At 69.3% G+C, this 57671-nt stretch carries 43 protein-coding genes and 1 tRNA gene (2 of these 44 only partly in view); 33 read left to right on the top strand and 11 right to left on the bottom strand.

The window, feature by feature from the left end:
* Nucleotides 1-708, bottom strand: the 5' portion of a protein-coding gene (murQ, locus tag UA75_RS01310; protein WP_075738157.1) for an N-acetylmuramic acid 6-phosphate etherase. It extends 231 nt beyond the left edge of the window; the window shows 708 of its 939 coding nt (coding positions 1-708); the start codon lies at nt 706-708; its stop codon lies off the left edge, out of view.
* Nucleotides 705-1637: a MurR/RpiR family transcriptional regulator gene (locus UA75_RS01315; RefSeq protein WP_075738159.1), complete on the bottom strand. Its 933-nt coding sequence runs from the start codon at nt 1635-1637 to the stop codon at nt 705-707. Before UA75_RS01315 ends, murQ begins: the two co-directional genes overlap by 4 nt.
* A 920-nt stretch (nt 1638-2557) precedes the next feature.
* Between UA75_RS01315 and UA75_RS01320 the strand changes: the two genes are divergently transcribed.
* The 4 genes from UA75_RS01320 to UA75_RS01335 are packed head-to-tail and all read left to right on the top strand — an operon-like array spanning nt 2558 to nt 5841.
* A complete protein-coding gene (locus UA75_RS01320) occupies nt 2558-2974 on the top strand; it encodes a hypothetical protein (protein WP_075738161.1) in 417 nt (138 codons plus the stop codon).
* Entirely contained in the window at nt 2967-3629 is a 663-nt protein-coding gene (locus tag UA75_RS01325) for a DUF3558 domain-containing protein (protein ID WP_157433932.1), read from the top strand. Before UA75_RS01320 ends, UA75_RS01325 begins: the two co-directional genes overlap by 8 nt.
* 15 nt (nt 3630-3644) lie before the next feature.
* Nucleotides 3645-5018, top strand: coding sequence for a hypothetical protein (locus UA75_RS32410; protein WP_157433933.1), 1374 nt, complete (start codon nt 3645-3647; stop codon nt 5016-5018).
* Between the two features lie 7 nt (nt 5019-5025).
* Nucleotides 5026-5841 (top strand): ESX secretion-associated protein EspG, encoded by an 816-nt coding sequence (locus UA75_RS01335; RefSeq protein WP_075738167.1) that lies wholly within the window; start codon nt 5026-5028, stop codon nt 5839-5841.
* Between the two features lie 165 nt (nt 5842-6006).
* Here UA75_RS01335 and UA75_RS01340 read toward each other — a convergent pair whose 3' ends face one another.
* The 4 genes from UA75_RS01340 to UA75_RS01355 form a co-directional block, all read right to left on the bottom strand.
* Nucleotides 6007-7284: a serine hydrolase domain-containing protein gene (locus UA75_RS01340; protein WP_075743280.1), complete on the bottom strand. Its 1278-nt coding sequence runs from the start codon at nt 7282-7284 to the stop codon at nt 6007-6009.
* 7 nt (nt 7285-7291) lie between these two features.
* A complete protein-coding gene (locus UA75_RS01345; protein WP_075738169.1) occupies nt 7292-8602 on the bottom strand; it encodes an exo-beta-N-acetylmuramidase NamZ domain-containing protein in 1311 nt (436 codons plus the stop codon).
* A complete protein-coding gene (locus tag UA75_RS01350) occupies nt 8599-10446 on the bottom strand; it encodes a glycoside hydrolase family 3 protein (RefSeq protein ID WP_232237591.1) in 1848 nt (615 codons plus the stop codon). The genes UA75_RS01345 and UA75_RS01350 overlap by 4 nt, the downstream gene beginning before the upstream one ends.
* Nucleotides 10447-11162: 716 nt before the next feature.
* Nucleotides 11163-11996: an HAD-IB family hydrolase gene (locus UA75_RS01355; protein WP_075738171.1), complete on the bottom strand. Its 834-nt coding sequence runs from the start codon at nt 11994-11996 to the stop codon at nt 11163-11165.
* A 589-nt stretch (nt 11997-12585) separates the two neighbouring features.
* On the opposite strand from UA75_RS01355, the gene ssd reads away from it, so the two are divergent.
* The 8 genes from ssd (at nt 12586) to UA75_RS01395 (ending at nt 19001) form a co-directional block, all read left to right on the top strand.
* On the top strand, nt 12586-13668 hold the full coding sequence (gene ssd / locus UA75_RS01360; RefSeq protein WP_075738173.1) for a septum site-determining protein Ssd: 1083 nt from the start codon (nt 12586-12588) through the stop codon (nt 13666-13668).
* 104 nt (nt 13669-13772) lie between these two features.
* Nucleotides 13773-14942 (top strand): TadA family conjugal transfer-associated ATPase, encoded by a 1170-nt coding sequence (locus UA75_RS01365; RefSeq protein WP_083683892.1) that lies wholly within the window; start codon nt 13773-13775, stop codon nt 14940-14942.
* Nucleotides 14936-15757 (top strand): type II secretion system F family protein, encoded by an 822-nt coding sequence (locus UA75_RS01370; RefSeq protein ID WP_075738177.1) that lies wholly within the window; start codon nt 14936-14938, stop codon nt 15755-15757. The genes UA75_RS01365 and UA75_RS01370 overlap by 7 nt, the downstream gene beginning before the upstream one ends.
* Entirely contained in the window at nt 15754-16473 is a 720-nt protein-coding gene (locus UA75_RS01375; protein ID WP_232237592.1) for a type II secretion system F family protein, read from the top strand. The genes UA75_RS01370 and UA75_RS01375 overlap by 4 nt, the downstream gene beginning before the upstream one ends.
* 105 nt (nt 16474-16578) lie before the next feature.
* A complete protein-coding gene (locus UA75_RS35055) occupies nt 16579-16905 on the top strand; it encodes a DUF4244 domain-containing protein (RefSeq protein WP_083682842.1) in 327 nt (108 codons plus the stop codon).
* Complete coding sequence (locus UA75_RS35060) at nt 16905-17723, top strand: TadE family type IV pilus minor pilin (RefSeq protein WP_075738179.1); 819 nt, start codon at nt 16905-16907, stop codon at nt 17721-17723. The genes UA75_RS35055 and UA75_RS35060 overlap by 1 nt, the downstream gene beginning before the upstream one ends.
* Complete coding sequence (locus UA75_RS01390; RefSeq protein WP_075738181.1) at nt 17689-18057, top strand: Rv3654c family TadE-like protein; 369 nt, start codon at nt 17689-17691, stop codon at nt 18055-18057. The genes UA75_RS35060 and UA75_RS01390 overlap by 35 nt, the downstream gene beginning before the upstream one ends.
* A 302-nt stretch (nt 18058-18359) precedes the next feature.
* Entirely contained in the window at nt 18360-19001 is a 642-nt protein-coding gene (locus UA75_RS01395; protein ID WP_075738183.1) for a bifunctional DNA primase/polymerase, read from the top strand.
* Here UA75_RS01395 and UA75_RS01400 read toward each other — a convergent pair whose 3' ends face one another.
* Complete coding sequence (locus UA75_RS01400; RefSeq protein WP_075738185.1) at nt 19002-21344, bottom strand: DEAD/DEAH box helicase; 2343 nt, start codon at nt 21342-21344, stop codon at nt 19002-19004.
* 293 nt (nt 21345-21637) lie between these two features.
* On the opposite strand from UA75_RS01400, the gene UA75_RS01405 reads away from it, so the two are divergent.
* From UA75_RS01405 to UA75_RS01435, 7 genes are all read left to right on the top strand, one after another.
* On the top strand, nt 21638-23950 hold the full coding sequence (locus UA75_RS01405; RefSeq protein WP_075738187.1) for a sodium-translocating pyrophosphatase: 2313 nt from the start codon (nt 21638-21640) through the stop codon (nt 23948-23950).
* A 104-nt stretch (nt 23951-24054) separates the two neighbouring features.
* Nucleotides 24055-24714: a hypothetical protein gene (locus tag UA75_RS01410; RefSeq protein ID WP_232237593.1), complete on the top strand. Its 660-nt coding sequence runs from the start codon at nt 24055-24057 to the stop codon at nt 24712-24714.
* Between the two features lie 262 nt (nt 24715-24976).
* Nucleotides 24977-27742, top strand: a complete 2766-nt coding sequence (gene topA, locus UA75_RS01415) for a type I DNA topoisomerase (RefSeq protein WP_075738189.1) — start codon at nt 24977-24979, stop codon at nt 27740-27742.
* A gap of 71 nt (nt 27743-27813) precedes the next feature.
* Nucleotides 27814-28242, top strand: a complete 429-nt coding sequence (locus tag UA75_RS01420; protein WP_157433934.1) for a hypothetical protein — start codon at nt 27814-27816, stop codon at nt 28240-28242.
* A 356-nt stretch (nt 28243-28598) separates the two neighbouring features.
* Nucleotides 28599-30833: a bifunctional MFS transporter/dTMP kinase gene (locus UA75_RS01425; protein ID WP_083682843.1), complete on the top strand. Its 2235-nt coding sequence runs from the start codon at nt 28599-28601 to the stop codon at nt 30831-30833.
* A 107-nt stretch (nt 30834-30940) separates the two neighbouring features.
* Nucleotides 30941-32173 carry a DNA polymerase III subunit delta' gene (locus UA75_RS01430; RefSeq protein ID WP_075738193.1) on the top strand — a complete coding sequence of 411 codons (1233 nt, stop codon included), beginning with the start codon at nt 30941-30943 and terminating at the stop codon, nt 32171-32173.
* Between the two features lie 61 nt (nt 32174-32234).
* Nucleotides 32235-32311 (top strand) — tRNA-Thr (locus UA75_RS01435).
* 415 nt (nt 32312-32726) lie between these two features.
* Here UA75_RS01435 and UA75_RS01440 read toward each other — a convergent pair.
* Nucleotides 32727-33338: a GNAT family N-acetyltransferase gene (locus UA75_RS01440; RefSeq protein ID WP_198042898.1), complete on the bottom strand. Its 612-nt coding sequence runs from the start codon at nt 33336-33338 to the stop codon at nt 32727-32729.
* A gap of 369 nt (nt 33339-33707) precedes the next feature.
* Between UA75_RS01440 and UA75_RS01445 the strand changes: the two genes are divergently transcribed.
* Together UA75_RS01445 and dnaE are read left to right on the top strand one after the other, a co-directional pair.
* Nucleotides 33708-35483: an NPCBM/NEW2 domain-containing protein gene (locus tag UA75_RS01445; protein ID WP_075738197.1), complete on the top strand. Its 1776-nt coding sequence runs from the start codon at nt 33708-33710 to the stop codon at nt 35481-35483.
* 467 nt (nt 35484-35950) lie between these two features.
* Complete coding sequence (dnaE, locus tag UA75_RS01450) at nt 35951-39469, top strand: DNA polymerase III subunit alpha (RefSeq protein WP_075743286.1); 3519 nt, start codon at nt 35951-35953, stop codon at nt 39467-39469.
* A gap of 102 nt (nt 39470-39571) precedes the next feature.
* On the opposite strand, the gene helR is transcribed toward dnaE, so the two are convergent.
* Nucleotides 39572-41782 carry an RNA polymerase recycling motor ATPase HelR gene (helR, locus tag UA75_RS01455; RefSeq protein ID WP_198042899.1) on the bottom strand — a complete coding sequence of 737 codons (2211 nt, stop codon included), beginning with the start codon at nt 41780-41782 and terminating at the stop codon, nt 39572-39574.
* Nucleotides 41783-42460: 678 nt separating this feature from the next.
* Here helR and UA75_RS01460 point away from each other — a divergent pair.
* From UA75_RS01460 to UA75_RS01470, 3 genes are all read left to right on the top strand, one after another.
* Complete coding sequence (locus tag UA75_RS01460; protein ID WP_083682844.1) at nt 42461-43243, top strand: S1 family peptidase; 783 nt, start codon at nt 42461-42463, stop codon at nt 43241-43243.
* Nucleotides 43244-43404: 161 nt separating this feature from the next.
* Nucleotides 43405-43947, top strand: coding sequence for a MarR family winged helix-turn-helix transcriptional regulator (locus UA75_RS01465; protein ID WP_075738199.1), 543 nt, complete (start codon nt 43405-43407; stop codon nt 43945-43947).
* On the top strand, nt 43947-45749 hold the full coding sequence (locus UA75_RS01470; protein WP_075738201.1) for an MDR family MFS transporter: 1803 nt from the start codon (nt 43947-43949) through the stop codon (nt 45747-45749). Before UA75_RS01465 ends, UA75_RS01470 begins: the two co-directional genes overlap by 1 nt.
* Nucleotides 45750-45842: 93 nt before the next feature.
* Here UA75_RS01470 and UA75_RS01475 read toward each other — a convergent pair whose 3' ends face one another.
* Nucleotides 45843-46361 (bottom strand): inorganic diphosphatase, encoded by a 519-nt coding sequence (locus tag UA75_RS01475; RefSeq protein ID WP_075738203.1) that lies wholly within the window; start codon nt 46359-46361, stop codon nt 45843-45845.
* A 677-nt stretch (nt 46362-47038) separates the two neighbouring features.
* On the opposite strand from UA75_RS01475, the gene dacB reads away from it, so the two are divergent.
* Together dacB and UA75_RS01490 are read left to right on the top strand one after the other, a co-directional pair.
* Entirely contained in the window at nt 47039-49045 is a 2007-nt protein-coding gene (dacB, locus tag UA75_RS01485) for a D-alanyl-D-alanine carboxypeptidase/D-alanyl-D-alanine-endopeptidase (RefSeq protein WP_083690606.1), read from the top strand.
* A 42-nt stretch (nt 49046-49087) separates the two neighbouring features.
* Nucleotides 49088-50149, top strand: a complete 1062-nt coding sequence (locus UA75_RS01490) for a zinc-dependent metalloprotease (protein WP_075743289.1) — start codon at nt 49088-49090, stop codon at nt 50147-50149.
* Between the two features lie 149 nt (nt 50150-50298).
* On the opposite strand, the gene UA75_RS01495 is transcribed toward UA75_RS01490, so the two are convergent.
* Nucleotides 50299-50592 carry a hypothetical protein gene (locus tag UA75_RS01495; RefSeq protein WP_075738209.1) on the bottom strand — a complete coding sequence of 98 codons (294 nt, stop codon included), beginning with the start codon at nt 50590-50592 and terminating at the stop codon, nt 50299-50301.
* 210 nt (nt 50593-50802) lie between these two features.
* Between UA75_RS01495 and UA75_RS01500 the strand changes: the two genes are divergently transcribed.
* The 7 genes from UA75_RS01500 to folP form a co-directional block, all read left to right on the top strand.
* Nucleotides 50803-51672, top strand: coding sequence for a helix-turn-helix domain-containing protein (locus tag UA75_RS01500; RefSeq protein WP_075738211.1), 870 nt, complete (start codon nt 50803-50805; stop codon nt 51670-51672).
* On the top strand, nt 51669-51854 hold the full coding sequence (locus UA75_RS01505) for a DUF397 domain-containing protein (RefSeq protein ID WP_075738213.1): 186 nt from the start codon (nt 51669-51671) through the stop codon (nt 51852-51854). The genes UA75_RS01500 and UA75_RS01505 overlap by 4 nt, the downstream gene beginning before the upstream one ends.
* A 55-nt stretch (nt 51855-51909) precedes the next feature.
* The gene (tilS, locus tag UA75_RS01510; RefSeq protein ID WP_083682848.1) at nt 51910-53070 is read left to right on the top strand and encodes a tRNA lysidine(34) synthetase TilS; all 1161 of its coding nucleotides are present in this window, start codon (nt 51910-51912) and stop codon (nt 53068-53070) included.
* Nucleotides 53071-53087: 17 nt separating this feature from the next.
* Nucleotides 53088-53642, top strand: coding sequence for a hypoxanthine phosphoribosyltransferase (gene hpt, locus UA75_RS01515; protein WP_075738215.1), 555 nt, complete (start codon nt 53088-53090; stop codon nt 53640-53642).
* Between the two features lie 312 nt (nt 53643-53954).
* A complete protein-coding gene (gene ftsH / locus UA75_RS01520; RefSeq protein ID WP_075738217.1) occupies nt 53955-56384 on the top strand; it encodes an ATP-dependent zinc metalloprotease FtsH in 2430 nt (809 codons plus the stop codon).
* A 22-nt stretch (nt 56385-56406) separates the two neighbouring features.
* Complete coding sequence (gene folE / locus UA75_RS01525) at nt 56407-57036, top strand: GTP cyclohydrolase I FolE (protein ID WP_075743291.1); 630 nt, start codon at nt 56407-56409, stop codon at nt 57034-57036.
* Nucleotides 57037-57077: 41 nt separating this feature from the next.
* Nucleotides 57078-57671: the 5' portion of a dihydropteroate synthase gene (folP, locus tag UA75_RS01530; protein ID WP_075743292.1), read on the top strand. 210 nt of this gene lie beyond the right edge of the window; the window shows 594 of its 804 coding nt (coding positions 1-594); its start codon is at nt 57078-57080; its stop codon lies beyond the right edge, outside the window.

Below are 57671 nucleotides of genomic sequence, written 5' to 3' on the forward strand. Positions count from 1 at the left end.
CATGCTGATCATCAGGTTCGAGTAGGTCCGGCCGAGCCGCACCATCACGGCGGTGGAGAACGCGGTGAGGATCAGCTTCTGCGCCGTGCCCGCCTTCATCCGGGTGGAGCCCGCGATCGCCTCCGGCCCGGTGTTCACCGCGATCACCACGTCTGCGGCGATCCCGACGGCGGCGGCGTTCGCCGGGTTCGCCGAGACCAGGCCGGTGGATGCTCCGAGGGATCTGGCCGCGCTGAGCGCACCGAGCACGAAGGGGGTGCGGCCGGACGCGGTCAGACCGAGCACGAAGTCGTTCTCGCCGACCTGACGGCGGATCTGCGCCGCCCCCTCGTTGACGTCGTCCTCCGCACCTTCCACTGCGTGGACGAAGGCGGAGGGGCCGCCTGCCTGGTGCGCGACGAACCAGCCCGAGGGCATGTTGTACGTCGGGATCAGCTCGGCCGCGTCGAGCACGGCGAGCCGCCCCGACGTCCCCGCGCCGACGTAGTGCACCCGGCCGCCCGCGCGAAGAGCCTGGACGGCGAGGTCCACCGCGTCGGCGAGCTGCGGAAGGACCTCGGCGACCGCGGCCGGCACCAGCCGGTCCTCGTCATTGATCAGCCGGAGGACCTCCAGCGAGGAGACTCGGTCGATGTCCAGCGTGTTCGGGTTGCGCGACTCCGTGGGGGAGTCCACTCGGATGCAGCTCAGATGCGCTCGTGTCCTCATCGGTTACCGTCCCTCGGTCGGCGCCTGCCATCGGGTCGAGCTCCCAGTCGTTGACCTGCGACTGCTGCGTAGGTCACCTCCAGGGCTTCCTGCGCGGTCTCGTAGTGCTGCTGGGCCACCCCGATGAACAGGTAGTCGATCACTGTCAGCTGGGCGATCCGGCTGGACATCGCGCCGGAGCGAAACGTCGTCTCACGGGCGGCCGTCGTCAGCACGTGGTCGGCTGCCTCCGCGATGGGGGACCGCGGGTAGTTGGTGACCGCGACCGTCTTCGCGCCTCTGGCGCTGGCGACCCGCAGCGAATCGACGACGTCGATGGTCGATCCCGTGTGGGAGATGCCGATCGCGACGTCGTCCGGGCCGAGGACGGCTGCCGAGGTCAGCGCGATGTGCTTGTCACTCCACGCGAAGCAGGTCCGTCCGATGCGGTGCAGCTTCTGCTGGAGGTCGAGCGCGACGAAGGCACTTGCGCCGACGCCGTAGACGTCGACCCTGGAGGCGCGGGCGACCGCGTTCACCACCTCCTGCAAGGTGGCCACGTCGATCTGCTCTGCGGTCTCCTTGACCGCTCTGGCGTCCGCGTAGGAGACCTTGTCGATCACGTCCCGCAGGCTGTCCTCCGGCCCGATCTCGCCGCCGAGCTGCTGTTCGTCGCGGCTCGCGGTGCGTGCGGTCTCCGCGGCTAAGGCCAGCCTGAGCTCGGGGTAGCCACGGATGCCGATGGCCTTGCAGAACCTGGTCACCGTGGTCTCGCTGGTCCCGGCTGCCTCGGCGACCTCGGTGATGCTGCGGTGCGTCACGTCGGCCGGGTTGTCCAGGACCACCTGGGCCACCCGTTGCTCGGCGCGGGCGAGGCCGGGCAGAAGAGATCTGATGCGAACCAGTGGGCTGCCCTCTGCTGCCGCGCCCTCGGCATAACGCTTAGTCACGGTGGGAAACTTACTAACAGCACGTTGCCCAGGTCAACGCATGTGTCCATGTCGTCACCTGTCAGTTACCGCGAAGCGCGTGAATTCCCCACATCCCCAGGTCGGCCGCCCCGAGAGGCTGATCCGACGCCATGGGTATCGAGGGTGGGTCCGGTGTCGTTATCAGCCGTTTCCATTTGGTTATCCAGTCGTATGCAGGGCCTTCGCGGAGATCGTTGATCGACTCCGGGCGTGTGGGTCGAGGAACCGCCAGGCGGAGCGGCAAGCCGGTCGTTCGACCGGTCGGTTCGCATTCGGGTCCACTCGGGTGAATTTCGTGTGAGAGTTCCCAACGTCGACCAAGCGGGCCGGGTAGAGATCGGTTCGCGGAGTCGCGGGTGCGCCCGATCTCTGCGGCATGTCCGGTGATCTCTCGTGTGCGGCCGGTGGAGAACGCGCGGACGATCGAGTGGCCGGTGGATCGACGGTCCCGCGAACTCTCGGGCGGCACTCGCCTCCGAACGCTCTTCGGTGGTCGTGACGGAGGTGGCGGGGGTGAGGAGGAGGCCTGCGGCGTGCCGCCGGGCCTCGTCGGCCGGTTCTCCTTTCGCCTCGCTCGCTGCCGGGTCCACTGCAGACCGGCGGGCCTCGGCGTGCCGGTCGGACGCACCGTCCGCGGCATGGCGCGGACCGGCCCCGACGGGGCAGCGGGGTCGAATCTCGCAAAGTGGACGGACTGCCTGGTGCAGGTGAGACCTCTGCCCGAAGTCACCCGTCCGAGTGGGACCGGCGGTGTAGGATTCGAGCCCGTAATCCTCTGTGCGAGTGGGAACCGGACGCGGTGCAGGTGCGTCTCAGGTTGCGTTCGTGATTCCGTCAGCGAGCCCTGGGGGGCGTGGCATGAGGTCGATCAGTGGTACCGCGTTTCAGGAGGACGCGCTATGAGCGGGACGTTTGAACTTGATCCGGAGCGGCTGCCGCAGGCCATCGCGGATCTTGAAGAGGCGAGGAGTCGGATCATCGACATCGCCCAGGAAGCTCGAGAGCTCGGGTTGGAGACACCGAACCAGGGCTCCGACGGTGTGAGCAGCAACGCGGGTCTGCAGATCTCCCGAGTGGCAGGTGGGCAGGACGGCGCACTGTTCAACGCGAACGAGGCTTACCTCGAAGCGCTCAATGCGACGATCGACAACTTCAAGGCGATGCTTGCCGATTACCACAGTGTCGAGGACGCCAACCAGCTCGGACTGCAGAACATCGATGCTGCTGAGTTCAGCGTGAGCGAGACCCCGAGTGAACGCAGGGAGCGGGAGTTTTACGAGAACAACCCGCATATTCCGCCGGGCGCGCGTGGCTGAAGAGGTTGATCGTCGATATCACAGGGGTTTGGAGACGATGACATCTAAACGGCCGTTGGCGGTTGCTGGTGTGGTGATCGCGGCCTCGTTGATGATTGCGTCCTGTTCAACTCAGGATGACGGAGTGGCGACACCAGGAGATCAGGACTCCGCCGCCGTGGAGACGACCGAGCAGTCTCCGGCACCGCCTGCGGAGTCGGGTGATTCCACTGGTCTCGCACCGTCCGTGTCCGAGCCCAAGGACCTCGCTGGTCTCGATGTGTGCACGTTGCTGACGCCTGAGTCGGCTGAGGGGCTCGGGTTTGGACCTGACGGCGAGCCACGTACTACCGGTGGGGGCAGCGCCTCGTGCTCATGGGACTCTGCGGAAGGTGCTCGGGTCACCCTGGTCGCTGACGTAGATCGACAAGGCCTGGACGAGGTCTACTCGCGTCAGTCGCTTTACTCGGATTGGGAAGAGTTGGAGATCGCGGGCCATCCGGCCGTGCGGGCCAACGAAGGTGAACCGACCTCGATGTGCGGTTATATCGTGGGTATTGCGGACACTCAGTACCTTGACATCAATTATTTCAGTAGTGGCTCGGATGGCGACGCTTGTGCAGGCGCACTGGCCGTTGCCGAGTCCATTGTCCCGACGCTGCCCGATGCGAACTGAAGGGGGAAGGGTGAGATGAGCGAACTCAACCTACAGACGACCTGCCTCTCTTGGGCGGGCAAGGACGCCAAGACCATCCGAGCTGAGGTCTACGGGGGCGGTGGAGGAAGCGGCGCGGGGCTCCAGGAGGTCGCGGGCCGGTGGCGTGACCTGACCACGAAGTACGCCGACGTGGGCAGCTACATCGAGACCTCACTCCAGAAGGCCCAGTCCGCGCACACCGGCGCGGCGGCAGACGCATCGGCGGCCGCCGTGAACCCGCTTGCGAGCTATGCCATTCAGGCACAGGGGCAGACCGAGGCGATCGCGGGCACGATCGACGTTCAGCTCGACTACCGGCTGAACACGATGACCAGCGTCCCCGAGGGCCAGGAGGAGCCGCAGAAGAGCGGCTTCATCGAGAACGTGCTCCCCTCGAGCATCACCGGGCACGGCGACCGCATGGACGCTTACGAGGCCGAGAACGACGAGGCCCGGCAGGTCATGCAGGGCTACCAGAACAACACCAACCAGAACCTGATGTCCATCACTCCGTTCGAGGAGCCGCCGGAGGCCACGTACAGCCTGGCGTCCAGCAGCCCCGGCTCCCTGGGCTCCGGGTCCGGCGGCACCGGTGGTGGCATCGGCGGCGGCACCGGTGGTGGAGCCGGTGGCGGTATCGGCTCCGGCGGCGGTGGTGGTGGCGGATGGACGCCGCCCGGCTCCGACGGTGGTGGCGGTATCGGTGGTGGCGGCGGTACTGGTGGTGGCGGTGGCGGCGTGAACCCGCCCACGATCCAACCGGACTTCAACAACCCGATCCTGCCTCCCCCGAATCAGCCCCCGGTCGTGCAGCCGCCCATTGGACAGCCGCCCATTGGACAGCCGCCCATCGGGCAGCCCCCGTTGGGCCCACCGGTGATCGGCGGCCCCAACGGACCCAATGGCCCTTACGGTCCCAACGGTCCGCAGGGCCCCAACGGCCCCAACAGCCGCCTCCCCGGCGGCCCCAACGGTGGTCCCGGCGGTCGTGGATTCGGCGGCGGTCCCGGCGGCCCCGGCGGCGGGCGTGGCGGCTTCGGACCCGGTGGCGGCTTCGGACCCGGCGGCGGCTTCGGTCCCGGTGGGGCAGCCGGTGGATTCGGTGCTGGTGGTCCTGGCGGCGCGGGCGGCTTCGGCCCCGGTGGCGCAGGCGGCCCCGGTGCGGGTGGTGGTTTCGGCCCCGGCGGCGCCGGTGGTCCTGGTGGTGTCGGCGGCGCAGGCGGCGGTATGGGCGGCGGCGCTCGCGGCAAGAACAGCGAGGGCGAGGACGACAAGGAGCACAAGCGCGCCGATTACCTGCTGGAGACCGATGACGTCTTCGGCGATGGACAGCTCGTCGCACCGCCTGTCCTCGGCGAGCGAGGGTAGGTAGTCCGTGCCCAACCACGGTCAGATCGTGTTGCCCGCCCTGGCGGTCGACACGATCTGCACTCGGCTCAATGTGAAGCTGCCTGCGCTGCTCAAACCGATCGGCTTCGGGGACACCGAAGACGAGCGTCGCGTGCTGCATCAACGAGCCTGGCGAGATTTGGAGTCGCGAGGACTGGTCGAGTACGGCGAGCTGAACAGGTTCCTGGAGGACACGTTCCGCACGCTGGCTCGGCCGGCCCTCGCGGTCTGGGCGACCATGATGGTCGATCGACAGAACGGCATCGACGCCGTGGCTGCGGCCGACGGTGACTTCGCGGTGCTGGCCAAGGTCGAGGCGGCGGAGGGGACACCGAGAACCGAGCTGTCTCTCACGCTGGAGGCGACCAGGCCCACCGGGCTGGCTTACGCGGCGGTCGGGCTGCTGCCCGAACACCCGGCCGGTCGCGGCCACTCGATCAGCCATCCCGCCGAGCAGATCGAGCAGGCGGCCACGAGCGGGGCACGCTCGGCGACGCAGCTCCGCGCGGCCTTCGCGAACGCGGGCCTGCGCGGAACCGACGCCGAGTTCCTGGCCGAGGTGCTGTCGGCGGAGCGGAAGCGGGCGGGCGAGTTCACCGCGCGCAGCTTCGATCCGCTCAGCGGCAGGCTGCGCAAGTCCGAGTACCGAGTCGACTTCATGGACAACGCCACCGGCCGCTTCTTCCTGCAACAGAAGACGGGATCGGACGGCAGGCGGTGGTTCACCCTGGCGCCGTCGGACAAGAAGCGGTTAGGCGCTCAGGTTGCGGAGTTGTGTTCGCTGGTCGCGCCACGGAATTGACGCACCTCATGGCTCTCGCCGAAATGCAGGCTGAGCGGGCAGCAGGTCCACGATGACATTCGACGGGGACCATCGACATCCAGTCGGTGGTCCCCGTCGTCGTCCTGAGCCTGCGTTCTGACTCAGCGGATGCCCGGGGGCTCCTGTTCTCGAGTCATGTCCGGGTCACCGCAAGCGGGCCGGGGTTCGAGCTGCGGCGAGTCCATCGGCCACCGCCACCCGTGCCGGATTGATCGACCCCCAGTCCCGGGACGGATGCACCCGATTGGTCAACAGCACGGCGATCGACCCGCCTGCCCGGTCGATCACCATCGACGTCCCGGTATACCCGGTATGACCTGCGGCAGCGGGGCCCGCCAGCCCGCCCATGTAGAAGGACTGGTTCAGCTCGAAGCCGAGACCACGCGGATGATCGGGGAAGTCCGGGTTGTGGTCGGTGAGCATCTGCCGAACCGTTCCCGCCCGGAGAATCCGTCTGCCGTCGTAACAGCCCTCGTTCAGCATCGTCTGGCCGAGGATCGCCAGGTCTCCTGCGGTGCCGAAGACCCCGGCATGGCCCGCCGTGCCGTTCAACGACCAGGCGTTCTCGTCATGCACCTCGCCGTGCACCATGCCTCGGGGCGGATCGGCCTGGAACTCGGTGGCGGCGATGCGCGGCAGGTCCTCCGACGCCGGTCGGTATCCGGTGTCGGTCATGCCGAGCGGCTCGGTGATCCCGGTGCGCACGAGGTCCGGCAGCGTTCGGCCGGTCACCCGTTCCACGAGCACCGCGAGGGCGATCATGTTCAGGTCGGAGTAGATGTAGGCGGTGCCCGGCGCGGCCTGCAGCTCGGCGGTGAGGCTTGCGTGCAGCCTGCTCGGCACATCGGGCCAGTCTCGCCACAACAGGAGGAACGGCGGAAGTCCCGAGGTGTGCGTCAACAGCTGGCGAACGGTGACCGACTCCTTGCCCGCTGCGGCGAACTCGGGCAGGTACTCGGCCACCGGCCGATCGAGTCGGATCCGTCCCTGTTCCACCTGCTGCATCGTCACGATCGAGGTGAAGAGCTTCGACAGGGATGCAAGGTCGAAGATCGTGTCCTCGGACGTCGGGATCTGTTCTGCGGCGGGCAGCTCGGTGCCGTCGCCGTCGGCGTACCGCAGTGCGTGGCCGGTCGCCTCGCTGGTCGTCACGATCCCGTCGTGCACCAGGACGACGACCGCACCGGGGTAGAGCGGCCGTTCGGAGCCCGATCCGCTCGTCCAGCTCCGTACCGCGTCCAGCGCCTCGTCGATCGGAGCAGGATCCAGCCCGGCCTCGCCGGGTGTTCCCGGCCGGAGCGGGGCGCAGTCTGTCACGGCTCGTCCGGTCGTCGACTGCGTAGGCTGCTCGGCGAGCGCGGCGGGCACCATCGCCGCGCCGAGGACGGCTGCCGAGACGAGGACAAGGGGCAGTGCTCGCATGACCACCTCATCGATAGAGCAGGTAGGGCTCGCGACGAGCGCGGAAGGCCGCGACGTCCGCATCCCAGGACTCGACGATCTCGGCAGGTGATGCCCCGGCGTCGACCATCAGCCGGAGACGGTCCGACCCGGCGAGCCGGTCGATGAACTCGTCCGCCCGCCAACCCCATTGCTCCGGGTACAGATCCCGAGCCGTCGTGATCATCGATACCGCCGTGCGCAGCGGGTCGAATTCGGCGGGGGACGTGACGTGCAACGCGACGCCTCCGCAGTCGGTGCCTTCGTGCTTGCCGAAGGAGGGAACGAAGTACGTCTCGCGAAATCGGACGCCAGGCAGGCCCGCCTCGTTGAGTTGTTCGGCCCAACGCCAGTCCAGGCCGGGCGCGCCGATGGTCTCGAACGGGCGAGTGGTGCCTCGGCCCTCGGAGAACAGGGTCCCCTCGAACAGGCAGGTACCCGCGTAGACGTGGGCCGTCTCGATGGTGGGCACGTTCGGGCTCGGCGGCACCCACGGCAGTCCTGTCGAGCCGAACAGCTGATCCCGTCGCCAGCCCTCTACCTCGATGACGCGGAGTTCGTCGACTCCTCGACCCGCCTCGTCCGGCAGGAACTCGGCATTGAAGAGCCTTGCCAGCTCGCCGATGGTCATGCCATGTCGAGAGACGATCGGTTGACGTCCCACCCCTGAGGCATAGGCGGGGTCCAGTTGCGGACCGGCTGCCGTGCCGCCGAGCGGATTCGGCCGGTCGAGTACGACGAACGCGGTACCGGTGAGGGCTGCGGCGTGCATCGCCGTGTACATCGCCCAGATATAGGTGTAGAAACGCGCTCCGACGTCGGCGATGTCGAAGACCACCATATCGATGTCGGCCTGTCGGTACATCGCGGCGACCCGGTCTGCTGCCGCACCGTAGACGTCGTAGACGGGGACCCCGGTGCGCGGATCGGTGTAGTCGCCCTCCGAACCGCCTGCCTGCGCTGTGCCGCGGAAGCCGTGTTCTGGGCCGAAGGCGGCCACGAGATCGACCTCGCCGCCGTCCACGACCGCGTCGACCACGTGGGTGAATCCGGGCAGCACGCCGGTCGGGTTCGTCAGAATCCCGACGCGCCTGCCCGCCAGCTCGCGCCAGCCGCTCTCGGCGGCGACCTGCGCGCCGACCCGAACGGAACCTGCTGCGGGTGTGACCCGCGACGGCGAGGCGAACGCGCTGCCGCTGACAGTCAGCGCAGGCACCGCGAGGGCCGAGGCGGTCAGGAATCCGCGTCTTCCGAGGTTGCCTGCCCCGGTCGATCTCGCCGGGTCCGATGCGTGTCTCACCCAGTCACCGACCAGGTCAGGCCGTGGCCGAACGGGTAGCTCGCGGTGTCCGGGTCGTCCGGGGCGGGGACGGTGACCGGCAGCGTGCCCACCGGTGCGATCTCACCGAGCACGACGCGGGTCAACGACTCCATCGCCTGCGCGCCGATCGAGTGGGTGGCGAGCCAGGTGGTCGCCTCCTCGACGTATGCCGCGTCGTACGGGTCGCGAGTGGCCACGGCGATCAGCGAGGCGTCGCTCCCGGCCAGACTGCGGACGAGTTCCCGCTGCCCGGCCCGCGACTCGTTCCATGCGGCGTTGGTGAGGGCGATGGTCATGTCGTGCTCGGCGGCAGCGCCTACCGCCTCGTCGATCTCGGCGGCGGTGGGGGAGGCGCTCGTGAGGTGCTGTCGTACCTGCACGCCACGCTGGGACAGGGAGTCGGCCAGGGCGGCGAGTGCCGTCGTGTCCGGCCCGGTGACGAGCGCGGATGCGGGTGCGTCGGCAGGCAGCAGACCTGCATCGTTGCGCATCGCGATCGTCGTGTGATCGGTGATCTGCTGCGCGGCGGCCAGGTGGTCGGCGTTTCCGACGAACTCGGCCACCCGGTCGACGTCGACGAGAGGGTCGCTGATGACACCACGCTGCCACTTCATCGCCAGCACCCGGCGGACGCTCTCCTCGATTCGCGACTCGGTCAGCTCGCCCGACTCCACTGCGGCTAGGACCGCATCGACGGCGACGTCGAGATACTGCGGCATGAGGAGCTGATCGGCGCCTGCCTGGAGGGCCAGCACCGGGATGCGCTCGTCGGCGACCTCATTGCGGACGCCCTGCATCTGAAGGGAGTCGGTGCTGATGACCCCTTCGAAGCCGAGCTGATCGCGGAGGAGGCCGGTCAACACGGTGGGGGACAGCGTCGCGGGCAGACCGGAGTCGTCCAGTTCGGGCATCAGGATGTGGCCGGTCATGACGGTGTCCGCGCCTGCCGCGATTGCCGCCGCGAACGGGGGAGCGTCGAGCTCCTCCCACTCCTCGCGGGTGTGGTCGATCTCCGGCATCGCATCGTGGCTGTCCTGGTTCGTGTCACCGTGGCCGGGGAAGTGCTTGATCGCCGACGATACGGTCAGTTCGCGTACCGCCGAGTCCTGGTATCCCTCGACCTGAGCGGTGACCAGTTCGGAGACCAGGGCCGGGTCCGAGGAGAACGAGCGGACACCGATGACCGGGTTGGCCGGGTTGACGTTCACGTCGGCCACCGGTGCGAAGTCCTGGTTGATGCCGACCGCTCGGAGCTCCTGACCGGTGATCGCCGCCGCCGTCCGTGCATCATCCCGGTTTCGGCCTGCCCCGAGGGCCATGCTGCCCGGCAGCTGGGTGGCGGGTTCGCGGAATCGGGTGACGATGCCCTGCTCCTGATCGGTCGAGATCATCAACGGGATCTCGGCGCCTGACGAGAGGGCGGCCTCCTGGAGCCCGTTGGACAACCCGGCGACCTGGACGGGATCTTCGAAGCTGTCGGTCCAGTTGAAGTAGATGACGCCGCCCAGGTGGTACCGCTGCACGACTTCGGCAGGGGTCTCGACGCCGAACTCGGTGACATTGTCGGGGTGCGCGCTGTCGGCGGAAGGACCGTAGGCGTAGGTCACGAAGATCTGGCCGACCTTCTCCTCCAGACTCATACCCGCGATCGTGTCGTCGATCCAGGCCTGCATCTCGTCGCCGTCCGACTGGTTCGCCACCGGCACGTCCGCAGGCTCCTCGTCGACGCCGGACCGCACGGGACCGAGCGTGCTCGAGCCGACCGCCACGGCGGCTGTCATCGCGGCGGCGGCGAGCAGATGAACTCGGTTGAGTCTCGGCATCACTGGCTCCCCTCAGCGGCCGGCCTGGTCGAACGGATGGGACTGGACGCCACCCGACGATGTGCCGGAGTTCTCTGCAAACTACCCACGGGCAACTGAAGGGTCAACGATCTGTACACGTCCGTTGACATGGCGTGCAGACCGGTCGTCGGTGTGTCTTGACGGCCCGTCCTGGCCGAGTCGATGAGGCGATCGCGCGGCCTCGAATACCGCGTTGAGGCCGCAGGGACGAGATCCGGGAGCGGCGGTGTGCGGGAGCGCCAAGGCGCGGACATGCCGAGGGCGCCTCCTCGAAATCGAGAAGGCGCCCTCGGCTGGTGCGAGTTGTCCGGTCACCGAGCGTGCAACAAATGTCGTACTTTCGGGGCTAGGCGTCCAGCGTCCTGATACGCAGCCCCTGGTCGACGAAAGCCTCCCGCGGCGTGCTGAGCGTGGGTGATCCGGTACTCGCACACGGAGCTTCTACAGGGAGAACGAGGCTTCTCTTCTGCCGCGTTCCTGGCCGTATGAAGGTCCGCACCACCTTTGTAGTCCGTGTCGACGGTCACAGCAAGACACTCGATCGAGTGCACCGGTTCAGGCACCCTCTGCGATGACTACGCCCGCATCCAGCGGTTTTCTTCACTCGTAAGGGTGCTGGCGTTGATGCGGTGCGGATGGTGCGATGGCGGCGTCCGGCGAGTGCCCGGCCGGAGGTCTGTCGGTGACCGGCTTGGTCAGTTCCCGCGTCGTCTGCGAAGGCGTCGATGTCCGTACCAGGCGACTCCGGCCGCCGCGACGGCACTGAGTCCGATGGCCGCAGCCGTGACGGCGGTACCCGAGGGCGTGGGAATCCGGGCTCGCAGTGACACGGTGTGATCGAAGGTCAGCATCGGCCAGCCGCGCTGAACCACTTCCTTGCGCAGCGCGCGATCGGGGTTGACGGCCGTCGGGTGCCCGACCGCCTCCAGGAACGGCAGGTCGCTGATCGAGTCCGAGTACGCATGGGAGTCGGCGAGGCGATAGCCGTTGCGCTCGGCGATGGCGGTCAAGGCCGCAGCCTTCTGCCTGCCATGGCAGAAGAAGTCGAGTTCGCCCGTGTACAGCCCGTCGGCCACGGTCATCCGGGTTCCTGCGAAGTGCGTGATGTCGAGCATCCTGGCGATCGGCTCGACGACCTCCTCGCCGGAGGAGGACACCAGCACCACGTCGTGTCCCTGCTCGCGGTGGTCGGCGATCAGCTGGGTCGCCTCCTTGTAGACGAGCGGGTCGACGACGTCGTGCAGTGTCTCTTCCACGATCGCCCGGACCTGCGCGACGTCCCAGCCAGTGCAGAGGGAGGTGATGTGAGCCCGCATCCGATCCAGCTGGTCCTCGTCGGCACCCGCGAGCATGAGGAACTGTGCGTAGGCGCTCTTGAGCACCGCTCGACGGTTGATCAGCCCCTGCTGAAAGAACGGTCTGCTGAAGGCGAGCGTGCTCGACTTCGCGATCACCGTCTTGTCGAGATCGAAGAAGGCGGCGATCCGCGTCGGGGAGTCGCTCCGTTCGACCGTGTCCTGAGCCGTCACGTGGCCAGCATAAGCGGCCCTGTGTGCAGGCTCCGTTTCGACGGATCGCGACCGTCGGAGCCTTCTGTGCGGGCGTGTCACCCGTTCGCGGAGTCGGATTCTGATGAAGTCGTGGCAACTGCTGTCAGTTAGTGAACGAGGCACACGAAAGTGGTCGGTGGGAAGTACAGTAAGGGGCGTCCGGCCTTGAACCGGACGGGTTCAGCTCAACCCCCCGGAGCTGAACTCTCGCGACCCCCGCCCCTCCCCCCCGGCGGGGGTCGTCCCCTTTCTCCGGCCCGGTTGTGCCGTTGCTGCCCTGCCCTCGGCCTCTCCTCGGACGCTGCCCCGTTGCCGCAGCCCGGCGTGTCGATGTCCGCCTCGGTGGGCGGCTGACGTTCTGCGGCGTAGGCGATCCGCTCCCATCGGGTGGTTGACGTGTCTGACCTCGGTGCCTTGCGTGCGATCCCCGAAGTTGTCCACATGGGGGTCGGTCATCCACAACTTGATCTTGAACGCTCGCGGCGAACGTCGGACTGGGACACCGTGGTCCTCGAACGCGGCGTCGAATCCGGCGCCGCCGAGCCTGACGAGATCACCGGGAGTCGCAATGCAGAACGATCGAGTGCTGGTGCTCAGCCGCGACGGCGAACTGCTCGACGAGTTGCTACGGATGGCCGCCGCGGCGGGCTGTGAGGTCCAACGCCTGCCCGATGCCGTCGCCGCCCGCGCGCCATGGAAGGCGGCGCCCCTGGTGGTGCTCGACGCCATGAGCGTGATCGAGGTTGCCTCGGCGGGGCTGCCACGCCGTGCAGGCGTCGTCGTGGTCTGTGTGACGCCGCCTGCCGAAGAGGTGTGGCACGCCGCCGTGGCGCTCGGCGCCTGCGCGGTTCATCTGGTCCCGAGAGACGAGGAGCGGATCGTCGCGGCGTTCGCCGATGCGGTCGAGCGTCCTGGGAGACGCGGCACAGTGCTGGCTGTTCTGGGCGGTCGAGGAGGTGCGGGCGCCTCCGTCTTCGCTGCCGCCCTCGCCAGGGCCTCGGCGGGCCGATCCGAACGAGTGCTCCTGGTGGACGGAGACCCGGTCGGCGGCGGGCTCGACCTCCTGCTGGGCGCGGAGGAACGGACCGGGCTGCGATGGTCGGGGCTCGGGGCGGTCGGCGGTCGTCTCGCCGCCGCCACGTTGCGGGCGGCACTGCCCAGTCAGGAGATCGGCGATGGCGCGGTGACGGTCCTGTCGTGTGATCGAACCGACGGCGGGGAGCCTACGGCGGAGGGTGTCGAGGCCGTCGTGACGACTGCCTGCCGATCCGGTGACACGGTCGTCTGTGATCTGCCCCGATCGTTGCCAGCGCACGCGATCACGGCGCTGACCAGGGCTGATCTCGCAGTGATCGTCGTGCCTGCGGAGGTGCGTGCGTGTGCCTCGGCGGCAGCTCTGCTTGCTCGGCTTCGGATTCACGACCCACCGCTGCGGCTCGTGGTGCGCGGGCCGTCCCCTGGCGGTCTCACGTCGGCCGACGTGCAGCGTGCCCTCGGCGTCCCGGTAGCGGCCGCGATGCGTCCGGAACCCGGTCTTGCGGCTGCATTGGAGCACGGTGGGCTACGACTGCGTGCCGACGGACCGCTGGCGAAGTCCGCAGCCACGGTGCTCGACCTCGTTCGGCAGAACGACACGAGAGGTGCGGCATGACGACCTCGGAGCGCGTGAGATCGGAGCGTGTGCGAGTCGGCCCGGCGGACGGTGCGGAACTCACCGACGTCGGCTCCGCACCGGCCGGGCAGGTCTCGGATCGGGTGGACGCCGAGCTGGTGGATCGGGTTCGGCGCAGACTAGCCGAACTCGACACCATGATCACCCCGGCCGTCGTTGCCGAGGCGATCCGGCGCGAGGCGGGCGGCGTCCTCGGCGACACCGAGGTGCTGCACGCCTTGCGACTGCTGCGAGACGAACTCGTCGGCGCGGGCCCGCTCGAGGGCCTGTTGAGACAGCCCGACGTGACGGACATCCTGGTCACCGGGCCAGGTGAGGTGTGGGTCGATCGCGGAGGCGGGCTGACCCGCGCATCGATCCGGTTCGCCGACGAACACGCCGTTCGGCGGCTCGCCCATCGGCTCGCGGCCGCGGCAGGCCGCAGGCTCGACGACGCACAGCCCTTCGTCGACGCGTGGCTACCTGCCTGTCTCGGTATCGGAGACGTTCGACTGCACGCCGTCATCCCGCCGATCTCGGCAGGCGGGACCTGTCTGTCGCTGCGAGTGCTCCGGCCTGCCGTGCACGATCTGCCGACCCTGACCGCGATGGGCACCTTCTCGTCCGAGGTGGAGGGACTGCTGCGGGCACTGATCGCGGCTCGTCTCGCCTTCGTCGTCGTCGGCGGCACCGGCTCGGGAAAGAGCACGCTGCTCGGCGCACTGCTCGGCATCGTGCCCGCCGCCGAGCGAGTGGTGTGCGTCGAAGACGCGGGTGAGCTTCGACCAGACCACCCGCACTTCGTCTCGCTGCTCGCTCGGCCGCCCAACGTCGAGGGTGCTGGGGCGGTGACCTTGCGGGACCTCGTTCGACAGGCGCTGCGGATGCGGCCGGACCGATTGGTGGTCGGCGAGGTCAGAGGGCCGGAGATCTGCGATCTTCTCGCTGCGTTCAACACCGGCCACGACGGTGGATCGGGGACCATGCACGCCAACTCACCGGGGGAGGTTCCCGCACGGATGGAGGCCTTGGCCGCGTTGGGCGGGCTCGATCGGCCTGCGTTGCACAGTCAGCTTGCCGCGGCGGTGCAGGTGGTGCTGCACATGGCGAGGGGGCCTGCAGGCTCTCGGCGACTCGAGTCGATCGGCCTGCTGCGGCGCGACGGCGATCAGATTCGGGTGATCGACGCGTGGCGTCGAGACGGCGAGCCCGCACCTGGCCATGTCGCCTTGCGCAGGCTGCTGCACGGCAGGGGAGCGCAGACGCCATGGTGAGTGCGGCACTGCTGACCTGGAGCGCCGCACTGCTGACCTGGCCGGGGCGATCTGCTCGGTCGAGGGTGCGACTCCTGCGGCCTGCGGTGGATCGGCGGCCCGCATCGCGACGTCGCAGCCCGCGTCTCGGTCGATTCTTCGCCGTCGGCATCGGCCTGGGAGTGGGCTGGATGTCGGCCGCAGTGGCCGGTGCGGTGGCGGGGGCGATGCTGGCGGCGACGTGGTGGAGTCGCCTTGCGGCTCGAAGGAGTTGGCGACGCGGCCTTGCGGAGGTTCGAGGGTGGGCCGATGCACTCGGCATGATGAGTGCGGAGCTGCGTGCAGGCGCCGCACCGGCCGAGGCGGCAGCAGGGGCGGCACGGGATGCCGAGCCCACGGTCGCGGGAGTTCTCGTCGCGATCGCGTCCACCGCAAGGCTCGGTGGCGACGTTCCGGCCAGGCTGCGTACCGCAGCCGTCGACCGACCACGGTGTGCGGAGGCGCTGGCCCGTCTCGGACGGAGTTGGGCGGCGGCCGAACGACGGGGCGTGCCCTTGGCCGAGGCGCTCGACGCGGTTCGCCGAGACCTCGACTTCCGGGTCAAGACGGCCAACGGTCTGGCGGCGAGGATGGCAGGTCCGCGTGCTACCGGCGTGGTGCTCGCCTCGCTGCCTCTCCTCGGCGTGGCGCTGGGCGAGGCGATGGGTGCTGGTCCGTTGGAGGTTCTCTTCGGCGGCGAACTCGGACGACTCCTGCTCGTCGTCGGCGTCGCTCTGGACTGCCTCGGTGTCTGGTGGATCGGACGAATCACGGTGCAGACGGGGTGGTCCGCGTGACCCTCGGGTCGATCCTGCTGGCCGCAGCACTGCTCGCCGCACCGGGGGTCTCGGGTGTCCGGGGCAGGCTCGCCGTCGTGTCGGGCGTCGACGGCGGAGGGCGGCGGAAGGCCGTGACGGATCGGCACCTGCTCCTGATCGCGATGTGCTCGGTAGGCGTATCGGTGGCGCTGCTGTTCGGCGGGATCGTCGGTCTGGTCGCGGGTACGGCGGGCGCGGTGGTCGTGTGGTGCGGCGGGCGCCGAGTGGCGCGCGGCGCCGTCCGTGCCCCGCCCGACCCGGCTCGTCTGGCCGCAGGGTGGGACGTTCTGGCGGCAGGACTGCGCGCGGGGCTGACTGTGCCTGCCGCGCTGCACCTGGCGGCGGAGGAGCTCATCGAGCCCACTCGAGGGGTGTTGTACCGGGTTGCCGAGCTGCTCACGTCAGGGGAGGACCCGGACACGGCCTGGCAGCCTGCGGTGGATCATCCGCCGACCAGGGAGCTCGCCCGTGGCGCCCGACGGACGGCGCAGTCCGGCAGCGCGCTGGCGGGACTGGCGGTTCGGCTCGCCGACTCCGCTCGGTCTGCGGCGGCCGATGCACTGGAGGTGCGAGCTCAACGTGCTGCGGTGCTGGTCACCGGGCCACTCGGACTGTGCTTCCTGCCTGCCTTCCTCTGTCTCGGGATTCTTCCGGTCGTCATCGGCCTGGCCACAGGCCTACTCGAATCATGGTGAGACGGGCGTCCTCCGCTCCGAATCGCCTTCCTCAGCCAACTCGAGTTGGAGATGGAGACAATGCGCGTGAGGCCCTTCTCGACCGTAGTTCAGACACTCGTCCCGATGCTGCGTCGAGACTCGCGCCGTGCGGTCCCGCTGCCGTCCTGGCACGCCGCAGGCTGTGTCGTCGGGGGTGAGCGAACAACGGGCGGACGACATCGCGAAGCGGCTGCGGACGGCGCGATCGAACGATGGCGACCGGATCGTCCTGCGGTGCGCAGACTCATCCTGCTCCTGCGCGCCGACGAGGGAATGAACACGGTGGAGTACGCGGTGGGAACCATCGCAGCTGCCGGATTCGCCGCCCTCTTCTACACGATCGTGACCGGTGATTCCGTCAGGTCGGCGCTCACCGCGTTGATTCAGCAGGCCTTGTCGGTGAATCTGTGATGAGTGGCCGAGCCGACCCGGATCGCCGATGTCGGGGTACGCCGCGATTTCCCTGGCGTGCCGACGATCGAGGTGCTGTCACGATCGAGGCCGCCTTCGGCATCTGCGCGCTGCTGGTGACGCTGATCGGCGGGCTCGGCGGGCTGTCGGCCGTCACAGCACAGATCCGCTGCCTGGACGCCGCGACGGCGGCGGCCCGCCTGGTGGCGCGAGGTGCCGATGACGCGGCGGTGGCGGCGGTGCATCGCATCGCGCCGAGGGGAGCCGAACTCGACGTGGCGATCGTGGGGGAGGAGGTCGAGGTGACGGTGGGTGTGGCTGCGGTTCCGTTGATTCCCCAGATCCGGCTGCGAGCCGTGGCCTGGACGCTTGCCGAACCGGGCGTCGTCGCGACCGAGCCGGGCAGCCCAGCGGCCACGGACGCTACCGACTCCCCGAACGGCTCAGCAGGCTCAGATGTCCCGGAACGCCGGCAGGCCCCGGAAGGCCCGGCTGTTCCGGACGCTCAAGACGGTCAGGACGCGATCGACGGGCGCCAGACTGACGACCAGGCTGCGGCAGGCGACCCCGGCCCGGCAGGCGACCCCGGCCCGGCAGGCGACCGGGCCGACCCGGGTGGCCGCCACGGTGCGGCAGGCCAGGGGGATGCCGACGGCGCAGGAGAGGACTGGTCCGGCGGCACTATCAGCGCACGAGGTGATCCAGGGGACGGCGGTGATGATGCACGGGGTGACCCGAAGGTCTGGAACACGAACATCGGCGACACCGTCGCCAAGGACGCCGATGTCCGGGACCTCGGTACCGGCGGCGGAGGTTGACGACTGCGGCGCGGCGACCCCGTTGGCGCCTGCGCTGTTGGCGGCCCTGATGCTGGTGATCCTTATCGGACTGCACCTCGGCTCGGTCATCGTCGCTCGACACCGGGCCGAGGGCGCCGCCGACCTCGCCGCGCTCGCGGCGGCGGGACGGTCCATGGCAGGCGAGGCCGTCGCGTGTGAGCGGGCTCGGCGGGTCACCGATCGGATGGGCGTCCGGTTGGAGCGTTGCGCGCTCGCGGGTTTCGACGTCGTGGTCGAGGTTCACCGTGACGTGACCGGTCCGTTGCCGGTGCCCGGTATCGTTGCGGCAAGGGCCAGAGCAGGCTGGAGATGAGCCGCCGCCCGTCGCAGCGCAGGCAGGGGAATGGTCGCCGTACGAGTAGCCCGCGGCTCTCGCCTCGGGAGTGCCACGCGATGAATGGTCGTCGAACAGCGATGAACGGTTCTCACACTTTCTGAGCGTGTCGAAGCGGGCGGTCGACGACAAGCGCGCATCTCCGCGCCGCTCAATCAGCGCAATACATTCGCCGTTCACTTCGTACCAGTCGTCGACAGACCATTCTGTCGGGCATGACTCGTGTCGTTGAGTAGGAGGCAGGACGATAGCGGTGTTCTCCCACGGAAGGTGTTAAGAAGATGGACTGGTCGGCGAGCTGGCGGGATGCCTTCCGTATCGAACTCCGCGCGGAGGCGATCGGTCTGGCCGGTCGGGACTGGCCGGTCTTTCCCGGCACGTACCTCGACGACACGCTCCCCGTCGGTGAGCAGTGGGTGGGCCGAGCCGGGCACACCCAACACGGCCCCGCCCCGGTTCAAGAAGACTGGCAGACCCTGCTGCCCGCTTCGCTGGCCGACAACGTGTCCTGGTGGGCCGCCCGTCCGTACAGCCTGCTGCTGGCCACCGGTTTGGGAATCGACGTCATCGAGGTCGACGCCGCCCTCGGCAGGCCGGTGGCGGGTGCACTGCGGCGTGCGGGCCTGCTCGTGCCGACGCTGGCCACCCCCGACGGCCGCTGGCTGTTCCTCGTCGCCTCGGGCGCCCCGCTGAACCTTGAACTGGCCGAGCGGGAAGGAGTCGTGCTGCACGCGAAGGGAAGCTGGGTGCCGTTGGCGCCCTCCCCCGTGGTGCACGGCGTCGTCCACTGGCGAGTCAAGCCGGAGACCTGCGACTGGACCCTGCTGCCCTCCGCGCAGGTGCAGGAGACGATCGCGGAGGTGGCGTTCGGGCTGGACCCGATTCGCGACGATCAGGACGGACTGGTCGGCGCCGAGCGCTGATCAGCGGGCGTCGTCCGCCGAACCGATGACTGAGAGCACCGCGTCCAGAACCAGTACAGAGCCGGCCTTGTCCAGAGGTTCGTTGCCATTCCCGCACTTGGGCGATTGAACACAGGACGGGCAACCGGCCGGGCACTCGCAGGCTGAGATCGCCTCTCGAGTGGCGGACAGCCAAGGGACCAGTGCGGCGAAGCCGCGATCGGCGAAACCAGCTCCTCCAGCGTGACCGTCATGTACGAACACCGTCGCTTCACCGGTCTGTTCGTGGAAGGCGGTGGACACGCCGCCGATGTCCCAGCGATCGCAGGTGGCGAACAACGGCAACAGGCCGATCGCCGCATGCTCGGCTGCGTGCAGCGCGCCGGGAGTGCGCGCCGGATCAAGTCCGGCGCCCCCCGGCGCGCGGCCGTGTAACAACTCGTCGTGCATCGAGTACCAGACGGCTCTGGTGTGGAGTCGATGCTCGGGAAGGTCGAGCGCGACCTGGTCCAGCACCTGACCAGACGGCAGCCTGCGCAGGTACCCGACCACCTGCGAGGTCACGTCGACCTCGCCGAGACACACGGTCACTCCGCCAGCGTAGGTGCGACGAAAAAGCTCGCGGACGACCGAGATGTCGACGGTCTCCCGGGCCGACGTCGTCCAGTCCGGTGCCTCCGCGTGCACGAGCGCGATGCCGTCGGCGAGATGGAGTTCGTCCACCACGAAGGACTCGCCCTGGTGCAGATAGACGGCGCCGGGGTGCACGGTGTGGCAGGCGGCCACCGGGTCTACGGTGCCGAGCAGCCGTGCGGTGTCGCCCTCGACGACGACGATCTGCTCCCCGCCCGCGCCGCGAATGTCGACGTCATGATGTGGTCGTCGTTGCTGTGTCCAGAACCATCCCGTCTTCCTGCGTCGCAGCAGTCCGTCGGCGACAAGGCCCTCCGCGATGGCAGGCCCGTCCGCGCCCGCCAGTTCGGTGAGGGACGCCTCGGTGAGCGGGAGTTCGGCGGCGGCGCAGGCGAGTTGCGGGCCCGCCACGTAGGGGTTGCCGGGGTCCAGCACGGCCGCCTCGACGGGACTGCTCAGCAGCGCATCGGGGTGGTGCACGAGGTAGGTGTCCATCGGGTCGTCTCGCGCGATGAACACCACGAGTGCACCGTCGCCCCGTCTGCCCGCCCGCCCGGCCTGCTGCCAGAACGACGCCAGGGTCCCCGGATAGCCCGCGATCACGACCGCGTCGAGACCGCTGATGTCGATGCCGAGCTCGAGGGCGTTGGTCGTCGCCACACCGAGCAGTTCGCCGGCGGAGAGCGCCTGTTCGAGCGCTCGGCGGTCCTCCGCGAGATAACCGGCCCGATATGCGGCGATCCGGTCTGCCGCAGTGGGATCGACCTCGGCGACCAGCCGCCTGGCTTGCAGTGCGGTGGTCTCCGCCCCGCGTCTGGACCGGACGAAGGCGAGGGTGCGGGCGCCCTGTAGCACCAGGTCGGCCAAGAGCCCGGCCGTCTCGGCGCCTGCCGACCGTCGGATGGGGGCGCCGTTCTCGCCGGTGATCTCCGGGAGCAGCGGCGGTTCCCACAGGGCCACGGTCCGACCGCCACGCGGGGAGCCGTCGTCGGTCACGGCGACGCAGGACGCTCCGGTGAGCCGGGAGGCGAAGACCTCTGGCTCGGCGACAGTGGCGGAGGCCAGCACGAATACGGGATCGGCGCCGTAGTGGCGGGCGACCCGACGCAGCCTTCGCAGCAGCAGCGAGACATGTGAGCCGAAGACGCCTCGGTAGGCATGGCACTCGTCCACGACGACATAGCGAAGCCTGCGAAACAGCCGGGTCCAGCGTTCATGCTGCGGCAGGATCCCTCGATGCACCATGTCCGGGTTGCTGAAGAGCCAGCGTGCGTGCGACCGGGCCCAGTCTCGTTCGACCTGGGAGGTGTCACCGTCATACCGGGCCGCGCCGATCTCGTCGAAGCCGAGTGCGCGGACGGCGCGGAGCTGGTCGGAGCACAGTGCCTTGGTGGGCGCGAGATACAGCGCCGTCGCCTTCGGGTCGTGCAACAGGCCGGACAGCACCGGGAGCTGGTAGGCCAGCGACTTCCCGGACGCCGTTCCCGTGGCCACCACGACGTGGTCGCCCGCCCAGGCCGCGTCGGCGGCGGCTCGCTGATGGCTCCACGGTCGGGAGACGCCGCTGTCGCCGAGCGCGTCGACGAGTGCCGGGGGAACCCAGTCGGGCCAATCGGTCTGACGCTCGGGGCGGTCGGGCAGCTGGGCGACGTGAGTCAGCGGCGAGGCCTCGCTCGGCATCCCGATCGTGACCCGTTCGAGCAGGGCGTGCCCACGCTCACCCACAGTCATACGGCCACCCTTGCACAGCGCCGAGACTGATCGACTTCGGGCTGGGAGCTGCTTGATCGATCTCGTGATCGTATCCGAGATGAGCTGAACGCCACACCGTGAGTTCAGACACTCTCGCCGGGAATAGACTGCCCGCCTTCCCGTGGGTAACCAGTCGAATCTCGCTTGTGACCGAGTCCCGTGACCGGGGTCTCAAGATCGAGTGGGCAGTGGGTGGCTCGGACGCACGGGAGGGACGCGGTCGCCCTCGTGGGCGGCTCGGACCAACAGCAGCAAACCAACCAGGAGGACGGATGTCCCGGCTCAACCTCGCCCAGGTCAACTGGGCGCAGGGCCTAGAGCTCTCCGGGGGGGACTACGGCGTGGTGGCCGTGGTCGCCGTGGTCGCTCTGGCTGCCCTGCTCGTCGGATATGTCCTGCTTCGGGAGGTGCTGGCCGCCGGCCAGGGCAGCCCGAAGATGCAGGAGATCGCCAGAGCAGTGCAAGAGGGCGCGTCGGCCTACCTCAACCGGCAGTTCCGCACGCTCGGCATCTTCGTCGTGATCGTGTTCGTGCTTCTCTTCGCGCTTCCCGCCGAGGACATGGGGGAACGGATCGGAAGATCACTGTTCTTCCTCGTGGGCGCGGCGTTCTCCGCGGGCATCGGTTATCTCGGCATGTGGCTGTCCACCAGGGCCAACGTTCGAGTGGCCGCTGCGGCGGGGGAGCCGGGCGGGCAGGAGAAGGCCACCAGGATCGCCTTCCGGACCGGTGGCGTGGTCGGCATGGCCACCATCGGCCTCGGGCTCTTCGGTGCGGCCCTCGTCGTGATGGTCTATGCGGGCCAGGCGCCGAAGGTGCTGGAGGGCTTCGGCTTCGGTGCGGCACTGCTCGCCATGTTCATGCGGGTCGGCGGCGGCATCTTCACCAAGGCCGCCGACGTGGGCGCCGACCTGGTGGGCAAGGTCGAGCAGAACATCCCCGAGGACGACCCCCGCAATGCCGCGACCATCGCCGACAACGTGGGTGACAACGTCGGCGACTGCGCGGGCATGGCAGCCGACCTTTTCGAGTCCTATGCCGTCATGCTGGTCGCGTCCCTCATCCTGGGCAGCGCCGCCTTCGGCGTGCACGGACTGCTCTTCCCGCTGATCGTTCCCGCCATCGGCGTGTTCACGGCGATCATCGGCGTCTACATCACCACCGCGAAGCAGGGCGAGAATGGACTGCGGGCGATCAATCGCGCGTTCTACATCTCGGCGGGCATCTCGGCGGTGCTGTGCACCATCGCCGCGTTCGTCTACCTGCCGGGCACCTTCGCCGAACTGGGCAGCGGCCAGACGGGCGTGGCGGGCAGCCCGGCGTTGATCGCGGCGGTCGCCGTGATCATCGGCATCGTGCTGGCGGGCGTGATCCTCTGGCTCACCGGCTACTTCACCGGGACCGAGCACCGTCCCGTCAAGGACGTGGGCAAGAGCTCCCTCACCGGTGCGGCGACGGTGATCCTCTCGGGCATCTCCGTCGGTTTCGAATCCGCCGTCTACACGGCACTCGTCATCGGCGGCGCGGTCTACGGCGCATTCCTGCTCTCCGGATCGATCGCCGTCTCCCTGTTCGCGGTGGCGTTGGCGGGCTGCGGTCTGCTGACCACGGTCGGCGTCATCGTCGCGATGGACACCTTCGGGCCGGTCAGCGACAACGCGCAGGGCATCGCCGAGATGTCCGGCGAGCTGGACGACGAGAGCGCGCGGATCCTGACCGACCTTGACGCCGTCGGCAACACGACCAAGGCGATCACCAAGGGCATAGCCATCGCGACCGCGGTGCTGGCCGCAGTGGCCTTGTTCGGTTCGTACACCGATGCCATCGCGACCACGCTGGCCTCGTTGGGCGAGTCTCTCGACGTGACCGCGTTCCTGGTCTACGCGCCGAACACGCTCGTCGGGCTGATCGTGGGCGCCGCCGTCGTCTTCATGTTCTCCGGCCTCGCCGTCAACGCGGTGTCCCGCGCGGCGGGCGCGGTGGTCTACGAGGTGCGCAGGCAGTTCCGCAGCGACCCCGGCATCATGGCGGGCACCACGCGGCCGGAATACGGGCGAGTGGTGGACATCTGCACCAAGGACTCGCTGCGTGAGCTGGCCACCCCGGGGCTGCTGGCGGTCCTCGCGCCCATCGCCGTCGGGTTCGGCCTCGGTGTCGGGCCGCTGGCGGGCTACCTGGCGGGAGCCATCGGCGCAGGCACGCTGATGGCCGTGTTCCTGGCGAACTCGGGCGGCTCGTGGGACAACGCCAAGAAGCTGGTCGAGGACGGGCATCACGGCGGCAAGGGATCCGAGGCCCACGCGGCGACGGTCATCGGCGACACGGTGGGCGACCCGTTCAAGGACACCGCCGGGCCCGCGATCAACCCGTTGTTGAAGGTGATGAACCTCGTCGCGGTGCTCATCGCGCCCGCCGTGGTCACCTTCTCGATCGGGCCGGACGCGTCCCCGGTGGTGCGCACGATCATTGCCGGGACCGCCACGGCCATCATCGTCGTCGCGGTGGTGCTGTCCAAGCGCCGTTCGACCATGATCGGCGAGGACGAGAACGAGCACCAGCGGGTGTCGCCGGGCGTCGCCTCCTGACAAGAAGCCCCGAGGACCCTCGGGATCGACCACGGCAGGCCCGTCTTCGAGTTTCATCGGAGACGGGCCTGCCGTCGCCTGCCGTGCGGGGATGAGCACCCACGGTGACTGATCGGGTGCTGCGGGTTCTCAATCTCGAACGACTGTTCTACTCTGTCGGCGTGCCGCAGGCTCAGTTGTCCTTCTTCTCTGCGGAGGCCAGGCCACCGAGGATCGCCGATCTCGGCGGGCTGTTGTGCGCGCAGGGGCAGACCGTCGGCTTCGGCCATGGCACCGCCGCCAGGATCTCGGTGATCACCGAGGAGGAATGGCGAGTGCGGGAGCTGCGTCTGCTGTGCCTGGCTCGCGGGGTCGACGTGGAACTGGGCCGGTCTGACGAGGGACGCCCACTGCTCCGCACGGCCTTTCGCACCGACCTCGCCGGGCTGGCCGGTCGCTGGCTGCGCGGGGCGATGAAGTCGGTTCCGGCGGGGCTGGAACTGCACGGTCCCGCGTTGCGCGTGTGGGCTGCCGCCGCAGGCAGGCGGGACGGCAGCGGCTATCTGCTCGGCCTCGATCCCCAGGTGCCCGACACGCACGGCCCCATCGCCCAGGCCCTTGCTCGCAGCGGTCTGCCAGCCAGTCTGCTCGGCACGCGGGCAGGCGGTCCGGCACTGCGTGTCACGGGTCGACGCCGTCTTGCGCGGCTCGCCGAGCTCGTCGGCTCCGTGCCGACCGGGGTCGGCGATGTGGACGAGGTGCTGCGTTCCTGGCCCACGGCGTGAGAGGGTGAGCCGCCTCCGCCGGGTGGACGACGCGCCGCCGACCGTGCCATCGTCACTTAAGGTGACGATGGAACATGCTGCGCCTCACACCCGTTGAACACCCGAGATCGAGCGCAACCGGGTGCGGGTACGTCACCCTGGGCAGCGGTGGGAGTACTTGTCGGTGCACACTGGCGAGTCCGAGGCTGGACACGAACGCCTTGACAACGAGCACGGTAGGCGGGTCGCACAGATCGGCCGTCTGGGTAGAGAGCGGGAGAGCGTGGCAGGGTCGACACGGGCGAGGAAGGGCGGCGCCGACGGCTCAGGGGGTCGTCGGCTGGTGATCGTCGAGTCGCCTGCGAAGGCGCGCAAGATCTCCTCTTACCTCGGCGGCGGTTTCATCGTCGAGTCCTCGCGGGGGCACATCCGAGACCTGCCACGCGGCGCCGCCGACGTGCCTGCGAAGTACAAGGGCCAACCGTGGGCACGCCTCGGCGTGGACGTCGACAACGACTTCGAGCCCCTCTACATCGTCACGCCGGACAAGAAGTCCACGGTGGCCGAGCTGCGGGACGCGCTCAAGGGCGTCGACGAGCTGTATCTCGCGACGGACGGCGACCGGGAGGGCGAGGCCATCGCCTGGCACCTGTTGCAGGCACTCAAGCCGAAGGTCCCGGTCCGGCGGATGGTCTTCCACGAGATCACCGAGCCCGCGATCAGAGCGGCGGCGGAGAACCCCCGCGATCTCGACCAGTACCTGGTGGACGCCCAGGAGACGCGGCGGATCCTCGACCGGCTCTACGGCTACGAGGTCAGCCCGGTGCTCTGGAAGAAGGTGATGCCGAAGCTGTCCGCCGGGCGGGTGCAGTCGGTGGCCACCCGTGTCGTGGTGGAGCGGGAGCGGGAGCGCCTGCGCTTCGTCTCGGCGTCGTACTGGGACGTCGCGGCGGTTCTGGACGGTGGCGAGGCGGTCACGCCGCGCACCTTCTCTGCGCGGCTCGTCGCGGTCGACGGCGACCGCATCGCGACCGGTCGTGACTTCGGCTCCGACGGCCGGGCGAAGTCCGAGGGCGTCCGAGTCCTCGACGAGGCGACCGCTCGCGGACTCGCCTCGGCGCTGGCCGACGTCGCGCTACAGGTCGCCGCAGTCGAGGAGAAGCCCTACACCCGCAAGCCGTACGCGCCGTTCATGACCTCGACGCTGCAGCAGGAGGCGGGCCGCAAGTTGCGGTTCTCGGCAGAGCGGACGATGCGCACCGCGCAGCGCCTCTACGAGAACGGCTACATCACCTATATGCGAACCGACTCCACGACGCTGTCGGACACGGCGATCTCGGCGGCGATGTCGCAGGCCACCGAGCTGTACGGCGCGGAGTACGTCTCGCCGAAGCCTCGCCAGTACACCCGCAAGGTGAAGAACGCCCAGGAGGCGCACGAGGCGATTCGTCCGGCGGGTGAGGTCTTCCGCACTCCCGGTGCCGTGGCGAAGGAGCTGGAGACCGACGAGTTCCGGCTGTACGAGCTGATCTGGCAGCGGACCATCGCCTCCCAGATGGCCGACGCCAAGGGCACGACCATGAGCGTCCGCATCCGCGGATCGGCCGCGACGGGTGAGGAGTGCACGTTCGCCTCCTCCGGCCGCACGATCACCTTCGCGGGCTTCCTGAAGGCCTATGTCGAGTCGGTGGACTCCGAGGCGGGCGGCGAGGCGGACGATGCCGAGCGCAGGCTGCCGGTGCTCACCGTCGATCAGCAGGTCACCGCAGCAGAGCTCAAGCCGGAGGGACACAGCACCAACCCGCCTCCCCGCTACACGGAGGCCAGCCTGGTGAAGACCCTGGAGGAGCTGGGGATCGGCAGGCCCTCCACCTATGCCTCGATCATCAGCACCGTTCAGGACCGTGGGTACGTCTGGAAGAAGGGCTCCGCCCTGGTGCCCTCCTGGGTGGCCTTCGCCGTGGTCGCGCTGTTGGAGCGGCACTTCGGCAGGCTGGTGGACTACGACTTCACCGCCGCTCTCGAAGACGAGCTCGACGGCATCGCGGCGGGCCGCCAGGACCGCACGGGTTGGCTGTCCGGCTTCTACTTCGGCGGCGACGTCGGCCCGGAAGACTCGATCGGCCGGGCGGGCGGGCTGAAGAAGCTCGTCGGCTCCAGCGTCGAGCAGATCGACGCTCGTGAGGTCAACTCGATCCCGATGTTCGCCGACTCCTCCGGTCGGACGGTGGTGGTCCGTGTCGGCCGTTACGGTCCGTATCTGGAACGAGCAGCAGAGAACGCCGAAGGGGAGTCCGGCGAGCAGCAGCGGGCGAACCTGCCGGACGACCTGCCCCCGGACGAACTGACTCCCGAGATCGCGGAGAAGCTCTTCGCCACCCCGATGGAGGGTCGGACGCTGGGCACCGATCCGGTCAACGGTCATGACATCGTCGCGAAGGAAGGCCGCTACGGGCCCTACGTGACCGAGCTGCTGCCGGAGGGGACCAAGGGCAAGCCGCGCACCGGGTCGCTGTTGAAGTCGATGACGGTGGAGACGGTGTCGTTGGAGGAGGCGCTGAAGCTGCTCTCTCTCCCCCGGGTGGTCGGGGTCGATCCGGATTCGGGCGAGGAGATCACCGCGCAGAACGGCCGTTACGGACCGTATCTGAAGCGGGGCACCGACTCGCGTTCGCTGGAGACCGAGGATCAGATGTTCACGGTCACCTTGGACGAGGCTCGCAAGATCTACGCCGAGCCCAAGAAGCGGGGCAGGCGGACGGCGACGGCCATCCCGCCGCTGCGGGAGCTGGGTGCGGACCCGGCGACGGGCAAGCCGATGGTGGTCAAGGACGGCCGGTTCGGCCCCTATGTGACCGACGGCGAGACCAACGCCTCGTTGCGCAAGGGCGATGCGGTGGAGACGCTCAGCGATGAGCGAGCGGGTGAACTCCTGGCCGAGCGGCGAGCCAAGGGCGGCACGACGAAGCGAACGAAGCGCAAGCCCGCAGCGAAGAGTGCCCCGAAGAGTGCTCCGAAGGGCTCCCCTCGGAGTTCGACGAAGAGCTGACGAGGCTGCGGTCTGCCCTCGCGTGGCGGGCTCGATCGGGCGTACCGTTGACGGGCGGTATGCACACGGTGATGACCAGGGAGTTTCCCGTGGCGAGTCTCGATGCACTGTCCGGACCCGACGGAACGCAGGCCATTCCGCCGCCAGGGGTGTTCCCCGACGCGGTGGGCGGGCTGGCTCCTGCGTCGATGTCGACCGGCGCGGGACACCGTCGGGTGGTGGTGCCACCCGTCGTGGCTCCGCCGCCCCGGCCGGAGTTCGCGGAGGCGGGGCCGAGCTGGGGTATCGGGTCGTCACACTCGACGTCGAGAACGGCCGCCGGGCGAGGTGCGCGGCACATCGCCGCCCCGCCGGTGGTGCCCGATGGCGGCGGGCTCCTCGCGCGAGCTCAACGACTCACGCCGGGGCGAGCGGCGGATCAGGGTGTCGGCTGGCTGGTGGTCGCCGCAGTCGCACTGGGCGTCATCGCGATGATCTTCCTTCTGCTCTTCGCCGGCTGAAATCGGACTGGTGAATAGCAGACCGGACGACCGGTGAAGTGATCATGAAGTCGCGGTTCGCTTCCTGCCTGAGGTCGTCTGCTGACTTTCCGGGTCTTCAGCCTTTCTGCGAGATGTCCTGCACCCGGCGTCAGACTGGCCAGCCGACGAACAGTGCTCACCCTCTGCGTTGGGCGCTTGCGTGCTGTTCGGGGCCGACATCAGGCTTCCGGTGAGGTCGGGGCGGCTCTCAGCAGATCCGGCTGCTCCAGCGGATACTGTGTGTCAAGTTGCGCGCTCGTCGGGGTAGCTCACAACTCTAACGAGAGCAATCGAATAACAAGATCAACTAATCCGGCTAGGCTTGGCTCCGGTCGATGGTGGAGATACGGGAAACGGGGGTGGTCAGGATCAGCGGGAACCCGGCGGAGGCCTCGACCAACGGTGTGCCGCAGTCCTCGAATCCCGGTTCGTCCACCGTTCGTCGGGTACGCGGAGTCCTGGCGATTCCGGCATTCCGCAGACTGTGGATCGTCTCGGCGATCTGCAGCATGGGTGACTGGCTCGCCCTGCTGGCGCAGACGGCACTCGCGACTCACCTGACCGAGAGCTACACCGCCCAGAGCTTCGCCTTCGGCGGCGTCGTCGCGATGAAGCTGCTGCCCGCGATGGTGCTGGCGCCGCTGGCAGGCACGCTCGCCGACCGGTTCGACCGTCGCAAGGTGATGGTGACCTGCGACATCCTCCGTGCGGGGATCATGCTGTCGATCCCGCTCGTCGGCGAACTGTGGTGGCTCTTCGTCGCGATCTTCCTGATCGAGATGTGCTCCCTGTTCTGGATTCCCGCCAAGGAGTCCTCGATCCCCAACCTGCTGCGCAGGCCGGACCAGGTCGAGACGGCCAACCAGCTGAGCCTGGCGATGACCTATGGCGTCTCCGTCATCACCGCGACCGGGGTGTTCACGCTGCTCTCCTCGGTGGGCACCCTCTTCAACCTCTCGTTGAACTCCACCACCACCGTCTACACGGCGATGTTCATCAACAGTCTCGCGTTCCTCACCTCCGCCATCGTGGTGGCCACCCGGATTCCCGAGATCTCGGGGCGACGGGCCAAGAACGTCGTCGTCGACGACGTCACCACGACGGCAGGCGAAGCAGCGAATGCGGCCGTGGACGGCGCTGCGAAGCGGGCCGTCGGCGGCGCGACGGCGATGCACGTCGACGGCGCAGGGAAACGCCCCGGCGTGCTGCGGATGCTGCGGGACGGAATCCAGTTCATCGGCACCACGCCGCTGATCCGGGGCCTGGTGCTCGGCATCATCGGTGCGATGGCGGCCGCAGGCGCCGTGGTCGGTACGTCGAACCTCTACTCCCAGAGTCTCTCCGCAGGCGACGCCGGTTACGGGATGCTGTTCAGCGCGGTGTTCGTCGGCCTGGCGCTCGGCATGGCGGTGTCGCCGAAACTGGCCCAGCGGGTGCCGCACAACCGGTTGTTCGGCAGTGCGATCGTCTGCGCGGGACTGGCACTGATCCCGGTGGCCCTCGCGCCGCATCTGGGGATCTCACTGGCCGTGGTGCCGTTGGTGGGCGCCTCGGCGGGGGTGGCCTTCCTGACCGGCCTCACGATCGTCGGCACGCAGGTCGAGGACGAGATCCGCGGCCGCACGGTCGCGGTGGTGCAGTCGCTGCTGCGCATCGTGATGTTCGGCGCGCTGACCCTGGTTCCGGTGCTGATCGGCATCCTCGGCCAGCGTTCCCTGGACTTCTTCGGCACCCAGGTGCAGGTGGACGCCACCCGGCCGATCCTGTTCGGCGCCGGGCTCGTCGCCGTGGGGCTGGGCGTGCTGGCCTACCGGCAGATGGACGACCGGCGGGATCAGCCGATCATGGCCGACCTGCGCGAGGCGTTCCGCAGCGGCGGCCGCCGCAAGGGAGTCGGCCTGCTGATCACCATCGAAGGAGACGCCGCGGTCGACACGGCGACCCAGACCAAGCACCTCACCGACTGGTTGCAGTCCTTCGACGACCATGTCGTCCTCGCCAACGATCCCGCCTTGGACGAGGGGCGGCTCGGCCGGATGCTGGGCTCGGTCGAACTCACCGGATCGCGAGCACACGCCCTGGTCGCCGCCGCCGTCCGCAGCGACGTCGTCGAGCAGGTGATCCGGCCCGCACTGGACTCCGGCGCCGTGGTGGTGATGGAGCGCTACGTGGACAGCCCGCTGGCACACTTCGGCGCTGCGGGCGGTCTGGACCAGCGTGACCTGGAAGGGCTCGCCGAGTGGGCGACGGGCAAGCTCCGTGCCGACGTGACGGTGTTGCTCGATCGCGATCCGGCACAGGTCGGCGTGAACCAGCGCGCGGAGCAGCAGCTCGGCGCCGATCACCACTGGCGGGTGCAGAACCTGCTCGCCGAGATGGCCGCCGCGAATCCCGATCGGTACGTGGTGGTCGATGCCGACGGGACCGAAGCGGAGATCGCGGCCAGGGTCCGCACCGCGCTGGAGCCGATGCTGCGGGCGAAGCGCGGTCTCGGCCGTGGCCGCGGCCATGAGATGAGCGACCGGCCCGCTGACGTGGGCACCGGAGGCACGGGCAGCAACTCGGAATGACGAGGTCGCTCCGGCGGCGTCGGGGTGCTCGCCGATAATGAGGGCCGAGTGCGCGTCCGTCGGTGTTCGCGGCGCCGCAGACCTGGCGAGAGGGGACGGGTGGCTGAGTGACGAGCGAGGACGAGGCCGGGAGCGCCCCGGACTCCGGGGTGTGGGCTGACCTGATCGGCCAGCCCGAGGTGGCAATCGAGCTGGCCTCGGCGGCGCGGGCGGCCGCCGACCAGGTGGCAGGGCGGAGTTCCCCGCCCGGAGCCATGACGCATGCCTGGCTGTTCAGCGGCCCGCCCGGCGCAGGCTGCGCGACGGTGGCGAGGGCCTTCGCCGCAGCCCTGCAGTGTGTCGGCGGCGGCGATCCCCCCGGCTGCGGAGAGTGCGCAGGCTGCCGGACCGTCCTGGCGGGCACCCACGCCGACCTGCGACTGGTGGTGCCAGAGGGGCTGTCCATCTCGGTCGCGGAGATGCGCGGCCTGGTGCAGACCGCCGCCAGACGACCCACCAGCGGGCGCTGGCAGGTCGTGGTGGTCGCCGACGCGGACCGGTTGACGGAAGGCGCGGCGAACGCCCTGCTCAAGGCCGTGGAAGAGCCTGCGTCGCGCACTGTCTTCCTGCTGTGCGCGCCGTCGGACCACCCCGAGGACGTCTCGGTGACGATCCGTTCGCGGTGTCGGTCCGTACACCTGCGGACCCCGTCCCAGGCCGCAGTGGAGAAGATGCTCCGCCACCACGACGGCGTCGACGGCCAGACCGCCGCCTGGGCGGCCTCGGTGTGCGGCGGCCACGTCGACCGAGCCAGGCGGCTGGCCACCGACGCCGACGCCCGAGCCCGCCGAGAGGCGGTGCTGGCGATTCCGCTGGGGCTCCGACAGCCTGCGGACGTGTTCCGCTGTGCGGACGACCTGGTGAAGGCGGCGGAGTCCGAGGCAGGGGCGGTCAACGAGGCCCGCAACGAGAACGAGAAGGACGAGCTGCGCACCGCGATGGGCGGCGGCGGGACCGGCAAGGGGACTGCTGCGGCCGGGCGGGGCGCCAACGCCGCGATCCGGGAGCTGGAGAAGCGCCAGAAGTCCCGGTCGACCAGGATGCAGCGCGACTCGCTGGACCAGGCGCTCATCGACCTCGCCTCGTTCTACCGAGACGTCCTGGTGTCGAGCAGCGGTGCCGAGGCGACCCTCAATCATCCCGACCGGGCGGCCGACATCCGCCAGGCGGCCGCGTCCTGGACGCCCGAGTCGACCCTGCGCAGGCTCGAGTCCGTGCTCGAATGTCGGACGGCACTGACCCGCAACGTGAAGCCGAGAATCGCGATCGAGGCGATGGTCACCACCCTCCGCCTGGGCTGATCGCGGTCGGCGGCCCCCCGGCGCATCGGGTGCCCGCAGGCCGCTACACTGTGAGTGCTTCGCCGCCTTAGCTCAGTCGGCCAGAGCAACGCACTCGTAATGCGTAGGTCAAGGGTTCGATTCCCTTAGGCGGCTCCAGCAGTGACCAGGCCCTTCCCGGATTCCGGGAGGGGCCTGTGTCGTGCTGGGGTGCGTGCTCTCCACGGAGGCCGAGTCTCTGCGGCAGGCGGCACACACGTGCCTCGTGATCAGCGAGACGACGGCGCGTCGGAGCATCTGCGGCTAGGGGTGGGGCCGGGCCCTGCTGACTGGCCAGGCGTAGGACAGGGCGCGCAGCAGAGGAGCGGATCGGCTCGCGGTGGAGGCTGTCGGCGGGCTGCTGAGCTCGATGACACCGTGGGCGTCGACTGAATTCTTGCCTGCCGAGCGGCCTGCTGCGTCTGAGCCGACGGTCTTGCCTGCGTCCGGAGTAGGGACGTGCCCTGCCCAGCTACCCGAGCGGGCGGTTTCCGGGCCGTGCAGTGTTCGGCTTCCGTGCGGATCGACGGCGTCGTCACGACTCCGGCAGCACGCGGGCGAACATGATCATGTCTCGGTTGTGCTCGCCGATGCGGAGATAGGAGTGCAGCGTGCCCTCCTCGTTGAACCCCGTGGCCCGGCAGACGGCCTGCGACTCCTGGTTGTCGACCTCCACCAGGGCCTCGACGCGGAGCAGGTCGAGATCGCGAGCGAGTTCGACGACCAGCCGGACCGCCGAGGTGACCAGGCCGCGTCCCCGGTGGCGGGGCAGCAGCCAGTAGCCGACGGCGGCTCGTCGATGCGTCCAGTCGATGCTGTTGAGCGTCACCATTCCGACCGCCTCACCGACCGCCTGATCGACGATCGCCAGCGGGAGCCCGCGACCTTCGGCCGCCTGGTTCCACTGGCGGTGCAGCCAGAACGAGCCTTCGGCGGGGGAGCAGTCCGGCGGAATGGAGGTGATCAGCGGGATGTAGGGGTCCCTGGCGGCTTCCGTGATCGCAGGCAGATCATCGATCTGCCAGGCGCGCAGCAGGACGCGGTCGTCGCGTCTGATCGGCAGATCGCGGAGGTTGACGGTTCTGGCCTGCGTTCTCGTCCGACTCGTTCCCGATCGAGTCGTGCCCAGGTTCCGCCCGTCGCTCATGATCGCCTCTCCTGCGCCCGCTGTCGTGGGGATCATCCTTGCATCGAGAACTCGTGATCACTACGGACGAGCGTCGCGATCCCGCCGGGCCTGCCAGGCGGTGCTGCGCCGTCCAGGGGCGGTACGGCCGAGGTGCGGCAGACAAGGCGAACGGGTGATCTTCCTGCCTGCTCCTCGGCGACGTTCCCCGGCCGTCACCAGGTGAGACGGGGCTGAACGCGATCACTGCCGAGCAGCCGTTCACCTGCTGTTGCGCCGGTCGGCGGCTGCGCTTCCTCGGTGCGTGATCGACGGTACATCTGGGTCGCTGATCGTGGTGGCCGCGTCCGGACGGACGTGTACTTCGTCGCTTCGCCTGGGAGCCGCACCGTGAGACAGACCAGATGGACCGCCGCCGCGCTCGCAGCGCTGGTGGCCTGCGGCGGCCTCGCCGCATCGGCATCGGCCGGGGAGAGGACCCCCGACCACAGCTCCGTCGGGACCTTCGACGTCATGAGTGACATTCAGGGCGGACTGCAGGCCTTCCGGGACGTGCGGGAGGCAGCCCACGAACTGGCGCCGGACTCGAAGGCACTGGTCATCAACGGCGACATCGTCGACCGGGGTTACGACTTCGAGTACCAGGAGGTCACCGACATCATCGCGGAGACTCCCGGGCCGCAGACCACGCTGTCCAGCATCGGCAACCACGAGGCCTACGCGCCCGCGTGGTGCTCCCCGACCGCCCTGTGCCAGCCCTCCTGGCCGAACGGCTTCACCGAGGAGGAGCTGTACGAGTCGTTCTTCGCGTTCGCGGGCCGGGACGAGGTCTACGCGGAGCAGGTCGTCGACGGGATTCCGCTGCTCGCGCTGGGCACCGAGCGGCTGATGTGGTGGGAGGACCCCAACCTGGACGACCACGTCTATCTGAGTGACGAGCAGCTCGACTGGCTCCGTGCCCGGCTCGACCACCACACCCGCGACGGGCGCCCGGCCTTCGTCTTCACCCATTACCCGCTGTACGACACCGTCACCTCGTCGGACGGCACCTCCGGCGAGTTCCATCTCCAGGACGAGGAGCTTCGGCAGGTCCTCGGCGACTACCCGCAGGCGGTGCTGTTCAGCTCGCACACGCACTCCTCGCTGCGGGACGACAAGTGGGCGAGGCGGGTCACCGTGCCCGGCGGCCACCCGGACGGCTTCACCGCCGTCAACACCGGGGCCGTCCTCAACCGGCAGGTCCTTCAGGTGAGCCTCGGCTCCGACGGGGCCCGTATCCGGGCTCGGGACGTCGCCGCCGACGAGTGGGTGCAGGACCTCGTCATTCCGACCGTGGACCCGAGGCTCCCGGCAGCGGGACTGCGCGTCGACCCGGTCTCCGAGCACGTCGCCCCCGGAGCCTCGGTGGAGGTGACGGCCGAGTTCGCCAACCTGAGCAGCCGACGGCTCATCCACGTCAGGCTGGAGCCGGTCGTGCCCGAGGGCTGGGCGGCCGAGCGCATCGCCGAGTCGGGACGTCGGCACCTCGGCCGAGGCGAGACCGCGTCGGCTACCTGGCGACTCAGTCCGGTGGACGGCGTCGAGCAGTCCGACGTCCTCGACTTCGCGGTGGACGCCGAGTACGGGCGAGGCAGCAAGGCAGGCAGGATCAGCGAACAGGCCTCGATCGAGATCGTCGAGGCGCCCAGCGGGACGTCGTACGTCTCCGACCTGCCGTTCCTCTCCTCGTCCAACGGCATCGGCCCCGTCGAGCGGGACCTGAGCAATGGCGCGATCGGCGAGGGTGACGGTCATCCGCTGACTGTGAACGGCGTCCGTTACGACAAGGGCCTCGGCACCATGGCCCCGTCGGAGACGGTGGTGCACCTGGGCCAGAACTGCACGCGATTCGCCGCCTCGGTCGGCGTCGACGACCGTGCTCCGCAGTCTTCGCAGAACCGGCCCGACGACGGCCGAGGCGACGGCGGCGACGTGGTCTTCCAGGTGTGGGCCGACGACGAGAAGGTCTGGGACAGCGGCGTCGTCCACGCGGGAGAAGGCGCCCGCGACATGGACGTCCACCTCAACGACGCCGAGACGCTGCGGCTGGTCGTCACCGACGGCGGCGACGAGAACTGGTGGGACTACGCCGACTGGGGTCTGGCCCGCGTGACCTGCGGCGGCTGAGGCCCGGGCGGCGTCACCACCGTCTCGAATCCTGTCGCACCACGGCGAGGGCGTCCCCACGGGCGCCCTCGCCCGCTTTTCGGCCGGGTCTCGTCGAGGCGGGGCGTCGTCCGTCGAACGTGGGAGGCACGCCCGCCGCCCTGACCGGATGTCCTCGCCGTCGTGGGAGTCTCGCGCACGGCCCCACCGCGCGTGAGCGGGCTCGTACTGCTCGAGTTCTCTTCGGGTCGTTTCGGCTCGTCATGCCTGCTCAGCGGCGGTATGAAGGCGCCGTCCGACCGTCTCGACCGCCGACCCCCCGAGTGGTGGGCACCCGGCGTGAAGTGTGAAGCTGTAGAACCGCCGAATCCTGCCTTCGGCCGGACCGCGCGCTCGACCCGGGGGCGGCGCGGCACACACTGGGACGCCAGGAAGAGAGCACTGTGTCGGATCAGTTCGTCCACCTGCACGTACACACCGAGTACTCGATGCTCGACGGGGCCGCCAAGGTCGCACCCCTGTTCGCCGAGGCCGCCAGGCTCGGGATGCCCGCCGTGGGCATGACCGACCACGGCAACATGTACGGGGCGGACGAGTTCTACCAACAGGCGAAGAAGAAGGGCATCAAGCCGATCATCGGCATCGAGGCCTACATCGCGCCTGCCAGCCGCTTCCACAAGAAGCCGGTGTTCTGGGGCGAGTCGGGGCAGCGGTCCAGCGATCAGTCCGGTGAGGGCGGCGACGTCTCCGGTGCCGGTGCGTACACGCATATGACGATGTTCGGCGGTAATGCCACCGGCCTGCGTAATCTCTTCACGCTCTCCAGCCGGGCCAGCATGGAGGGCTACTACCGTAAGCCCAGGATGGACCGCGAGCTGATCGCCGAGCATGCCGAGGGGATCATCGCCACCACCGGCTGCCCCTCGGGCGAGGTGCAGACCCGGCTCCGGCTGGGGCAGCCCGCGGCGGCCATGCAGGCCGCGTCGGACTACAAGGACATCTTCGGCGCCGACAACTTCTTCCTCGAGCTGATGGACCACGGGCTGCCCATCGAGCGCTCGGTCCGCGAGGGCCTGCTGCACATCGGCCGTGAGCTGAACCTGCGTCCGCTGGCGACCAACGACTCGCACTACGTCACCAAGGACCAGGCGGACGCGCACTCCGCGCTGTTGTGCGTCCAGGCAGGCAAGACCCTCAACGACCCGACCCGGTTCAAGTTCGACGGCGACGGCTACTACCTGAAGTCGGCCGCAGAGATGCGCGCCTACTGGGACTCCGAGGTCCCCGGCGCCGCGGACAACACCCTGCTCATCGCCGAGCGCATCGAGTCCTACGACGAGGTCTACGCCCACCACGATCGGATGCCGGTCTTCGAGGTCCCCGAGGGCCACGATCAGGTGAGCTGGCTGCACCAGGAGGTCATGACGGGCCTGCGGTGGCGGTTCCCCGACGTCATCCCGGACGGCTACGTGGAGCGGGCCGAGTTCGAACTCGACGTCATCGCGCAGAAGGGCTTCCCTGCCTACTTCCTCGTCGTCGGCGACCTCGTCAAGCACGCCAAGGAGGTCGGCATCCGCGTCGGCCCCGGCCGAGGATCGGCTGCGGGATCACTGGTCGCGTACGCGCTGGGCATCACCAACCTGGACCCGATCCCGCTCGGCCTGCTGTTCGAGCGGTTCCTGAATCCCGAGCGCGCGTCGATGCCCGACATCGACATCGACTTCGACGACCGCAGGCGCGGCGAGATGGTGCGCTACGCGACCGACAAGTACGGCTCGGACCGGGTGGCCCAGGTCATCACCTTCGGCACGATCAAGACGAAGGCCGCGATCAAGGACTCCGCGCGAGTCCACTACGGCCAGCCCGGCTACGCCATCGCCGACCGGATCTCCAAGGCGCTGCCGCCGCCCGTCGCCGCCAAGGACATCCCGCTGTCCGGCATCGTCGACTCCAGCCACGAGCGCTACGCCGAGGCGGCGGAGGTCCGCACCCTGGTCCAGAACGACCAGGAGGTCTCGACGATCTTCGAGACCGCCAGGGGACTGGAGGGCCTGATCCGCAACGCGGGCGTCCACGCCTGCGCGGTGATCATGTCCTCCGAGCCGCTGATGGAGGCGATTCCGCTCTGGCGGCGGGACGACGGCGCCATCATCACCGGCTGGGACTATCCGTCCTGCGAGGCCATCGGCCTGCTGAAGATGGACTTCCTCGGTCTGCGGAACCTGACGATCATCGGCGACGCCATCGAGAACATCAAGGCCAACAAGGGCGAGGACATCGACCTCGACCGGCTGCTGGTGGACGACAAGGCCACCTACGAGTTGCTCGGTCGAGGCGACGCACTCGGCGTGTTCCAGCTCGAGGGCGGCGCGATGCGCGACCTGCTCCGGCGGATGCAGCCCACCGAGTTCAACGACATCATCGCGGTCAACGCGTTGTACCGGCCCGGTCCGATGGCGATGAACACGCACAACAACTACGCCGACCGGAAGAACGGGCGACAGAAGATCACCCCGATCCATCCGGAGCTCGAAGAGCCGCTGGCCGAGATCCTGGGCGAGACCTACGGTCTGATCGTCTACCAGGAACAGATCATGCGTACCGCGCAGAAGGTCGCCGGGTACTCGATGGGTCGCGCGGACGTGCTCCGCAAGGCGATGGGTAAGAAGAAGAAGGAGGTGCTCGAGCAGGAGTTCGAGGGCTTCCAACAGGGCATGCGGAGTCAGGGCTACTCCGACGAGGCCGTGCAGACGCTCTGGGACACGGTGCTGCCCTTCGCCGGGTACGCGTTCAACAAGTCGCACGCTGCGGGCTATGCGCTGGTGGGCTACTGGACCGCGTATCTGAAGGCCCATCACCCCGCCGAGTACATGGCGGCGCTGCTGACCTCGGTCGGCGACAACAAGGACAAGTCGGCCATCTACCTGTCCGAGTGCAGGCGGCTGGGCATCAAGGTCCTCGCGCCGGACGTGAACGAGTCGGTGCACCGGTTCGCCGCCGTCGGCAGCGACATCCGCTTCGGCCTCGGCGCCATCCGCAACGTGGGCGCCAACGTCGTCCAGTCGGTCATCGATCGGCGGGCCGAGAAGGGCCGCTACACGTCCTTCACCGACTTCCTCGACAAGGCCGAGATCGCCGTCTGCAACAAGCGAGTGGTGGAGTCGCTGGTCAAGGCGGGCTCCTTCGACTCCTTCGGCCATTCGCGTCGGTCGCTCATCGAGCATCACGAGGCGGCGGTGGACGCCGTGATCGGCCTCAAGCGTCAGGAGGCCCTCGGCCAGTTCGACCTCTTCGGCGGGGGTGACGACGGCGAGAAGTCCGCCGACGCCTCGCCGCTGGCGCATCTGCACTTCGCGCCGGAAGAATGGCCGCGCAAGCAGCTCCTGGCCTACGAGCGGGAGATGCTGGGCCTGTACGTCTCCGCGCATCCGCTGGACGGCGCGGAGCGCATCCTGCACAAGCATGCGCCGAGGACCATCGCGGCGATCCTGGCCGACCCGCCCAAGGAGGGCGAGATCGTCCTGGCCGGGATGATCTCCTCCCTGGAACGTCGGGTGAACAAGCAGGGCGAGCCCTGGGCCATTGCCACGGTGGAGGACCTGGACGCCTCGGTGGAGGTGCTCTTCTTCGCCAAGAGCTACAGCGTGCTGGCCGCCGATCTGGTGGAGGACTCGGCGGTGGCGATCAAGGGCCGGGTCAACTGGCGCGAGGAGAAGATGTCCGTGTTCGGCTCCGGCATCGTCACCCTGGACATCAGCGAGGCCGAGTCCAATCCGGGCGCCGCGCCGCCGGTCACCCTGCTCTGCAACGTCGAGAAGCTGAACCGCGACGTCGTCCTGGAGCTCAAGCGGACGCTCGCCGCGCACCGAGGCGACGTGCCGGTGCGTCTGACGCTGTCGTATCAGACGCAGAAGGAGACCTACCTGGTGAACGACTATCCGATCGAGATGACTCCGGCGTTGGTCGGCGAGCTCAAGGCCATTCCGGGGGTCGCGCTGGGAGCGTGACCCCCGCCTGCCCTCCTTCGCTGCTCGGGCGGAGGAGGGCGGGGCGGTCGGGGTCGATCGGCAGGCCGGGCCGCGGTGTGGGCGCCGGGCCCGCACGCGGCACTACGCCGAGCCTGCGCTCCCGGCCCGCGCGGGCGGAGGAGTCGCGGTGATTCCGGCCAGGACCGGCGGCAACGGACCCCGGTGCAGGACGCCGAGCCGCTGGGTGGCTCGGGTGAGCGCCACGTAGAGTTCGGCCGCGCCTCGGGGGCCGTGGGCGAGAATTCGCTCCGGCTCCACCACCAGGACGGCGTCGAACTCCAGTCCCTTCGTCTCCGACGCGGCCATCGCGCCCGGCGTCCCCGGCGGTCCGATCACGACACTGGTGCCCTCGCGCCCGGCCTCGTCCCGGACGAACTCCTCGATGGCGGCGGGCACCTCGTCCTCGGTGACCTGCCTGGCCCACGGCCCGACACCGCATGCGCGGACCGAATCCGGCGGCCGGACCCCTGGCGCGAAGTCGGCGAGCAGCCCGGCGGCGACGGCCATGATCTCCGCCGGGGTGCGGTAGTTCATCGACAGCGACCGGTACAGCCAGCGGCCGGGCACGTACGGCTGGAGCATCGTGTCCCAGGACGTCGCGCCTGCCGCCGACCGCCGCTGGGCGAGGTCGCCGACCACTGTGAAGGAACGGCCGGGGCAGCGACGCATCAACACCCGCCAGTCCATCTCCGACAACTCCTGTGCCTCGTCGACCACGACGTGCCGGTAGGTCCAGTCCCGGTCGGCGGCGGCGCGTTCGGCGAGTTCACGGGTGTCGCGCTCGAGGAATCGATCGGCCAGGTCCTCGGCGTAGAGCAGGTCCTTGGCGAACAGGTGGTCTTCGTCGTCCATCGAATCCTCGCGGCCGACCAGGATGTCCAGCACACCCGCGGCGTATTCGGCCTCGGCCTGCTGCTCCCGCTCGGCGGCCCGATCGGCCTTCTCGGCGGACGGGTCGGGGCCCAGCAGATCGATGAGTTCGTCGAGCAGCGGCACGTCGGACACCGTCCAGGCCTGGCCGTCGGCCCGGGACAACGCCGGGTCCGCGCCCGCCGTGCTCAACCGCTCTGGTGACGTGTACAGCTGCGCCAACAGCGTCTTCGGGGTCAGCGTCGGCCAGAGCTCGTTCAGCGCGGCGGTGAAGACGTCGTTCTCGGCGAGTTCCGTGCGCAACTCGGCCCGGAGGTTCTCCCATGCCTTGCGGTCGTCTCTGGTCAGCCAGCCTCGGCCGATTCGGGCGATCGCCCGCTCGGTGAGGGCCCAGGTGATGATCTCGGTGAACACGGCGCGTGCTTCGTTGTGCGGCAGCCCGCTTGCCCGAGCCTCCTCCCTGGCCCATGCCGCGATCTCGGCGTCGAGCCGCACCGTGGCGTCGGCGAGTTCGACGGACACCGGCTGCGCGGGCAGCCGCTGTCGATCGGCGACCGCCGCCGCCAGCACGGCCAGGATCTCGCGCGAGCCCTTGAGCCTGGCGGCCTCCGGGGCGTCCTCGGCGGTGACGCGCAGTCCCGGCACGAGATCGCCGGTGGTCATGAACACCACGTTGGACTCGCCGAGCGACGGCAGGACTCGGCCGATGTGGTTCAAGAACGCCGGGTTGGGCCCGACCACGAGGACGCCGTGACGTTCCATCCGCTCCCGCTTCGTGTAGAGCAGGTACGCGACGCGGTGCAACGCCACCACGGTCTTCCCGGTGCCGGGGCCGCCCTCGATGACCAACACCCCCGGATGGTCGAGCCGGATGATCTCGTCCTGCTCGGCCTGGACCGTCGCCACGATGTCGCGCATCCCGTTCCCGCGTGGCGCGTTGACGGCCGCGAGCAGGGCCGAATCGCCGCGCTCGCCGCCACCGGGGCGGCCGAGCACCTCGTCGGTGAAGTCGGCGAGGTGCCGTCCTCGAGTACTGAACTGGCGCCTGCGCCGCATGCCCTCCGGGCGGGCGGCGGTGGCGAGATAGAACGCGCGTGCCGCGGGCGCCCGCCAGTCGAGCAGCATCGGCTCGTACTCGTTCTCCGCGTCGAAGATGCCGATCCGGCCGATGTAGCGATGGCTGCCGGATCGGGTGTCCAGCCTGCCGAAGCACAGGCCGTCGTCCGCCACGTGCAGCCGCTTCACCTCGGCGGCCAGTGCGCGCACTTCGACGTCCCGTTCCACGGGTGTGGCGCCGTGCTCCCGCAGCGCGGTCTGGTACACGCCCTTCATCCGCGCGCGCTCGGCGTCGAGCCGCGCGTAGAGCCCGGCCACATAGTCCCGCTCGGACCGCAGTTCCTCTTCATACCCTTGAGCTGACACATGCCCCTCATAGCTGCTTGCTGATGTCGAGTTCGACGTTCTTTCATCGGCGTGGGGAAGGTGTGCCGATCTTCTTCCGTTCGCGGGTGCGTCGGCGGCTGCGCCGTGCGTGCCGCCCCGGTTCACACCTGTCATGATCCATGAGCCGACGACACATACCCATTCTCGTGACAGCCGTTTTCGCAGCTAGCGACTCCGGCGGGCGATTGTGCAGCATGACCAGGGTCTTGCCACAAGCCCCCCGGTGCGCTATAGATTGAAAATGGAAAAGGGTGGACGCCCCCTTTTTCCGGACCGAGCGATCTATCTGATCGAGATTCCGGCCGTGCGCGAGAATTCGTGAGCCTGACGGTACTTCTCGGTGTCGGCGAGTGACCGTGCGAGTACCGTCCGCCATCCTCTTCGTATCTCCTGTGGCGATCGACACCCGTGCCGTTCTCGGCCGAGAACAGATCGACGTCGCCACCTCGTTCTGGTGCACGTCTCGAACCGGTGCGGCGGCGGTCCCGACGTTGCGCGGCTGGTCACCGGCAGGCGCCGTCGCCTCACTTGTCCTCGGATGGTGGCGACTCCTTCACCGATTCGAGTGATTTCCACGGCGTGTCGAAGGTCCTTCCGCGTGTTGCTGCGCAAGATCAGCGGGTCACCGAGGGAAACGCCGTGCAGAGGAGTCGAACGATGCGGATGCCGCGAATTCTGGGCGCCGTGCTGGCCGCAGTGGTCATGCTCAGCGCTGCCTTGGCGGGCGCGGGCGGCGCGACGGCGGCGTCTCGGACGGCCCCGAGGATCGTGGGCGGCGTTCAGTCGGCGGAGAACCAGTCCTTCATGGTCTCGATCCAACGGCCCGCCGAGGGACGCGAGCACTGGTGCGGCGGCGCGCTGGTCGATCCGCGCTGGGTGGTCACCACGGCGCACTGCCTTCAGGGCGACCTCGGCTCCTACACGGCACGGATCGGTTCCAACGATCGGAGTGCGGGCGGCGAGTACCTGCGGGTGGTGGAGATGGTCGCCCATCCCGACTGGGACGGGCTGCACGGCGACATCGCCCTGATGCGGCTGGAACGCGCCGCCTCGGCCAGGCCGATCGCCGTCGCCACGTCCTCGCCGAAGCACGGCGACGCCATCCGGCTGCTCGGCTGGGGCAAGACGTGCAACACCTACGAGTGCTCGTGGGAGTACCCGAGGATGCTGCGCGAGCTGGACCGGACCGTCACCTTCGACGCCATGTGCTCGCGGGCCACGATTCACAGCGGCACCGAGTTGTGCATGGACGTGACGAACCAGGCCACCTCCTGCTACGGCGACTCCGGCGGTCCCGCAGTGGAACGGCAGCCCCTCGGCGGCTGGTCGCTCGTCGGGCTGGACAGCCGAGGCGGGACCTCGGTCTGCGGTGAACTGGGCCTGATCTACACCGACGCGACGGCGTACCAGAGCTGGATCAGGAGTACCGTCACAGGCTGAGGTCCGGCCGTTTCGGCCCGCCTCATGTCGCTCGTCGTAGCGCGCTGTCCACTCGCCGCAGTGAGAGCGGCGTCATACCTGATTCGGTTGAAGTCACGACTCTACTGAGCGGAAGCTTGCGTCATACAACTAGTTGGATGACGCAAGCAACAGGAGAGTCCATGGACACCGCTGCCGCCTCCGTGCCGCGGGCTGCCGACGCCGGGGTCGACTCGACGGGAGTCGACGCGGTGGAGGTCGTCGGGCAGGCCATCACCCGCGTGGTCCGGATGTCCAACTGCGTGTTGGCGCAGACCGGACGGTTCGGCGCGCCGCCCGGCTGGGAGAAGGCCACCTACCTGGTCCTCTTTCATCTGGAGGGCGGTCCGCGCCGATCGGGTGCCGTGGCCGAGGCGCTGTTCCTCGATCCGTCCACCATCAGCAGGCAGGTCGCCACGCTGGTGAAAGCTGGGCTGGTCGAGCGCAGCGCCGATCCGGAGGACGGCCGAGCCAGTCTCTTGACGATCACGGAGCAGGGGCGGTCGGTGCTCGAGCTGCACCGTGCCGTGCGTCGGGACCTTCTCGATCGGATGATCACGGACTGGCCGTCGGGGGACCGGCATGAGCTGGCTCGCCTGTTGACGCGACTCGCGGACACCTTGGAGACGCGGCTGCCCGCGTACGTCGAGTCCGTCATCCAGGCTCGTCATGAAGGGGAATCCTGATGTCAGAGGCACTCGCCCCGCCGGGGCAGGCCGCCAAGTCCGGTGACGGGGGGCTCACGCACCGGCAGATTCTCACCGTGCTGTCCGGGCTGATGATGGGCATGTTCCTGGCCGCCCTCGATCAGACCATCGTCGCCTCGGCCATGCGCGTGATCGCCGACGAGCTGCACGGACAGACGGCGCAGGCCTGGGCCACCACGGCTTACCTGATCACGGCGACGATCACGACGCCGCTCTACGGCAAGCTGTCCGACATCTACGGGCGTAAGCCGCTCTACCTGACCGCCATCGGGCTGTTCCTCATCGGCTCGGTGCTGTGCGGCCTGGCGCAGTCGATCTACGAGCTGGCCGCGTATCGCGCCGTGCAGGGGCTCGGTGCAGGCGGTCTGATGTCGCTTGCGATGACGATCATCGCCGACATGGTCGCGCCGAGGCAGCGGGCGCGCTACCAGGGCTACATCCTCGCCGTCTTCGGCGTGTCCAGCGTTCTCGGCCCGGTGGTCGGCGGCTTCTTCGCCGGTCAGGAGAGCCTGTTGGGCATCGCGGGCTGGCGGTGGGTGTTCCTGGTGAACGTCCCGGTCGCCCTCATCGCGCTGGTGGTGGTGGCCAAGGTGCTGAACCTGCCGCACAACCGGGTCGACCATCGCATCGACTACTGGGGCGCCGCCGCGCTGGTCCTCGCGCTGGTGCCGTTGCTGATCGTGGCCGAGCAGGGCCGCGAATGGGGCTGGGGAGCGGGCATCTCGCTGCTCATGTACGTGATCGGCGCCGTCGGCATCGTGGCGTTCGTGCTGGTGGAACGGCGGATGGGCGACGAGGCGCTGCTGCCGCCGAGACTGTTCCGCAGCGGCACCTTCCGACTCGGCAACCTGCTGAGCTTCGTCGTCGGCGTCGGGATGTTCGGCGGCATGGTCTCGCTGCCGTTGTATCTCCAGATCGTCAAGGGCCAGTCGCCGACCGACGCCGGGCTGCTGATGCTGCCGCTGACCTTCGGCATCATGACCGCCACGCTGGTGGTGGGCAGGTTGATCGCCAGGACGGGGAAGATCAAGATGTTCCCGGTGCTGGGCGCCGGAGTGATGGCCACGGCCCTGCTGTTGTTCGCCACCATCGACGCCGACACCTCGCTGGTCCTGCTCGGCGCGCTGATGGTCCTCTTCGGCGTCGGCCTCGGGCTGTCGATGCAGACCTTGACGCTGCTGGTGCAGAACGACGCGCCGCCTGCGGACAACGGTTCCGCGACCGCGGCGGTGACCTTCTTCCGGCAGACCGGCGGTACGGCGGGGACGGCGATCTTCCTGTCGATCCTGTTCTCGGTGCTGGCGAGTCGGATCGCCGACGCGTTCACCTCGTCGGTGAACGATCCCGCGTTCAACGCTGCGCTGCGCGACCCGCAGGTGCTCAGCGATCCGGCGAATCAGGAGTTCATTCAGAGCGTCCAGGGCGGGGGGACCGCGCTGGACCTGAACGACACCTCGTTCCTGGGCACCATCGACCCGAGGCTGGCCGCCCCGGTGCTCGACGGGTTCGCGAGCGCGATGAGCACGGTCTTCCTGGTCGGCGGCCTGGTGATGCTCGCCGCGTTCCTGCTCAGCTGGTTCGTGCCGGACGTCGAACTCGGCAACCAGTCGGGCATTCAGCGCATTCAGGCGGAGCGGGCCGAGGCCGAGCGCGTCGCGAGACAGGCCGATGGCGAGGCCGGGCCGGCCGAGACGGGCGAGGGGTCGGACCGGGCCGGCCGGGGCGAGCGGGCGTCGGCGTCGGCGGGCGGCGGCGGCCGAGGCAGGGCAGCCGAGGGCTGAGGCACTCGGCGGCGGGACACCCGCCTGCAGGCGAGCAGCGCTACGACGGCGGCCCCCGAGTTCCTTCGGGGGCCGCCGTCGTGCTCGCCAGCGTCAGAGCTTGGGTGCCTCGTGCTTGCCCTCGTAGTAGCCGGTGTCGAGCGCCCGCTGGTAGGAGCGTTTGATCTCCAGCTCCGCCTCGGTCCGGCCCACCCAGGTGGCGCCTTCGACGCTCTTGCCCGGCTCGAGCTCCTTGTAGACGGTGAAGAAGTGCTGGATCTCCATCCGGTAGAACTCCGCGAGATGATGGATGTCGCGGAGGTGCTCCGATCGGGGGTCGTCAGCGGGGACGCACAGCACCTTGTCGTCGCCGCCCTTCTCATCCCGCATACGGAACATGCCGATGGCACGGGATCGGATCAGGCAGCCGGGGAACGTCGGCTCCTGGACGATGACCATCGCGTCGAGCGGGTCGCCGTCCTCGCCGAGCGTCTGCTCGACGAAGCCGTAGTCGGCGGGATACTGAGTCGCGGTGAAGAGCGTCCGATCGAGGCGGATCCGTCCGGTCTCGTGGTCCATCTCGTACTTGTTCCGCGCCCCTTTGGGGATCTCGATGGTGACGTCGAACTCCACTCGGTTCCTCGCAATGTCATCGCTGGCTTGCATCGACCTGGGTTGCATGGACATCGTGTGATCCACAGTTGTCGGGCCTGCGGTCACCCCAGGCCCTTAGTCTGAAGGACGAGACCCGACGGAGTCGCATCGAGAGCCCTCGTCGGGCATGTGAAATCCATCCCCATACTCGCCGTGGCAACACCAGACTGACGGTCATAGGAGGTCGCGTGTCCGAATCCGGACACCCCCCGCAGCACGGGCCAGCCACACCTCGGCGCAGTGAGCCGCAGGGAGCGCCTGAGCAGGCCGGGGCATCGCACCCGCCGTCTTCGCCGAGAAGCGAGGGGTCGTCTCCGCAGCCGCAGGCGCCGACTGATGGTCAGACGAGACGGCCGTCACCGGCGGGCCAGGCCCGGCAGCGCCCAGGTCAGTCGGGCCAGCCTGGTCAGTCGGGCCAGCCCGGCCAGTCGGGGCAGCCCGGCCAGTCGGGGCAGGTACGGCAGGATTCGGTGCGTACGGGACGACCTCCGCAGGCGCGTCCTGCCTCGACCCCCGGGGCCGCATCGGAGGCCGCGCCGAGCGCGAGCAGGCCGGAGGCTGCTCGACAGGCTCCCCTCCGCACGGGAGCGTCGACCGACGCGGCAGGCTCCAGTCGTCAGCCGGATCAGGCGGGTCGATCAGGACAGCCGGAGCGGATGTTCGGCAGTCTCGCCACGCCGGACGCGGCCGGTCCTCCCGGCACGCGGCCCGCCCCGCCCGGCGAGCAGCGGTCCGGACCGCGCAGGCCGCCGCCCGTGCCGCAGGCTGCTGCGCACCGTCCGCAGGACTACCAGCACCGTCCGCAGGACCATCAGCAGCGAGGGCCGGACGGTCCGCAGCGGCCTGCCGGGCCTGGGCCCGCCCCGACCGCACCGCCACAGCGTCCGCCGCCGCATCGGGGACCCGCACCCCGGCTCGGCCCGCCGCCTCAGGCACGGCCGCCGCAGCGGGGGAACGCGGGACAGACCAGCATGGCAGGCACCCTCGGCGTCGAGAGCGCCGTGCCGCGAGACCAGCCTGCCGACGCAGCGGGCCAGGCCACCACCGTGGCGCTGCGCAAGCCGGGAACCGAGCTGCCGGGGGAGTCCTCGCCTCGTTCGCACGGCACTCGGTTCGAGCCTGCCGAGGAGCCTGCCGTCCGGCCTGAGCCGGACGACTCCGCGCAGCACGACCTCGGCGGCCCTCCGACGAGTGTTCCCGGCGGCTCGCCCCCAGTTGACTCCCCGCCTGCGGGGCCGGAGAACGAGGACGAGCCCCCACGGCGACGCCGTGGTCTGCTCGTCGGCGCGCTGGTGGCCACCGCCGTGGTGGCGCTGGCGGTGACCTCGGTCTTCACCGTCGATCCCGTCGGCCGGATCTTCGGCCTCGGTGGACCCGCGGTCCTGCCCACCTCGCCCGCACCCGCCCCGATCACCCCACAGCTCGTGCTGCACGGGGTGGACCCGGCGGCCGCAGGACCCACCGAGGAGGGCCTCTCCGCAGCGCTCGCTCCGGTGGTCGGTGCGGCCGGGGTCGGGACGCTGCACGGTGTCGTGGTCGACCCGGCCTCCGGCCAGTCCCTGTGGTCCGCCTCGCCCACGGAGCCTGCCGTCCCCGCGTCGACCACGAAGATCCTCACCTCGGCGGCGGTCCTGCTGGCGTTGCCCGCCGACCACACCTTCGACACGACCGTCGTCGCGGGTGCCGAGCCGGGGACGGTGATCCTCGTCGGCGGCGGCGACTTCGCACTGACCGCGACGCCGGAGGGCACCACCACGCTCTACTCTCCGGAGCCCGCTCGCATCGCCGACCTGGCGGCTCAGGTGCTGGAGAACTCCGGCGGGGAGCCGATCACCGAGGTGCTGGTGGACGTCAGCCGATACTCCGGTCCGGCCCGAGCCACCGGCTGGGACGACTCGGACGCGCCGTCGACCTACGGCGGCTTCGTCGAGCCGCTAATGCTGGACGGCGGCCGGTCCGATCCGCTGGTCGAGCCGTCCGTGCGGCTCAGCACGCCTGCCAGTGCCGCAGGCCAGGCGCTGGCCGACGAGCTGGGTGGGGCGACCGTCTCGGTGGCCGAGGAGCCCGCCGCAGCCGAGGCCGCCGTGCTGGGGGAGGTCCAGTCCCCGCCGCTGGTCGACCTCGTGGAGGCCATGATGTTGGTGTCGGACAACGTCGCGGCCGAGATGCTGGCCAGGGAACTCGCCCTGCACGAGGGCGAGGAGCCCACGTACGAGGGTGCGGCGGCGGCCATCACCACGGTCCTCGGCGAGAACGGCTTCGACGTCTCCCAGCTCTCCCTGTTCGACGCCAGCGGTCTCAGCCGAGACAACCTGATCACTCCGAACCTGCTCGGCGACATCCTCTCCGTCACTGTTCATCCGATCGACGAGTCGGACCAGGCCAGGTCTGCTGCCCTGCGCCCGATGCTGACCGGCCTGCCGGTCGCTGGCGCCAGCGGCACCCTCGCCGATCGCTATCAGACCGGGTCGGCGGCGGGCCGAGGCTGGGTGCAGGCCAAGACGGGCACGCTGAGCAGCGTGAACACCCTGGCCGGAGTGGTGACAGATCAAGAGGGAAAGCTACTGGTCTTCGCCCTGCTCTCCAGCGGGACGAGCGTGCTGGAGGGTCGCCCGGCACTCGACGCGGTCGCCACGGCGCTGCGTGAGTGCGGATGTCGATGAGTGCGATCGTTCGGTAGCGTCGGCACCGTGAAGGCCGAGTCGATGGTGCGGGAGCTGGAAGCAGGGATCGACCGGGTTCCGGTCGCGTGGGGCGTGGCGGCGTCGACCGCTCAGCGTCTGATGCGACCGGGGCCGGTGCTGCCGCTGCCCGAGGCCGAGGCCACGGTGGCCAGACTGCGCGATTTCAGCGTCAGCGCCGAGGCGCACGTCCGGGACGTCACCGGTCTCGGTGCCGGACTGCCGCTGCGCAGCGGCGAGGTCGTCGACCGGCCGGGCTGGGCCCAGGCCGCCGTGGTCGGTCTCGCCGCGCTCATGGACGACGCGATGCCGGCGGACGACTCGGCCGGGGTGCTCGCGGGCGTCGCAGCAGGCACGGCGGGCGTGCAGACCGGCATGGTGCTGGCCTACCTCGGCAGCAGGGTGCTCGGGCAGTACGACCCGTTCGGCGGTGCGGACGGGACCGGCAGGCTGCTGCTGGTGGCCCCGAACGTCGTGGCCGCCCGGCAGGCGCTCAACGTCTCCGCCGAGGACTTCGAGATGTGGGTCTGCCTGCACGAGGCGACGCATCGCCTGCAGTTCACCTCGGTGCCCTGGCTGCGTACGCACTTCGCCGCCGAGGTGGGCGGACTGCTCGGTTCGATGGACGACACCGTCTCGCAGGTCGTGACCCGACTGCCCGAGTTGATCCGATCGGCCCGGCGCCGAGGAGCCGACGGCGAACCCGTGACGCTGATGGAGCTTCTGCAGTCTCCCGACCAGCGCGTTCGCCTGGACCGGCTGATCGCCCTCTCCACCCTGCTGGAGGGCCACGCCGATCACGTCATGGACGCCGCCGGACCGGCGGTCGTGCCGTCGGTGGCCAAGATCCGAACGAGGTTCACGGCCCGGCGCCGGGGCGGCGGACTGCTCGACCGGGTGCTGCGCGTCGCGCTCGGCGTGGACGCGAAGGTCCGGCAGTATGCCGACGGCGCCCAGTTCACCCGGCACGTCGTTGACGAGGTCGGCATGGCGGGCTTCAACGAGGTGTGGCGCTCACCGGAGACGCTGCCGAGCCGGGCCGAGATCAGCGAGCCGAGGACCTGGCTGGACCGGGTGCACGGCTGACGCCGAGCCGTCCGTGCGCGCGATACGGCCGTCGAGCGGATACCGGCGAGGGCGGACTCGCGGGCCGACGTCGTCGACGGTCGGGCCGGTCGGGCCACTGATCGCCCCGGTCCTGTCGACGCGTCCGCCCCGGCCATTCCGACCGCCGATCAGGTCGTTCCTCGGGTCGTGCCGCTCTGGGTGACGCCGGTCGGTGCGGGCGCGGCCGCATCGTCGGTGCCGACGCGGCGTCGTGCTCGATTCGACAGGGTCTCCTCCACGAGCGGCCGGAGCAGGCCGACGAAGTGCAGGAAGGCCTCCTCGGTGAACTCCAGATCGAGCCATGCGCTGTTGGACAGCGAGACGTAGACCTTGCCTGCCACTTCGCTGGTGCAGGTCTCCATGTCGAATCCCTCGGAGATCATGGCCCTGGCGGTCACGTAGGTCGGTTCGCGATCGGTCATGGCTGTTCTCCTCATGATCGTCGATTACGTCCTGCGAGCACCGCCTGTCACGGTGCTGCCAGGACGCCTTGTGGGGATATGTTGCCCACTTGGCAGCCTTAAGGCGAGATTCTCGCCTTAAGGTGGACCTGATCGAGTGAAGTCTTTCGCCAATGCGGAGGCTGTCGGGTTGGGTCGGTGCCGAATTCGTCTAGGCGGGGAGATCGGGCAGTGGGTATCGCGAAGACGACGGTGGAGCGGCGGCAACTAGGGCTGGCCGTCAAGCGGCTCCGCGAGGCGAGCGGCCTGACGCAGCTCGACCTGGCGAAGCTGGTCGGCAAGAGCGTCAACCGCATCAGTCAGGTCGAGACGGGGAAGGGGTCGCTCGCCATACCGGAACTCTCTCGACTGCTCGACGGCCTGAACGTCGATGCGACTGAACGTACGACGCTGCTGGATCTGGGCGCTCAGACACGGCGACGGCAACGTGGGCGGGCCTACACCGACCTGCTGCCAGGGTCCTTCGGGCGGATTTCGGATCTGGAAGCCGACGCCGAGGCAATCCATTCTTATGAAGTGGGGTTCATTCCCGGCCTGCTGCAATCGGCCCAGTATGTCCGTGCGGTGATCGAGAACTGCGACGGCGTCTGGTGGGAGTCGGCGCCTGCCGAGGTCGAACGTCGGGTCGAATTCCGGCTGGAGCAGCAGCGGCGTGTGCTGCACGCTACGAGTGAGAAGAAATTGAACTTCATCGTCACCGAGGACGCTCTCGCTCGGGAGGTCTCGAGCCCTGCGGTGCTTCCTGGGCAGCTGATTCACCTGTTGCACCTGTTGGAACAGCATCAAGGACTCGACATCAGGGTGCTGCCGGATCACTGTCCGGCGAATCCGGCATTCGGCGGCGGCATGATCGTGTTGGAGTTCACGGGCCTGGTGCCCACCATCGGCTTCACATCCACCGTGTACGGGCCGTGTACTTACTACGACGACTCGGCCGACACCTCGGCGATGAGCCGTGCGTTCGAGCGACTCGCGACGCTGGCGTATGACCGCGTGAAATCCAGAGAACTGATCATCGCGAACTTGAAGGAGCGGGGATGAGAGGCGCTGACACCGGCTGGTTCACCAGCACGCGCAGCTCGGGTGCGAGTAACAACTGCGTAGAGGTTCGTCGGCGGAGTGACCGGGTGTTAGTCCGGGACTCCAAGAATCGGTCTGGTGCGGTGTTCGCGTTCGGGCGAGGGGAGTGGGGTGCCTTCCTGTCTCGGTTGAAGCGAGGCTGAGGATGTGCACGGCCGATGTCCCGACCCGTCGCGACCGCAGGGATAGTCACCAGACATGACCGCAGGCACGCCCGAGCCGACCGACTCGCCGCAGGCTGCCGCCGTGGAGTCAGGCCCGGCCGCCGCGACGCCGGACCCGGCTGCCGCAGGCTCCGCCGGGCCGCCCCGGCCCGGCGCGGCGCTCGACGAGGTCCGGGCCGCCGTGCGCAGGCTGCTCGACCGGGCTCCCGAGCAGGCCCGGCTGGCAGGCGTGCTCGGCGTCGCCTGCTCCGGCGGGGCGGACTCGCTCGCGCTGGCGGGGGCGACGGTCCAGGCCGCCCGGCGGTTCGGCCTCGCCGTGCACGGGCTCGTGGTCGATCACCGGCTCCAGCCGGACTCGGCCTCGGTGGCCGCGACCGCGGCCGAGCAGCTCGCCGCCCTCGGCTGCGCGGAGGTCAGCGTGCTCGACGTCACAGTCTCCGGTGCGGGCGGGCCGGAGGCCGCCGCCCGGCGGGCGCGCTATGCGGCGCTGAGCGAGGCGCGCACCCACCCCGATCAACTCGTCCTGCTCGGTCATACCCGGGACGACCAGGCCGAGACGGTGCTCCTCGGGCTCGGGCGGGGCTCCGGCCCGCGCTCCATCGCAGGCATGCGCCCGCTGGACCCTCCGTGGGCCCGTCCGCTGCTGGACTGCGCCCGCGCGACCACCCTGGCCGCCTGCGCGGATCTGGGCGTCCGGCCCTGGGAGGACCCGCACAACACCGAGGCGCGGTTCACGCGGGTCCGGCTGCGCCACGAGGTGCTGCCCCTGCTGGAGGAGGTCCTTCATGGCGGAGTGGCAGGCGCGCTCGCCAGGACCGCCGAGCAGGTGCGGGACGACCTCGCCGCGCTGGACGACTGGGCCGAACGTGCGCTGACGCAGGCGCGTGACGAGTGTCACGTCGATTGGCTGACGGTCGACTCGCTGGATCCGCTGCCCGCCGCCGTCCGGACGAGGGTGCTCCGGTCCTGGCTCCGAGGTCTGGGTGTCCGCGACCTGTCCGCCGGGCAGCTGCGCGCGGTCGACGAGCTGGTCTCCCGGTGGCGCGGCCAGGGCGGTGTGTGGCTGCCCGGCGGGTTGGTGGCCGCGCGAGCGCATGGCAGGCTTGCCCTCCGGACGCCGGATCGACGTCACGGCGGCGATCGGCTTCCGCCTCCGGCCGAACCGCACGGCCCGAGTGCCGCACCGCTTGAGTAGAGAGGGGAAGCCGAGCCGTGTACGACGGCGACATCGCTTCCGTGCTGATCACCGAACAGCAGATCCAGGAGAAGGTCACCGAGCTGGCCGCCGAGTTGGCCGCCGAGTACCAGCGGGAGGACGGGTCCTCCGACCTCCTGCTGGTCGGCGTCCTCAAGGGCGCGGTGATGTTCATGACCGACCTGGCTCGCGCCCTGCCGATCCCCACCCAGCTCGAGTTCATGGCCGTCAGCTCCTACGGCTCCGGCACCTCGTCCTCCGGCGTCGTGCGCATCCTCAAGGACCTCGACCGCGACATCACCGGTCGGGACGTGCTCATCGTCGAGGACATCATCGACTCGGGCCTCACGCTGTCCTGGCTGTTGAAGAACCTCGCGTCCCGGTCGCCTCGGTCGTTGGAGGTGTGCACGCTGCTGCGCAAGCCGGACGCGGTCCAGGTGGACGTCCCCGTGCGCTTCGTCGGCTACGACATCCCCAACGAGTTCGTCGTCGGCTACGGCCTGGACTACGCCGAGCGCTACCGGGACCTGCCCTACGTGGGCACGCTGGAGCCTCGGGTCTACTCCGGCTGAGCGGTCTGCCGCCGGTGGTGGGCTCGGCACAGGCGTGTCGTGGCCGCCTGGCGGCTCGCCTTCGACGTCCCCCGGATGTGACGTGAAGCGCTCATCCGGTGGACGTCGGGAACTTCTCCGGCCGCCCTGCGTTGAGCCACCGTGAGTGAGCAGTGTTCGGGGGGTGTCGGCTCTGCCGGCCTCCCCACCGCTCGACGCAGTTGATGAGGCGCCGGGCGGTACGCTGGTCGGAACGGGGTCCCCGTCACGTCGGCGGGTTGCCCACCCCATGCGTCTGATGGAGGGTCGAGGCCGAAAGGCGGCCGTAGCCGAATGGACCGTAAGCGCCTGCTCCGTAATCCGCTGCTCTGGATCATGGCAGTCCTGCTGCTGTGGCTGGGGCTCAGCGCCCTGTTCGACGACACCCGTGGTTACGAGCAGGTGACGACGTCCACGGCTCTGGAACAGATCACCAGCGGCAATGTCCGCGAGGCCGTGCTGGAGGACCGTGAGCAGCAGCTCCGGTTGACGCTGGAGAACCCGCTCAACGGGAACACCCAGCTCATCAGCCAGTTCCCGGCCCAGGCCACCGATGACTTCACTCAGGCGCTCATCGACGCCGACATTCCCGATGACTGGGACACCACGGTCACCCAGGACTCGCTGCTCTTCCAGGTCCTGATCTACCTGATCCCGCTCGGCCTGCTCCTGCTGCTGCTCATGTGGATGATGAACAACTCCCAGGGCGGCGGCAACCGGGTCATGAACTTCGGCAAGTCCAAGGCCAAGCAGCTCAACAAGGACATGCCGCAGACCAGCTTCTCCGACGTGGCCGGTGCGCAGGAGGCCGTCGACGAGCTGTACGAGATCAAGGACTTCCTCCAGTCGCCGGGCCGATACCAGGCCCTCGGCGCGAAGATCCCCAAGGGCGTGCTGCTCTACGGCCCGCCCGGCACCGGAAAGACGCTGCTCGCCCGCGCCGTCGCAGGCGAGGCGGGCGTGCCGTTCTATTCCATCTCCGGTTCCGACTTCGTCGAGATGTTCGTCGGCGTCGGCGCCTCGCGAGTCCGTGACCTGTTCGAACAGGCCAAGCAGAACGCGCCCTGCATCATCTTCGTCGACGAGATCGACGCGGTGGGCAGGCAGCGCGGCGCGGGCCTCGGTGGCGGGCACGACGAGCGTGAGCAGACGCTGAATCAGCTGCTGGTCGAGATGGACGGTTTCGACTCGCGCGGCGGCATCATCCTGATCGCGGCCACCAACCGGCCGGACATCCTCGACCCGGCACTGCTGCGTCCCGGCCGGTTCGACCGACAGATCCCGGTCGCGGCGCCGGACATGGCGGGCCGAAAGGCGATCCTCCAGGTTCATTCGAAGGGCAAGCCCCTTGACTCCGACGTCGACCTGGTCTCGCTGGCCAAGCGGACGGTCGGGATGTCGGGCGCGGACCTGGCGAACGTGATCAACGAGGCCGCGCTGCTGACCGCCCGGCAGAACGGGCAGCTCATCAACGGGGCGTCGCTCGAGGAGTCGGTCGACCGCGTCATCGGCGGCCCCGCGCGTCGCAGCCGAGTCGTCTCCGAGAAGGAGAAGAAGCTCGTCGCGTACCACGAGGGCGGTCACGCGCTCGCGGCCTGGGCGATGCCCGACCTGGAGCCGGTCTACAAGCTGACGATCCTGCCCCGGGGCCGTACCGGCGGTCATGCCCTCGTCGTCCCGGAGGACGACAAGGAGCTGATGACCCGCTCGGAGATGATCGGCAGGCTGGTGTTCGCCCTCGGCGGACGCTCGGCCGAGGAGCTGGTCTTCCACGAGCCGACCACCGGCGCGTCCTCGGACATCGACCAGGCGACGAAGATCGCCAGGGCGATGGTCACCGAGTACGGCATGAGCGCCCGCCTCGGTGCGGTCAAGTACGGCAAGGACGAGGGCGACCCGTTCCTCGGTCGGTCGATGGGCAGCCAGCCCAACTACTCGCTGGAAGCCGCGCACGAGATCGACAAGGAGGTGCGCGCGCTCATCGAGGCCGCGCACACCGAGGCGTGGGAGATCCTGCGGACCTACCGGGACGTCTTGGACGACCTGGTGCGGGAGCTGCTCGACAAGGAGACCCTCCAGCGCCGTGACCTGGAGCGGATCTTCGCGGGCGTGGAGAAGCGGCCGAGGATCACCGCCTTCAACGACTTCGGCGGCCGGACGCCGTCCGACAAGCCGCCGATCAAGAGCCCTGCGGAGCTGGCGAAAGAGCGCGGCGAGCCGTGGCCGCCGCTGGTCGAGGAGGCGCCGACCCCGGTCGGCTCGGCCGCGGGTGGTGGCGACCTGCCCGGCGGTCCGCCCGGATCGCACCCGGAGGGCAGGCTGCCCGGCGACGGGCACTCCCCGCGTGAGGGACTGCCCCCGCACGACGCGGAGCCGCCTCGGGCCTACCCCGGCGAGCCGGAGCCGGACCCGGCCACTCGGCAGCACCCGGTTCCCTCGGGTGCGGGTGCGCAGGAGATGAACCACAACGGCAGCTCCAACAGCGTCGGTTCCGGCCCGCCGAACTACGGTGCACCGCCCGGATGGACGCCCGCGACCTCGCCGTCCGGCCCGCCGAGCTCATGGACGCCGTCCTGGGAGCGCCAGTCCGGACCCGCCTGGGAGCGTCGGGACGAGTCGGCCCCGAGCAGCGGTCCCGACGGAACGGAACGGATCAGCCGGGACGATCTCAACGCCAGGCCGCCCGCCGACGACGAGGACCGGGGAGACGGTGGTGGTCGCTGACCCCGCCGATGCGGAGGATGCGATGACCGACCTGATCAGCGAGTACGACACGGTCGGTCAGGCGTCCGACTCGTCAGCTCGGCCCGCGTTCGACCGGACGCGGGCCGAGGCGGCGGTCCGCGAACTGCTCCTGGCCTGTGGCGAGGACCCGGACCGCGAGGGGTTGCAGGAGACGCCCGCTCGGGTCGCCAGGGCATACCAGGAGATGTTCGCGGGCCTGTTCACCGATCCCGACGCGGTGCTGGACAAGACCTTCGACGAGGGGCACGACGAGCTGGTGCTCGTCACCGACATCCCCGTCTACAGCTACTGCGAGCACCACCTGCTGCCGTTCCACGGCTCCGCGCACGTCGGGTACATCCCGAACACGGAGGGCCGGGTCACCGGGCTGTCCAAGCTGGCGCGGGTGGTCGACCTGTACGCCAGGCGACCGCAGGTGCAGGAACGGCTCACCTCACAGGTGGCGGACGCGCTGGTGCGCAAGCTCAATCCCCGAGGCGTCATCGTGGTGATGGAGGCGGAGCATCTCTGCATGTCGATGCGCGGAGTGCGCAAGCCCGGCGCGCGGACGACGACCTCGGCCGTCCGGGGCCTGTTGCGCTCCTCGCCGTCCTCGCGTGCCGAGGCCCTCGATCTGATTCGGAGGCATTAGGCGTGCACCGGCTGCTGCCCGACCCCGGTCGCTGCACGGTGATGGGCGTGCTCAACGTGACCCCCGACTCGTTCTCCGACGGAGGCCGATACCTGGACCGGGACGAGGCGGTGGCGCACGGCATCACGATGTTCCACGCGGGCGCCGATCTGGTCGACGTCGGCGGCGAGTCCACTCGGCCCGGCGCCGATCGAGTGCCTGCCGACGTGGAACGAGATCGGGTGGTCCCCGTCATCGCGGAGCTGGTGGCGGCAGGGGTGCCGGTGAGCATCGACACGACCCGATCCGCCGTGGCAGAGGCCGCGGTGGCGGCGGGCGCGATCCTGGTGAACGACGTGTCGGGCGGTCTGGCGGACGATCGGATGGCCAAGGTGGTCGCCGACGCCGACGTGCCCTGGGTCCTGATGCACTGGCGTGGCCACAGCAGGCAGATGCAGGAACTGGCCGTCTACGACGACGTCGTGGTGGAGGTGCGCCGGGAGCTGTCCGCCAGAGTGGACGCTGCGGTGGCCGCCGGCGTCGCCGAGTCGGCACTGGTACTCGATCCCGGTCTTGGATTCGCCAAGACCGGCGTGCACAACTGGCAGCTCCTCGGGGGGCTGGGCGAGTTGCGCTCGCTGGGACTGCCGATCCTG

Source organism: Actinoalloteichus sp. GBA129-24 (assembly GCF_001941645.1).
Taxonomy (GTDB): domain Bacteria; phylum Actinomycetota; class Actinomycetes; order Mycobacteriales; family Pseudonocardiaceae; genus Actinoalloteichus_A; species Actinoalloteichus_A fjordicus.

Coding starts and splice junctions, on each gene's coding strand:
- UA75_RS01320 (WP_075738161.1), top strand. CDS start 2,558: ATGAGCGGGACGTTTGAACTTGATCCGGAGCGGCTGCCGCAGGCCATC.
- UA75_RS32410 (WP_157433933.1), top strand. CDS start 3,645: ATGAGCGAACTCAACCTACAGACGACCTGCCTCTCTTGGGCGGGCAAG.
- UA75_RS01340 (WP_075743280.1), bottom strand. CDS start 7,284: ATGCGAGCACTGCCCCTTGTCCTCGTCTCGGCAGCCGTCCTCGGCGCG.
- UA75_RS01350 (WP_232237591.1), bottom strand. CDS start 10,446: ATGCCGAGACTCAACCGAGTTCATCTGCTCGCCGCCGCCGCGATGACA.
- ssd (WP_075738173.1), top strand. CDS start 12,586: ATGCAGAACGATCGAGTGCTGGTGCTCAGCCGCGACGGCGAACTGCTC.
- UA75_RS01370 (WP_075738177.1), top strand. CDS start 14,936: ATGGTGAGTGCGGCACTGCTGACCTGGAGCGCCGCACTGCTGACCTGG.
- UA75_RS35055 (WP_083682842.1), top strand. CDS start 16,579: ATGCTGCGTCGAGACTCGCGCCGTGCGGTCCCGCTGCCGTCCTGGCAC.
- UA75_RS35060 (WP_075738179.1), top strand. CDS start 16,905: ATGAGTGGCCGAGCCGACCCGGATCGCCGATGTCGGGGTACGCCGCGA.
- UA75_RS01390 (WP_075738181.1), top strand. CDS start 17,689: ATGTCCGGGACCTCGGTACCGGCGGCGGAGGTTGACGACTGCGGCGCG.
- UA75_RS01395 (WP_075738183.1), top strand. CDS start 18,360: ATGGACTGGTCGGCGAGCTGGCGGGATGCCTTCCGTATCGAACTCCGC.
- UA75_RS01400 (WP_075738185.1), bottom strand. CDS start 21,344: ATGACTGTGGGTGAGCGTGGGCACGCCCTGCTCGAACGGGTCACGATC.
- UA75_RS01405 (WP_075738187.1), top strand. CDS start 21,638: ATGTCCCGGCTCAACCTCGCCCAGGTCAACTGGGCGCAGGGCCTAGAG.
- UA75_RS01420 (WP_157433934.1), top strand. CDS start 27,814: ATGACCAGGGAGTTTCCCGTGGCGAGTCTCGATGCACTGTCCGGACCC.
- UA75_RS01425 (WP_083682843.1), top strand. CDS start 28,599: ATGGTGGAGATACGGGAAACGGGGGTGGTCAGGATCAGCGGGAACCCG.
- UA75_RS01440 (WP_198042898.1), bottom strand. CDS start 33,338: ATGAGCGACGGGCGGAACCTGGGCACGACTCGATCGGGAACGAGTCGG.
- dnaE (WP_075743286.1), top strand. CDS start 35,951: ATGCTCGACGGGGCCGCCAAGGTCGCACCCCTGTTCGCCGAGGCCGCC.
- UA75_RS01460 (WP_083682844.1), top strand. CDS start 42,461: ATGCGGATGCCGCGAATTCTGGGCGCCGTGCTGGCCGCAGTGGTCATG.
- UA75_RS01465 (WP_075738199.1), top strand. CDS start 43,405: ATGGACACCGCTGCCGCCTCCGTGCCGCGGGCTGCCGACGCCGGGGTC.
- UA75_RS01470 (WP_075738201.1), top strand. CDS start 43,947: ATGTCAGAGGCACTCGCCCCGCCGGGGCAGGCCGCCAAGTCCGGTGAC.
- dacB (WP_083690606.1), top strand. CDS start 47,039: ATGTTCGGCAGTCTCGCCACGCCGGACGCGGCCGGTCCTCCCGGCACG.
- UA75_RS01490 (WP_075743289.1), top strand. CDS start 49,088: ATGGTGCGGGAGCTGGAAGCAGGGATCGACCGGGTTCCGGTCGCGTGG.
- UA75_RS01495 (WP_075738209.1), bottom strand. CDS start 50,592: ATGACCGATCGCGAACCGACCTACGTGACCGCCAGGGCCATGATCTCC.
- UA75_RS01505 (WP_075738213.1), top strand. CDS start 51,669: ATGAGAGGCGCTGACACCGGCTGGTTCACCAGCACGCGCAGCTCGGGT.
- tilS (WP_083682848.1), top strand. CDS start 51,910: ATGACCGCAGGCACGCCCGAGCCGACCGACTCGCCGCAGGCTGCCGCC.
- ftsH (WP_075738217.1), top strand. CDS start 53,955: ATGGACCGTAAGCGCCTGCTCCGTAATCCGCTGCTCTGGATCATGGCA.
- folE (WP_075743291.1), top strand. CDS start 56,407: ATGACCGACCTGATCAGCGAGTACGACACGGTCGGTCAGGCGTCCGAC.